The 43,802-nt window shown below is 61.8% G+C and carries 35 protein-coding genes, 3 tRNA genes and 1 pseudogene (1 of these 39 cut by a window edge); 17 read left to right on the top strand and 22 right to left on the bottom strand.

What is annotated here, in order from left to right:
- Window positions 1-336: 336 nt before the first annotated feature.
- A pseudogene (locus CFR80_RS02895) lies at window positions 337-935 on the top strand (CatB-related O-acetyltransferase).
- A 104-nt stretch (window positions 936-1,039) separates the two neighbouring features.
- Here CFR80_RS02895 and CFR80_RS02890 read toward each other — a convergent pair.
- The gene (locus CFR80_RS02890) at window positions 1,040-1,996 is read right to left on the bottom strand and encodes an alpha/beta hydrolase (protein WP_010512987.1); all 957 of its coding nucleotides are present in this window, start codon (window positions 1,994-1,996) and stop codon (window positions 1,040-1,042) included.
- Between the two features lie 528 nt (window positions 1,997-2,524).
- Here CFR80_RS02890 and CFR80_RS02885 point away from each other — a divergent pair.
- The gene (locus CFR80_RS02885) at window positions 2,525-3,757 is read left to right on the top strand and encodes a cation:proton antiporter (protein WP_110507077.1); all 1,233 of its coding nucleotides are present in this window, start codon (window positions 2,525-2,527) and stop codon (window positions 3,755-3,757) included.
- Here CFR80_RS02885 and CFR80_RS02880 read toward each other — a convergent pair.
- Window positions 3,744-5,012: an MFS transporter gene (locus CFR80_RS02880; RefSeq protein ID WP_029329225.1), complete on the bottom strand. Its 1,269-nt coding sequence runs from the start codon at window positions 5,010-5,012 to the stop codon at window positions 3,744-3,746. The genes CFR80_RS02885 and CFR80_RS02880 overlap by 14 nt on opposite strands.
- Window positions 5,013-5,118: 106 nt before the next feature.
- On the opposite strand from CFR80_RS02880, the gene CFR80_RS02875 reads away from it, so the two are divergent.
- The 5 genes from CFR80_RS02875 to CFR80_RS02855 all read left to right on the top strand — a co-directional run bounded on the left by CFR80_RS02875 (window position 5,119) and on the right by CFR80_RS02855 (window position 6,628).
- On the top strand, window positions 5,119-5,493 hold the full coding sequence (locus CFR80_RS02875; RefSeq protein WP_010512983.1) for a tRNA-binding protein: 375 nt from the start codon (window positions 5,119-5,121) through the stop codon (window positions 5,491-5,493).
- On the top strand, window positions 5,493-5,975 hold the full coding sequence (gpt, locus tag CFR80_RS02870) for a xanthine phosphoribosyltransferase (RefSeq protein WP_010512982.1): 483 nt from the start codon (window positions 5,493-5,495) through the stop codon (window positions 5,973-5,975). The genes CFR80_RS02875 and gpt overlap by 1 nt, the downstream gene beginning before the upstream one ends.
- Window positions 5,976-6,121: 146 nt before the next feature.
- A tRNA-Pro gene (locus tag CFR80_RS02865) sits at window positions 6,122-6,198 on the top strand.
- Between the two features lie 21 nt (window positions 6,199-6,219).
- Window positions 6,220-6,525 carry an ETC complex I subunit gene (locus tag CFR80_RS02860; RefSeq protein ID WP_010512981.1) on the top strand — a complete coding sequence of 102 codons (306 nt, stop codon included), beginning with the start codon at window positions 6,220-6,222 and terminating at the stop codon, window positions 6,523-6,525.
- A gap of 26 nt (window positions 6,526-6,551) precedes the next feature.
- Window positions 6,552-6,628, top strand: a tRNA-Arg gene (locus tag CFR80_RS02855).
- Between the two features lie 70 nt (window positions 6,629-6,698).
- Here the strand turns inward: CFR80_RS02855 and CFR80_RS02850 are convergent.
- Window positions 6,699-7,019 (bottom strand): hypothetical protein, encoded by a 321-nt coding sequence (locus CFR80_RS02850; RefSeq protein ID WP_146221608.1) that lies wholly within the window; start codon window positions 7,017-7,019, stop codon window positions 6,699-6,701.
- A gap of 615 nt (window positions 7,020-7,634) precedes the next feature.
- Between CFR80_RS02850 and CFR80_RS02845 the strand changes: the two genes are divergently transcribed.
- On the top strand, window positions 7,635-8,219 hold the full coding sequence (locus CFR80_RS02845) for a hypothetical protein (protein ID WP_110507076.1): 585 nt from the start codon (window positions 7,635-7,637) through the stop codon (window positions 8,217-8,219).
- 135 nt (window positions 8,220-8,354) lie between these two features.
- Here CFR80_RS02845 and CFR80_RS02840 read toward each other — a convergent pair whose 3' ends face one another.
- Entirely contained in the window at window positions 8,355-9,143 is a 789-nt protein-coding gene (locus CFR80_RS02840; RefSeq protein WP_029329223.1) for an SDR family NAD(P)-dependent oxidoreductase, read from the bottom strand.
- A gap of 434 nt (window positions 9,144-9,577) precedes the next feature.
- Here CFR80_RS02840 and CFR80_RS02835 point away from each other — a divergent pair, with 434 nt between their 5' ends.
- Window positions 9,578-10,948, top strand: a complete 1,371-nt coding sequence (locus tag CFR80_RS02835) for an NAD-dependent succinate-semialdehyde dehydrogenase (protein ID WP_010512977.1) — start codon at window positions 9,578-9,580, stop codon at window positions 10,946-10,948.
- Between the two features lie 331 nt (window positions 10,949-11,279).
- Window positions 11,280-12,389: a glycosyltransferase family 4 protein gene (locus CFR80_RS02830; RefSeq protein WP_010512976.1), complete on the top strand. Its 1,110-nt coding sequence runs from the start codon at window positions 11,280-11,282 to the stop codon at window positions 12,387-12,389.
- Window positions 12,390-12,527: 138 nt separating this feature from the next.
- Here CFR80_RS02830 and CFR80_RS02825 read toward each other — a convergent pair whose 3' ends face one another.
- Window positions 12,528-13,313 carry an energy transducer TonB gene (locus CFR80_RS02825; protein WP_181418153.1) on the bottom strand — a complete coding sequence of 262 codons (786 nt, stop codon included), beginning with the start codon at window positions 13,311-13,313 and terminating at the stop codon, window positions 12,528-12,530.
- 107 nt (window positions 13,314-13,420) lie between these two features.
- On the opposite strand from CFR80_RS02825, the gene CFR80_RS02820 reads away from it, so the two are divergent.
- Window positions 13,421-13,882 (top strand): DUF2946 family protein, encoded by a 462-nt coding sequence (locus tag CFR80_RS02820; RefSeq protein WP_242405458.1) that lies wholly within the window; start codon window positions 13,421-13,423, stop codon window positions 13,880-13,882.
- A 65-nt stretch (window positions 13,883-13,947) separates the two neighbouring features.
- Window positions 13,948-16,098 carry a TonB-dependent receptor gene (locus tag CFR80_RS02815; protein ID WP_110507074.1) on the top strand — a complete coding sequence of 717 codons (2,151 nt, stop codon included), beginning with the start codon at window positions 13,948-13,950 and terminating at the stop codon, window positions 16,096-16,098.
- Window positions 16,099-16,221: 123 nt separating this feature from the next.
- Here the strand turns inward: CFR80_RS02815 and CFR80_RS02810 are convergent, their stop codons facing one another.
- On the bottom strand, window positions 16,222-17,610 hold the full coding sequence (locus tag CFR80_RS02810) for a lipopolysaccharide biosynthesis protein (protein WP_010512972.1): 1,389 nt from the start codon (window positions 17,608-17,610) through the stop codon (window positions 16,222-16,224).
- A gap of 191 nt (window positions 17,611-17,801) precedes the next feature.
- Window positions 17,802-19,070 carry an O-antigen ligase family protein gene (locus CFR80_RS02805; protein ID WP_010512970.1) on the bottom strand — a complete coding sequence of 423 codons (1,269 nt, stop codon included), beginning with the start codon at window positions 19,068-19,070 and terminating at the stop codon, window positions 17,802-17,804.
- A 191-nt stretch (window positions 19,071-19,261) separates the two neighbouring features.
- On the opposite strand from CFR80_RS02805, the gene CFR80_RS19190 reads away from it, so the two are divergent.
- Window positions 19,262-19,438: a hypothetical protein gene (locus CFR80_RS19190; protein WP_010512969.1), complete on the top strand. Its 177-nt coding sequence runs from the start codon at window positions 19,262-19,264 to the stop codon at window positions 19,436-19,438.
- A gap of 266 nt (window positions 19,439-19,704) precedes the next feature.
- Here the strand turns inward: CFR80_RS19190 and CFR80_RS02800 are convergent, their stop codons facing one another.
- Window positions 19,705-20,520, bottom strand: a complete 816-nt coding sequence (locus tag CFR80_RS02800; RefSeq protein WP_258367716.1) for a cytochrome c — start codon at window positions 20,518-20,520, stop codon at window positions 19,705-19,707.
- Window positions 20,521-20,967: 447 nt separating this feature from the next.
- On the opposite strand from CFR80_RS02800, the gene CFR80_RS02795 reads away from it, so the two are divergent.
- The 4 genes from CFR80_RS02795 to CFR80_RS18855 all read left to right on the top strand — a co-directional run bounded on the left by CFR80_RS02795 (window position 20,968) and on the right by CFR80_RS18855 (window position 22,115).
- A complete protein-coding gene (locus CFR80_RS02795) occupies window positions 20,968-21,222 on the top strand; it encodes a hypothetical protein (RefSeq protein WP_010512967.1) in 255 nt (84 codons plus the stop codon).
- Window positions 21,223-21,408: 186 nt separating this feature from the next.
- Window positions 21,409-21,591 (top strand): hypothetical protein, encoded by a 183-nt coding sequence (locus CFR80_RS02790; protein WP_010512966.1) that lies wholly within the window; start codon window positions 21,409-21,411, stop codon window positions 21,589-21,591.
- A gap of 138 nt (window positions 21,592-21,729) precedes the next feature.
- Window positions 21,730-21,819 (top strand) — tRNA-Ser (locus tag CFR80_RS02785).
- Window positions 21,820-21,938: 119 nt separating this feature from the next.
- The gene (locus CFR80_RS18855; protein WP_146221607.1) at window positions 21,939-22,115 is read left to right on the top strand and encodes an Arm DNA-binding domain-containing protein; all 177 of its coding nucleotides are present in this window, start codon (window positions 21,939-21,941) and stop codon (window positions 22,113-22,115) included.
- Window positions 22,116-22,424: 309 nt separating this feature from the next.
- On the opposite strand, the gene CFR80_RS02780 is transcribed toward CFR80_RS18855, so the two are convergent.
- The 14 genes from CFR80_RS02780 to nuoL all read right to left on the bottom strand — a co-directional run.
- Entirely contained in the window at window positions 22,425-22,844 is a 420-nt protein-coding gene (locus tag CFR80_RS02780) for a hypothetical protein (protein WP_010512963.1), read from the bottom strand.
- 257 nt (window positions 22,845-23,101) lie between these two features.
- A complete protein-coding gene (bcsA, locus tag CFR80_RS02775) occupies window positions 23,102-27,760 on the bottom strand; it encodes a UDP-forming cellulose synthase catalytic subunit (protein ID WP_110507072.1) in 4,659 nt (1,552 codons plus the stop codon).
- Between the two features lie 435 nt (window positions 27,761-28,195).
- Window positions 28,196-29,536 carry a DEAD/DEAH box helicase gene (locus tag CFR80_RS02770; protein WP_010512961.1) on the bottom strand — a complete coding sequence of 447 codons (1,341 nt, stop codon included), beginning with the start codon at window positions 29,534-29,536 and terminating at the stop codon, window positions 28,196-28,198.
- A 335-nt stretch (window positions 29,537-29,871) separates the two neighbouring features.
- Window positions 29,872-30,483, bottom strand: a complete 612-nt coding sequence (locus CFR80_RS02765) for a nitroreductase family protein (RefSeq protein WP_010512960.1) — start codon at window positions 30,481-30,483, stop codon at window positions 29,872-29,874.
- A gap of 26 nt (window positions 30,484-30,509) precedes the next feature.
- Window positions 30,510-31,127 carry a methionine biosynthesis protein MetW gene (gene metW / locus CFR80_RS02760; RefSeq protein ID WP_010512959.1) on the bottom strand — a complete coding sequence of 206 codons (618 nt, stop codon included), beginning with the start codon at window positions 31,125-31,127 and terminating at the stop codon, window positions 30,510-30,512.
- Window positions 31,128-31,129: 2 nt separating this feature from the next.
- The gene (gene metX, locus CFR80_RS02755; RefSeq protein WP_010512958.1) at window positions 31,130-32,299 is read right to left on the bottom strand and encodes a homoserine O-acetyltransferase MetX; all 1,170 of its coding nucleotides are present in this window, start codon (window positions 32,297-32,299) and stop codon (window positions 31,130-31,132) included.
- Window positions 32,300-32,418: 119 nt separating this feature from the next.
- A complete protein-coding gene (dnaE, locus tag CFR80_RS02750; RefSeq protein ID WP_010512957.1) occupies window positions 32,419-35,853 on the bottom strand; it encodes a DNA polymerase III subunit alpha in 3,435 nt (1,144 codons plus the stop codon).
- Window positions 35,854-36,020: 167 nt separating this feature from the next.
- Window positions 36,021-36,731, bottom strand: a complete 711-nt coding sequence (locus CFR80_RS02745) for an ABC transporter ATP-binding protein (protein ID WP_110507071.1) — start codon at window positions 36,729-36,731, stop codon at window positions 36,021-36,023.
- Complete coding sequence (locus tag CFR80_RS02740; protein ID WP_010512955.1) at window positions 36,724-37,968, bottom strand: lipoprotein-releasing ABC transporter permease subunit; 1,245 nt, start codon at window positions 37,966-37,968, stop codon at window positions 36,724-36,726. The genes CFR80_RS02745 and CFR80_RS02740 overlap by 8 nt, the downstream gene beginning before the upstream one ends.
- Window positions 37,968-39,290 carry a proline--tRNA ligase gene (gene proS / locus CFR80_RS02735; protein ID WP_010512954.1) on the bottom strand — a complete coding sequence of 441 codons (1,323 nt, stop codon included), beginning with the start codon at window positions 39,288-39,290 and terminating at the stop codon, window positions 37,968-37,970. Before proS ends, CFR80_RS02740 begins: the two co-directional genes overlap by 1 nt.
- A 309-nt stretch (window positions 39,291-39,599) precedes the next feature.
- A complete protein-coding gene (locus CFR80_RS02730; RefSeq protein WP_029329218.1) occupies window positions 39,600-41,243 on the bottom strand; it encodes a ribonuclease J in 1,644 nt (547 codons plus the stop codon).
- Window positions 41,244-41,526: 283 nt separating this feature from the next.
- Window positions 41,527-42,321, bottom strand: coding sequence for a biotin--[acetyl-CoA-carboxylase] ligase (locus CFR80_RS02720; protein ID WP_010512950.1), 795 nt, complete (start codon window positions 42,319-42,321; stop codon window positions 41,527-41,529).
- Between the two features lie 3 nt (window positions 42,322-42,324).
- Window positions 42,325-43,749 (bottom strand): NADH-quinone oxidoreductase subunit NuoN, encoded by a 1,425-nt coding sequence (nuoN, locus tag CFR80_RS02715; RefSeq protein ID WP_010512949.1) that lies wholly within the window; start codon window positions 43,747-43,749, stop codon window positions 42,325-42,327.
- A gap of 26 nt (window positions 43,750-43,775) precedes the next feature.
- On the bottom strand, window positions 43,776-43,802 hold the final stretch of the coding sequence (nuoL, locus tag CFR80_RS02710; protein ID WP_010512948.1) for an NADH-quinone oxidoreductase subunit L. It continues 1,911 nt past the right edge of the window; 27 of the gene's 1,938 nt are visible here — the last part of the coding sequence; the start codon falls outside the window, past its right edge — the gene reads right to left on this strand; it ends in the stop codon at window positions 43,776-43,778.

Genomic DNA, 43,802 nt, shown 5'->3' with positions numbered 1-43,802 from the left:
GTTCCGCTTGGAATAATCTTGCCGCCTTGCCTGACACCATTCGATCCATCGGTCTTAGAAAGTGGGCTCACACAGGTCAGTGCCCATAACCGTTGGTATTAGACTCAGGACCTATTAATTGATTGAACTGAGCCTACCTCCTCGCCTGCCATCGCACAGATCCGACCTTTTCCGGCTCTGCCGGATGGCGATAGCAAAGCTGCCTGACACGGCGCGTCTGTCCTTCTCCCCAAACGACGATCCACCATGGCAACGAAGTTAATTCCTGTGATCAATGTGCAAAATCGCATATCGAGAGTGGCACAACCTGAACCATGACGGGAGAACACACCCTCCATGTATTATGGCAAGAACGCCTTTTCGCTGCTGTTACGCTACACGCTCGCCCACGAGATCGAGGAATGGGGCTGGGAAATCGGGGACCATACGTATGGTGCCAAGGGCTCTCCCATCATCATAGAAGCCGAATATGCTGGCCTGAAGATCGGGAAATACTGCTCCATCGCCCGCGAGGTGCTGATGATCCTGGGCAACCACCGCCCGGATACGGTCACCACCTACCCATTCAAGAACCAGTGCAATTTCTGGCCAGAAGCGACTGACGCGACCGATGACCATTCCACAAAGGGGGATATCGTCATCGGCCATGACGTGTGGATCGGCGCACGGGCCAATATCATGTCGGGCGTGACAATCGGGTCTGGCGCGATCATCGCCACGGCGGCGGTGGTGACAGGGACGTGCCGCCTTACGCCATCGTGGGCGGCAATCCGGCCCGGGTCATCAGATACCGCTTCCCCGACGAGATCATCAGGCGAATGCTGGCACTGGCATGGTGGGATTGGCCCGAGGCGGTCATCCGTGCCCGGATGCCATTATTGATGAGCGATGATATCGAGGGGTTCCTGCGCGCATACGAAGATGTTCCGGTATAGCGCTTCGGGTGTTCATGCGAGATGAACCGTTTCCGGATAAAGAAAGCGGGATATCCCCTTTCCCGGCCATGACATCACCATCATGACCGGCAAAAGGATTGATATTACAGACCCAGCGTACGTTTCAGGCCCGCGCAGTACGCATCCATGAACCTGCGTGACAGTTCCGCATCCGGCACGAACATGTCGAATACATGATAGGCCCCCGGCACGACCATCACTTCGGTCGGCACGCCCGCAGCCATCAGGCGGCGGCTGTAGTCCAGGTCTTCACACAGGAACAGGTCCATCGACCCGACGCCCACAAAGGTTGGCGGCAGGCCGGACAGGTCCTTGGCCCGCGCGGCAGAAGCATACGCCGGCGTGTCATCGCCCCCTGCCGCAGCCCCCAGATACGCTTCCCATGCATATTTATTGGCCGAACGGGTCCAGACATATTCACCAAAATCAGGCGCGGGATCGACCTTGGTGGCCGTACGGTCGTCCAGCATGGGATAGATCAGCAACTGATAGGCCAGCCTGTATTCCTTGCGGTCGCGCGCCATCAGCGCCAGTGCGGCGCTCAGTCCGCCACCGGCACTTTCGCCCGCAACGACAACCTTGTCACGGTTGATGCCCAGTCCGGCCGCGTTTTCATGCACCCACTTCAGGGTGGCATAACAGTCCTCGATCGCGCCGGGATATTTGACTTCCGGCGCCAGACGGTAGTCGACCGAGACAATGACAAATCCCATCTTGCTGGCCAGCACCTGACACTTGGGGTCATCGACCTCCGGATGGCCCGAAACCAGTCCGCCGCCATGGATATAGACCATGGCCGGGGCATTGGGGCGCCTGACGCGGGGACGATAGATCAACACACGTACATCTGGTGCACCTGCGGGGCCAGGAATGTATTCTTCCTGCGTTTCGACATCCGGCAGGGGGCGTCCCTCGATCAGCCTGACCGCCGTCATGAATATCTCGCGCACTTCCGGCAGCGACCGCGCGGACAGGCCGTCAAACGACGGCATTTTTTCCAGGATCGGAAGAAATTCGGGATTTACGACATTCTTGGGCATGGTGAAGCGGGTCCTCTTCAATCAGAAGCCGCCCATGGATGGGGCGTCTTCACTATGCTCGAGGGTCACGCACGCAAGCGTGATCAACCATGACCGACATCAAATAATTTTCTCTGTATTTGTATATAAAATATAAAATTATGGGTTTTTCTTATCTGTTATATTTGGAAAGAAATTCATTTTCATAATTTATATTTTCCATGCAGATATGAAATATTATTCCATTTTAGAAATGGAAAAACCGCCCACCCGCACGATGCCGGCAAGGTGATACCCCGGCCCCCTCCCCCGCCGAACCCGACGCCCGGTATCGACGTTTCCCTGTTCTTGTGCCGGATGACAATGGGACACAAGACCAGCGAACAAGAACTTCTGCCTTTTTTTATGGGCATAAATTCACACATGAGAACGCATACTTCCCCACGGCATCAATAAACCATATATTCCTGCACCTTACAAAAAATAAAAGTTCTCATTCCAAATTTTTATATATAGCCTGTTCGCGTTCTCGATAAGAAAGGTTCAAGATTGGCGAACATTACGGCACTTGTTCTTGATGCAGCCCTGTTTGTTCTTCTGCCATGGGGTGTATGGCGGCTGGTGCATCGGGCCATTCCCATTGTCGTCCTGCCGATCCTGCTCGGGATCGTGCTGGCCGTCATGCACGCGCCGGTGCAGGCAATCGGCATTCCGTCCGTCTACGGCAACAACCTTGGCTGGCTGGCCGTGCTGGTGCTGGCATTTACCGCCGGACTGGAAATGTGGCAGCCGCCCGATGCCAATGCATCCGCCCATACCATTCCCCCACCGCCGCTTGGCCGCCTGCTGGGGGGCGCGCTGGTGGCACTGGGGGGGCCGTTCGTGATTGGGTCCGTCCTGGTCTATTATTTTTTTCTGCCGCTGCATGGGTGGCATCCGCCGCATGTGGGCCGCCTGATCGGATCACTGGCCATTGGCCTGTGCATCGCGGTCAGTGCCCTGCCGGTGCTGATCGGGATCGTGCGTGAGCTCCCACCGCTGCAACGCTCGATCGGGCAGCTTGCGCTCAAGCTGGCGGTGGTTGATGACGCGGCACTGTGGATCGGACTGGTCATCCTGCAGTTCGCCGCCCGCGGGCCGGCCGCGCTGCATGGGTGGACCGGGCTGGAAGGGGTGGCGGTCATCCTGCTGGTGGCACTGGCGGTTATCAGCAACTGGGCGACGCGCAACATGCGCAATCCGCCCCTGCCGGTTATCTGGACGGCGGTGCCGGTCTATCTGGCCGCCGGGTCATGGGCCAGCATGCAGCTTGGGCTGCATGAACTGATCGGGGCGTATTTTGCCGGTGCGCTCATGCCGCCACGGTGGGTTGCGCGCCTGCCGGTAGAACAGGTCGGGCGCTTTTCGCTGATCTGGCTGGCGCCGATGTTCTTTGGCCATAGCGGCCTGCACATAAATGGTGATGCGCTGACCTGGCCCTCCGTCACCGCGTCGCTACTGCTGGTGGTCATTTCCGTGCTGGCCAAGATCGGGTCGGTCTATGCCTTCCCGCCCGCGCCGGGACTGACGCGGCGGCAGGCGCTGGGCGTGGGCGCGCTGCTGCAATGCAAGGGGCTGATGGAAATCGTGGCCGCCACCATCCTGCACGCGCAGGGCATGCTGTCGGATTTCGCCTTTGCCTCCCTCATCGTGCTGGCGGTGATCTCAACCGCCCTGACCGGCCCGCTGTTCCGGCTGTTCGCCCCACGCACGGGAACTGACCAATCATCTATTCCGGGGTAATGTCATCCAGCCGGTCCAGACGCCACAGCCCGGGGAACATCCGGATCCACGCAATGGTTATGGCCAGCGTGCCGATCCCGCCCAGCGCGACCGAGCCAACCGGCCCGATCATGCTGGCCACCATCCCGCTTTCAAATTCCCCCAGCTGGTTGGATGACCCGATAAACAGCATGTTCACCGCCGAAACCCGACCCCGCATGCTGTCGGGCGTGCGCAACTGGACCAGCGCGCCGCGCACCACCACACTGACCACATCCGCCGCCCCCAGAACCGCCAGCGCCACAATGGACACTGCCATGGAACGCGACAGGGCAAAGACCACCGTGGCCACGCCGAACACCGCCACGGCCAGGAACATGCGTGCCCCGGCATGACGGTTGAGCGGCCGCCACACCAGCACGACGGAACAGACCACCGCCCCAACGGCTGGCGCCGCCCGCAAAAGCCCCAGCCCCACCGGCCCCGCATGCAGGATGTCACTGGCGAAAACCGGCAGCATGGCCGTCGCCCCACCCAGCAGCACGGCAAACAGATCCAGCGAGATGGCCCCCAGCATGTCAGGCCGGGCGCGCATGAAATCCATGACTTCGACAAACGTGGCCAGCGACAGCGGCACCCGTGGCCGGGGAACGTAAGCCAGACGGATGCGCAGCGTCCCCATGCAGGCACAGGCAAAGCCAAGGGCGCAGACAAGATAGCACGCCCCCGCCCCCGCGCCGTACAGCAGTCCCCCCACCGATGGTCCCGTCACCGCCGCCGCCTGGAACAGGGAAGATGACACCGCCGCCGCACGGGGAAAGACATGCGCGGGCACAAGGGAGGGCAGGAAGGTCTGCTGGCATGGCATTTCGAACGCGCGCGCCGCGCCAAACACCATGACCATGACATAGATCATCCACGGCGTGGTCCAGCCGCCAAATGCCCCGATGGCCATGAACAGGGCGGACAGTGCCTCGATGCACTGGCACGTCACCACGATCAGGCGGCGGTTGAAATGATCCGCCGCATGCCCCGCCGGCAGCAGCAGTCCCGCCATGGGCAGGAACTGCGCCAGCCCCACCAGCGCCAGCGCCGTCGTACTGTGGGTCAGGGCATAGATCTGCCACCCCACCGCCACGGCCTGCACGCAGGCGGAAAAGGACGATGCCGTACGGGCGGCAAGGAACGCGGGCAGGCCCGGATGCCGGTGCAGGGGCACGGTGTTCATGGAGTGTTCGGCAACAGGCGGCGGCGGTGGGACGGAAGCAGAAGGCATGATGCCGTCACCCTAACAGCAGCCGCGAAAAATATCCTGCGCTTTCGTCCTGAAAAGTACGTTCACGTGTTTGCAAATCAGCCCCGATACGGGCAAAAGCTGTTCCATGACAGACCCTGTAGAGCATGCAGCCGTGCCCGGCACGGCAGGGGACGTAACAGGCGCACGTGACTGGCTTGATATCCGGGCCGGCACGGTCGTGGATGCACGCCCCGTGCGCGAAACGCCACGGCATACCTTCCGGCTGACCATTGATTTCGGTCCCCATATCGGGATCCGGTCGTCGGTCGTGCAGGTCAACCACCGCTATGTCCCCGCCCGGCTGATCGGTCGCCAGATCTGCGCGGTCATCAACGTGCCCCCGCGGCAGGTTGGTTCGCTGCGCAGCGAAGTGCTGACACTGGGCATGCCCGACAGCAATGGAGAGGCCGTCCTGATCCGACCCGACGACCGTGTTCCCGATGGAGGAAAACTTTTCTGATGGCTACAAGCTACGCAACCGTAACATGGGACCAGCTGCACCGCGATGCCCGCCAACTGGCCAGCTCGCTGATGGCCCGTGGCCCCTTCAAGGGAATCGTGGCCATCACGCGTGGCGGCATGATCCCTGCCGCGATCATCGCCCGTGAACTGGACTGCCGCCTGATCGACACCATTTCCGTCGTGACCTACGACGAGGAAAAGATGGGCGAATCCAACGTGGTCAAGACGGCCGACGCGGCGGGCGATGGCGAGGGATTCCTGATCATTGATGACCTGGTGGATTCCGGCGTCACGGCCCAGCTGGTGCGCAAGATGCTGCCCAAGGCATTCTTCGCCTGCCTGTACGCCAAGCCGGCAGGGCTGCCGGTTACCGACATGTTCGTGGTCGAGGTCCCGCAGGACACATGGATCCTGTTCCCGTGGGATACGGCACCGCTGTTCATCCCGCCCCTGGCCAGCCAGCCCACCGAAAAGGCCTGATCGGAACACCCGTTTCCCATCACACGCCTTGTTGTTCGCCGCGCCCGTCCTCACTGCTTGCCGCAGGGACGATGGGCGCGGTATTTTTTTTGCAAGAATGTGCTTGCCAGAACAGCAGTTGCCACATAGGTTCCCGCTCGTGGTCGCGGGGCGTGGCGCAGCCTGGTAGCGCGCGTGTTTTGGGTACACGAGGCCCCCGGTTCGAGTCCGGGCGCCCCGACCATATCCAGGGAGACGGATAGTAATGCGAGCCCGGATTTACAGGCAGTCCAAGCCCTCCACCCAGTCAGGGCAGGCCCGGACCCATACGTGGGTTCTGGAATACGGGCAGAGCCGCCCCCGCCATGTCGATACCCTGATGGGCTGGACAGGTAGCGCGGACACCCCGTCGCAGCTGCGGCTGCAGTTCCCCGATCAGGATAGCGCGGTTGCCTACGCCACGCGGGAAGGGATCGCCTTCGATATCGAAATTCCGGCCCCGCGCCTCCGCCGCCCCAAGGCCTATGCCGATAATTTCCGTTATGACCGGATCCAGAACTGGACGCATTAGGCCCGATCTGGCACAAGCACAGGCTCGCGCCCTTAGCTCAGTTGGATAGAGCAACAGCCTTCTAAGCTGTGGGTCGCTGGTTCGAATCCAGCAGGGCGCGCCAGTTTTCAATGACTTGGCGTCCGGAAAGCTTGCACGGTTTGCTGTGCATTATGGCCCATTACGGTTCTGCCTTATCCCAGATGGCCCCATGTAGCAGCGACGGAGGCTATCTTGCTGGTCTCCCGCTCCTGATGCTGTTCCCACAACTGCATGCCCGCGATCGTGCCCTCAGTGCAGCGTGGCAGGTAGATGTCGATGATCCGTTGGCAATAATCGATCTCATGGCTGCTGATCGAAGCGATCTGGGGCGTCGTGGCCCCTGCTTCTGCCAGGCAGACGATACCGGTGCGGCGCAGGTCACGGCGTTGCCTGTGATTTTCCCCAAGCTGCTCCCTGACTACTTCTTTCGAAAAGCCTTCACGTAAAAGCTGTCCGGCCGCCCCTTGCGCCATTCCGGCCATGACCTGCCCCCATGCATGGCTGAAATTGCGCCGTGCCCACGTCCTTCCAGTTGGGCCCGCGGTTTGGCCTTCAAATGCAGCCGACGACATTCCCCTGCTGAATTGCCGTTTCCTGATCAATCTGACGCATGCTGTCAGGCAAGTGTCCCGTCAGACATTCAGCCACCAGCCCTTGCGCCCCTGATTGGTGCGCTTCATGGATCACGGGCGCGTAAGTGACGAATCAGGCTGTAGCGGTCACTCCGGGGTAATGGCCAGTTTTCCGTTGACGTGGAACATGGAGCACGCCCTTCCCATCTGCTGAGCGTGCGATGAAATCCGTGCCCTACCCCGGCTTCCGTCATGGCCAGAACCGCATGCGGCCCGCAACCCCGCCAGAACCGATGCGTTACATATGCAGGCGGCCGGACGGTGCTGACAGGCCGGCGGAAAGTTTTCATTAAGAAAAATAATGATAAGTTTTCAATATGTCATTTTATTTTTATAATTTTTAAATAATATTCGATTATTTTTATAGATCAACAAACAATAAATTATTTATTATATTGAATTATATTCATGTAACAATTTTTTTACTCAGGATATTCAGAACATGACAGGAAGACCATGAAAAAAACGATCCTGTGTCTGGGCATACTGGCTGTAACGGGATGCGCCACCAGACCTGCCGAAATCAATGCGCAATATGTGAACCCCGAACCTTACATGCGGCAAAGCTGTGCACAGCTTGCCCTGCTGGATGAAACGGATACGCAGGCGCTGGCTGCAGCGAGTCCCCAGCGCACGACATACGCCCGGCCTGTCCAGCCCGGTCAGTTGAAAGGCGAACTGGAAGCCGTCCATACGGCCGAACGTGGCAAGAACTGCGTGGGACGGTATAATGCAGCGGATTATGACAGCACTGGCGCGGTCTATCCTGACAGGGTCCTGTCCGACCGTCCTGTCCCGGTGGAAACGACCATCCCCGCCCGCAACACCATCCAGACCGGCACCAGTCCGGACACAAGCATGAACACTGGCACTGGCACTGGCACGCTTACGGCACATTCCTCCGTCGCGGCGCAAAAACTGTCCACCCCGACCTATACCACGCCAGCCACCCGCCAATCCGGTTACCCCACGCCAACCATGCCGGTCCCGGCGGCGGGCTATACAACCTCGCCATCCTATTCCGCCAGCCCGTTCCAGTAACCTGTCGGGACATCAGGAAGACGTTTCTGGTGATGCTTTTTTCAAAAAAGATGAAGGAGCGCCGCCTTTTTTGAAAAGGCGACGCCCAGAAGCTTCTTCTATTTTCCAATCGGCTAACAACAGGGAACACAATCCTCAGATCGTGCTGAGCACCCCGCCATCAACACGCACCGATGCCCCGGTGGTGGCGGAAGCCTGCGGGGACGACAGGTAAACCACCATGTTCGCCACTTCATCAACTGTCGCGGCACGACGAATGATGGAGGAAGGACGGTGTTCCATGACGAATTCCGCCGCAACTTCCGTCAGCGGCTTGCCCGTCCTTTCCTGTTCCGGCTTCAGCATGTCCGCCAGCCCTTCGGACAGTGTGGGCCCCGGCAGCACGGAATTCACCGTCACCCCGGTTCCAGCCATCCGTTCCGCCAGGCCACGCGCCACAGAAAGCTGCGCCGTCTTGCTGAAGCCATAATGGATCATCTCGACCGGAATGTTCAGCGCGGATTCCGAGGATATGAACACCACCCGCCCCCAGTTCCGCTCCTTCATGCCCGGCAGATAGGCACGTGACAACCGCACGCCGGACATGACGTTCACCTCGAAAAACCGGCTCCAGTCCTCATCCGGGGTATCGAAAAAATCCTTTGGTTCAAAAATCCCCAGATTATTGATCAGGATATCGCATGACGGGTGTGCAGCCACCAGCGCGGCACATCCCGCCGCCGTGCCCAGGTCACCTGTAAACCCCGTGGCTTTCCCCGCGCCAAGGGCGGACAGTTCCCGCACCGCCCGTTCCACCGCTGGCGCCTTGCGTCCATTTACCACCACGTCCGCTCCGCTTGCGGCCAGTCCCCTTGCGATGGCCAGCCCGATGCCGCCGGTTGATCCCGTTACAATGGCCGTGCGGCCCGTCAGGTCAATGTGCATGGTCTTTACCTTCTGCAATATCTGAAAACGGGCCGCATCGTACACCAGACAATATCCCAGACAACCGGCCCGGCGTCCGCCATGCGGCATGAACGGACCGGCGGCGCGGCCTGTGCTGTCCATTCCGGCGGCATGGCGTTCAAACCCTCGTGATGACCATGCAGGGATCGCATTGCCTGCAACGTCACTCCCTGCCTTGGCTGCAGGCGCATGCGGGGGCGCATATCCCTCCGGGCGTGTCCCTGCCCTGTGTCTGGCGCGCATTGACAATATACCGATGGATATAGTCACGATGGGGAGAGCATTCCCCATACAGGTCGCCCCTGCCCGCAGCGTTCCCTAACCAGACAACCTGTTGCCGCGTTGAGGGAACGCAAACATTCGTCCGGTAATAACGCGACGGCCTGCAAACCAGCCACAAAGGATATGACACCATGAGTCCCTATCGCACCATCAACCCGGCCACGGGAAAAACGGAAAAGGTCTTTGACCTGCATGACGACAAGGTCATGCTGGCAAAGCTGTCCACCGCCCACCAGTTCTGGGAAAGCGACTGGCGGCACCGCTCGATCGCGCAGCGCCGCACGCTCATGCTCAAGGCTGCCGACATCCTGCGTCGGGACAAGGAAAAGCATGCCCGCCTGATTTCCATTGAAATGGGCAAGATCCTGCCCGAGGCCATTGCCGAAATCGGACTGTCCGCCGACATCCTCACCTATTACGCGGAAAAGGCCGAAACCTTCCTCGCCCCGCGTGAACTGCCGGTGTCGCAGGGCCATGCAACCGTGACCAGCGAACCGCTGGGCATCATCTATTGCGTGGAGCCGTGGAACTTCCCCTATTACCAGCTGGCCCGCGTCGCCGCCCCCAACCTGATGGCGGGCAATGTCGTCATGGTCAAACACGCGCCAAGCGTGCCGCAATGCGCGGAGGCATTCGAAGCCCTGTTCCGTGAAGCGGGCGTGCCCGAAGGCGCCTATACCAACCTGTTCATTACCAATGACCAGTCGGAAAAGCTGATCGAACGGCCGGAGGTGCGTGGTGTCGCCCTGACCGGCAGCGAACGCGCGGGCAGCGCCGTGGCGGCACAGGCCGGCCGGGCGCTGAAGAAAAGCACGATGGAACTGGGCGGTTCGGACGCGTTCATCGTGCTGGATGATGCCGACCTGGACAAGGTCATGCCCATGGCCATCCGCGGCCGCATGTCCAATAACGGTCAGGTCTGCACATCCGCCAAGCGCATGATCGTCCACAAATCACTGGTAGGGGAATTCACCGACCGCCTGAAAACCGCCGTCAATGAATTCCAGTATGGTGACCCGCTGGAACAGGGTGTCACCCACGGCCCGATGAGCAGCCAGGCCGCCATGGAACGTGCCGTGTCCCAGGTGGAAAAGGCTGTATCGCACGGGGCAACTCTGGTTGCAGGCGGCAAGCCGATCGACCGCGAGGGCTTTTTCATGAAGGCCGCGATCCTGACCCATATGACCAAGGACAACCCGATTTTCTACGAGGAAATCTTTGGCCCGGTCGCCATCATCCATTCCGTGGACAGCGAGGATGAAGCCATCGCCATGGCCAATGATTCGCCCTACGGCCTTGGTGGCTCCATCCACACCGGTGACGTGGAACGCGGGCGTCGCGTGGCGGCACGGATCGATACCGGCATGGTGTTCGTCAACGCCGTGACCGCATCGGCTGCGGATCTGCCGTTTGGTGGTATCAAGAACTCCGGTTACGGTCGTGAACTTTCGGAATTCGGTATTGAGGAATTCCTGAACCGTAAACTGGTCCATACACCCTGATCCAGCCTGATCTGGCCGCCCCCTGTTTCGGCATGGGGCGGTCTTTTCATCCGGCTTACCTGCCTTCCCCTTACGGCAGTCGCCCTACCGGGCCACTGGCACCTACCACAGCACGGGTATGTTTCATTACCAAAACAAGTAATAGAATAACCAAGGATGCAGTAAAGTCAGGCACAGATTCATTTTCCAAAAGAAATTCTAATATATGCCATTCATTGAATTGTATCTTACTGTAACAAAACTAAACATTTTATGTCTGAACCGACATGAAATGTATCCATCATTATAAACTGCCTTAATTTTTTATATTTTGCATGCCAGAAGCATTCGCATGCGCATTGTCTACATCATCAACAGCCTGAATGGCGGCGGCGCTGAACGCCCCCTGCCCGATGTCGTGGCGCAGATGCGCCGATGCGGGCATGACGTTCATGTCCTCGCCCTGGCGCGCAAAGCCGGCAATGCGACGACATGGCTGGAAGAAGCGGGGATCGTTTACGATATCCTCTCCCCAAATCCGGACAGGTTTGCCAGTTTCCCCACCACCCTTGCCGCCATCCGCCGCCATGCCCCGGACCTGATCTGGACATCGCTGACACGGGCGACCCTGTATGGACAGATGGCGGGCATCATGCTGCGCAGGCCGGTGGTCAGCTGGCAGCACAATGCCTATCTGCGCCCGTGGAACCGCTGGACCCTGCGCGCCACGCACAGGCTGACGGATCTGTGGGTGGCGGATTCCCGCTTCGTTGCGAAATGCACGGCCCGGCAACTGCATGTTCCCGAAGGCGACATCATTCCCTGGCCCCTGTTTACGGCACAGCCCGACATGCCGCAGGCCACGCCATGGGCCGGACCGGGTGACGGGCGCGTCTTCCGCCTTGGCACGCTGGGACGGCTGGAAAAGCAGAAAAATTATGGCCTGCTGGTCGAGACAATGGCCTATCTGCGTGACCATGCACCGCAGTGCCGCATCCATCTTGATATCGGTGGCGAGGGCTCCCTCGCCCCGCAGCTACGGGCCCGGATTTCGGCACTGGGGCTGCGCAACGTCACTCTGTCAGGGTTCCAGACCGACCCGTTCGCCTATTGCGCCGGGCTGCATGGCTATGTGCAGCCTTCGCATTTCGAGGGGCTGTGCATCGCTTTGCATGAAGCAATGCAGGCGGGTGTCCCCTCCATCGTAACACCTGTGGGCGCCATGGCCGATATTGTAACGGATGGGCAGACAGGCCTGTTCGTGAAACCCGCCACGCCAGAGAACCTCGCCACCCTGCTGCTGCGGCTATATGATGACCCTGCCCTGTGCGCCAGACTGGGGGCGGCGGCCCGGCAGCGGGTCCTGTCGACTTATGACCTGAAAACCGTGACGGCACAGGCCGCTGCGGCCCTGACCCGGGCGGAACACCTGACCCATGTGCCGCGCGTTTCCCGTCCCTGAAACCGGAGCCCCCTTTCCGGGGACACCTTCATCCATAGACGTTCAGGGAACCTCACCTGTTTGAAACAGGGCGTCACCCGGCGCCCCTTGCTGTTGTCTGTCAGCCGTTCCGCGTGAAAGACACGCCTGAACCAGCCCCTATCCTTTGAGGTGGAATATGACCGGCAGCGTGACCTTCGCGCCGTCCGTCGCGCCCCCCTCCGCCGTGCAGCGAACGTTGCGCGCGGCGGCAAGGGCTGTCCTGTCCAGATCATCATAGCCCGTGCTGCTGCGCAGGCTGGCCTGTGCCACCTGTCCCTGCGCCCCGATGACCAGATCCACCATCGCGGTGCCCTCTTCATGCATGTGCCGGGCCATGGCCGGATAACGCCATGCAGGCGGCGTGCATTGTAGCGAAGACACAGGCCGGGCCGCCGAGGCAGGCGGTGGCGCATGTCCAACAGCAGGGGGCGCGCTGGCAGGTCGCGTGCCGGACGCAGGCGCTGCGTGCGGGGGCGGGACCGATGTGCCGCGTGGGCCGACAGCATGTCCTACCGCCCCCCTGGGAGATGCGGTGGGCACGCTGGCGGGAATATGGCGGCTGGTCGCGGCCTCATGCGTTTCCTCGGCCCGCGGCGGCGCGGCCAGTGTGGCTGTGGGCTGTGGCTGTGGCTGTGGCTGTGGCTGTGGCGTAGCCGGTTCAGGAACGGGCGCAACCTCCGGCTGGTCGAAAAAGACCTGAATACTGCTTTTTTCACTGGGCGCATCCGGCGCCTTCGTACGCCCCGGCAACAGCCACGCGCCGATCATGCCATGCCCCAGCACGGCCAGAAGCACCGCCCACCCCGCCACCATGCGCGCCCGGCGGCCACGCATGTGCGCGACTTCGGGGACAAGCAGCCTGCCTGTGGTCCTGTCTTGCTGTTGCGGCACGGTTCCATCCATTGCAGCCGGTATGACGGCCCGCGCCCCATTTGACAAAAAGGGATGCAGCCACGAGAACATAAATCCGTTACCGCCTTATCTTACAACCAGAAAGAGCCAGTTCAATCATGGGCCACGCCCGCCACCCCTTCATGCATGACATGCCTGTGATCCGCTGGATCATGGTGCTGTGCGCGTGCCTGGGGCTGTGGGGACAGTTGCTGATTGAAAGCCGCAGCATGCCGGGGGAACTACCCCGCGGCACCATAATGCGGCTGACGGGGATCGACATCGCCCCGCCGGGACACGCGGCCACCACGGTCCACGCATCCCCCCATCATCACGCCATGATGGACGGCATGCCCGTCCACCCGCATGATCCGCAGCCCCACGCGGGCCACGATCACGCCGATGGGTGCCCGCTATGCCCGCTTCTGCACCTGCCCGCCCTTGCGCTGACGCTCCTGCCCTTCCTGCCCCTGCCCCCGCTGGCATGGGCACAGGCCCGGCATGAGCCGCGACAGCCCCGCGCGCCCCCTGTTCCCGTACTTGGTCTTCCCCCATCCCGCGGGCCACCTTCCGTTTCCTGAACCCATGCGCTGTCGCATGCCCATACGGGCGTGCGCGTTTCCGTTTCCTGTTCAGGACATGAAAAGTGACTTCCATAAAAAGAACGGCCGCGCCCCTTGCCGTGGCCGCAGGCGGCTGCATGCTGGCCGCCTGCCTGCACCCCGTGGTGACACGGGCTGAAACCACCGTAACCCTGCCCGGCCTGTCGATCGAGGACACGGCCGAGGACACCCCCATGGGGGACCGGCTGCTATCGGCCAATTCCCCCTCGCAGGCCGCGCGGACCACCGCGCAGCTGAGCAGCCCCGACACCGCCAACCTGTTTCGCAACCAGATGGGCGTCAGCACCTATGCGGCAGGCGGCCTTGCGTCCCTGCCGGTCATCAACGGTATGGCGGATGACCGCGTGGCGACCGTGGTCGATGGCGTGCGCATTGCCTCGGGCTGTCCCAACCATATGAACCCCGCCCTGTCCTTCATCGACCCCGACAGCGTGGAGACCGCCACCGCCATTGCCGGGATCACCCCCGTCAGCATGGGCGGCGACAGCACCGGCGGCACGATTGATGTCGAACGCAAGAACCCGCAGTTCGCACGCCATGGCAGGATACTTGTGACCGGGCATGTCACTGGCACCTATCGCAGCAATGGCGGCGGCTATGGCGCATCGGGCAGCCTGACGGTGGCCAATGACATGTTCAGCCTGCGCTACAATGCATCCTACAGCCAGGCGGGCGATTACAGTGGCGGCGGGGATGCGGGGATTGTCCGCTCCACCAGCTACCTCACCTACAACCACGACGTGACCTTTGGCCTGCACAAGGACAACCACCTGTTCACCCTGACATTCGGGCAGCAGGACACGCCGCATGAGGGCTTCGCCAACCAGTACATGGACATGACCAACAACCGCTCCACCTATGTGAACGGCAAGTATGTCGGTACCTTCGACTGGGGCGAACTGGAGGCACGTGGCTACTGGCAGCGCGAGGACCACGCCATGGACTTCCTGCCCGACCGCGCGAAGACCACCCACATGCCCATGAACACCAACGCCCGCATGGCGGGATACAGCATAAAGGCCACGATCCCGCTGGCGGAGGGACAGACCCTGCGTCTGGGCAGTTCGTTCGACCATTCCGGACTGAATGACTGGTGGCCGCCCGTTGCGGGCAGCATGATGATGGGACCGGACACCTATCACAGTATCAATGACGGGCACCGCGACCGGCTGGGCCATTTCGTGGAATGGGAAGCGGCATGGACGCCGCGCGTAACCACGCTGCTGGGCTTCCGCAATGATCTGGTCATGATGAATACGGGTCCGGTGTCCGGCTATTCCTCCTCCATGATGAACCAGACCAATGTTGCCGCGGCCAATGCCTTCAACGCCATTGACCGGGGCCGGACGGACGTGAACTTCGACGTGACGGCGCTGGTCCGCTGGAAACCGCGCCGCGACCTGACGATCGAAGGCGGCTATGCACGCAAGACCCGCTCACCCAACCTGTATGAACGCTATGCATGGGGGCAGTCGGCCATGGTCACCAGCATGATCAACTGGTTTGGCGACGGCAACGGCTATGTCGGCAATCCCGACCTGAAACCGGAAGTGGCCAATACCGCCTCCATCACCGCCGACTGGCATGATCCCGACGGGGACAGGTGGGACCTGAAGGTCCAGCCGTACTACACCTACACCCACAATTACGTAAACGCGCAGCGCCTTGCATCGGCGGGCCAGTTCTACACGTTGGGATTCGTCAACCACAATGCCCAGAGCTACGGCATCAACGGCTCGGGCAATTACCGGCTGTGGCAGAACGCCCGTTTTGGCCGGGGGGAGATCGTGGCCAACATCAACTGGGTACGCGGGCAGGATCTGACCAACGGCGCCGGGCTGTATCACCAGATGCCGACCAACGGCAGCGTGTCGCTGAACGAGCGATGGAAAAACTGGAGCGGCCGCGTGGAAATGACCTTCGTCAAGGCCAAGGACACGGTGGACTGGGTCCGCAACGAACCCCGCACCCCGGGCTATGCCCTGCTGGGGCTGGGGGGGCAGTATCACTGGCGCTACATGACGCTGGACGCCAGCATCGACAACGTGCTGAACCAGAAATACGAACTGCCGCTGGGTGGCTGGTCGCTGGCGGATAACGCCGCAACCGGCATGCTGCGCGCACTGCCCGGCATGGGCCGGTCATTCAATGTCAGCCTGACGGCCAGTTTCTGAACGGCCACGATGTTCCGGGCGCCGCCTTTTTACGCAGGGGCGGCGTTCGCCGGTGCCATCTGAAAAAACTTCACCAAAGTCGTCCCTGGAATTTACAGGGCGTTTTCAACCGCCGCTACGGGATTACATTCCCGTGCTCTTTTCAGGCACGGACGGCACGGTAGCAGGCGGGACATCCCCGGTCGCCGTGCCTGCCGGCCTGCGCCCCGGCGCCATACGGCGGAACCACGCCACGACCGGCCGCAGGCAGACAGCCAGCATGATCAGCCCGGCCACGTCGGCCGCCGCCGCCGCCCCTTCCAGATGCCACGCCATGGTCATGCCGTACACCAGCGGCAGATAGGTCAGGGTAACGATGATCCGTCCCTTGAGCACCTGCGACACCTGCCCGATCACGGTCAGCAGCGGTTCCAGTGGCACGACCCCAAGGCCGAGTATCGCGCTGCCCAGCATCAGCATGATCAGGGATCGCCCCCCATGCCAGTGCACATGCAGCATCCATGTCAGCAGGATATTGCCCACCGCCATCGCCACACCCATCAGCAGGACGGAAAAACCGCCGATCATCAGGAATAGCTTGATCGTCACGCGCTTGATGCCATACCAGTCCTGCTCTTCTCGCAGGCGGATGAATTCGGGGTACAGCGCGGGCATCATGAGCTGTGCAGGCTTGGCGATCCCCTCGCCAATCTGGCGGGACACGCGATAGACCGCCGCATCTGCCGGACCAAGGATTCCCCCCACCAGCAGCGTGCCGAACTGGTTGAATACCGACCCCAGCAGGTGGTTGCAGCTGGTGGACAGGGTAAAGCGCCAGATGCCCGGCGCATCGCCGGCCTTAAGCGGTGTAAACAGGCTGAAGCGCAGCGTCCCGCCGGTATGGCGCAGCTGCATCCACCCCAGCCAGGTACTGCTCAGGAACATGATCAGCTGCGTCATGCTCCAGACCAGAAGGTAATAATCCAGCCCCATATGGTACATGAAGCCGATGCCCGACCCCACGGTGCGCACCAGCGCGCCGGACAGGTCGGTCAGCATGGTCAGCCAGAAGGAATTGCACAGCCGGAACACCCCGGCCGACCAGCTTGTGTTCATGAACGCGATGGTCAGCATATAGGCACAGGCCGCCCCCTGATCCGCCGCCGGCCACCCCATATAGGTACCGAACAGCGCAACCCCCAGCGTACCCACCAGCCACCCGAGGCCACCGCTGATGTAATCGGCACGGATGCAGAACGCCAGCACGCGTGAAAACTGCGCCTTGCGGCCATTGGTGAACGGATCCGTACCGTAATGCAGCAGAGGCTGCCACGACAGCAGGTGCGTGGCCTGCGATACGGCAGCCCCGAACGTCGTAACCAGCATCAGCACGCCGAACTGCGACAGCCCCAGGGCGCGCACCGCCCATGCGATATAGACGAAACTGCAGATCGCGTTCGTCGCCCGCCCGGCGATCAGGAAACCGGTATTGCCGAAAATGCGCTTGAGCGCATCCCGTTCAGAAGTGGACATGGGCGATCACACGTACAAAAACCCGCGCCTGGAATGATTCCGGACACGTTCCCTCAGAACAACAGGCGAAAACGATAGCGCAGGCTCCCCTTGCTGGATACGGGCGTGGGTCAGGGCAAACAGGCTGCATCTGCCGTCTGTCATTCGGCGCCGTCCACCCGGGGCACTGTAGTGCGCCGTGGCAGCCGGGGCTAGTCCCTGCCATGCACGTATTGCAACCGGGATGCAACTGGCGAGACCGCCAGCGCCCACCCCGTAACCATGAACAGCCACCCGCCCGAGGGCTGCGTCAGAAACGAACTGGTGGACGCCACCGGCCAGAAAACCAGCGTGGCAACCACCGCCAGCATCAGCCGCTGCGGGTCACGTGCCGGGGTCAATCCCCGCCATATCTGCACCAGCAGGCAGGCAACCAGCGCAATGAACAGTCCCATTGCCGGCATACCCCCCATCGTGCCCATCAGCAGGTAATAGTTATGGGGATGCAGGTTGCAGCCCGTAGCCCCCCCGTGCGGTCCCTCGGCTATGCCCAGCCAGGGCAGGCCATGGAAATAGGTCGGATCAGGGCAGGCATGGCGAAACCCGTCAAACCCCAGCCCGAACCATGGGTGCTGCCTGATCATCACCCCCGCGCGGATGAACAGCATGCCATACGGGCTGTCGGCAAAGGCATGCATGTGCGCGATGAAGTTCACGACCAGCTTGTTATACGCCTGCGGCGCCAGCACGGGCGACAGTGCGACACCGCACGCGCCCAGCACCCCCACGGCCAGCAGCCCGCCCCGCAGGCGCGGCACAAGCAGCCCGGCAAGACCCATCCCCCCCAGCATGAAGAACAGCGGCATGCGCTGCGCCACCAGCACCATGGTCAGGATCAGTCCCAGCAGCATGGCGGCCGCCATGATACGCCCGCGCACACCATCACGTTGCGACAGGCGGATGGCGACGGGAAACAGTCCCGGCAGCGCCGTCATGAACAGCCCGGACCCCACGCGCGGCGCCCATAACGGGCCCAGCAGGGCGCCATCCGCCCACCGGCCATATCCCCATATGTTGCGCCCGCAGATATATTGCTGCCAGCACCCCGCCACCAGCCATATGGCGACACCCCCATAAACCCGCGCCAGAACAGCGCGTATGCGGATATCGGGCAGGACCCATGTCTGCAGGGCGGCGACAAACAGGAAATACCGCCCGAAGCACAGCGACTGCATGACCCCATGCACCTCCTGCGCCACGACAGAAGACACGATGATCTGCCCCCACAGCAGGACCGCCACCACGACCCATGGCTGGCGAAGCCATGTCCAGTGCCGGGTCAGCACGGCATGGATAACAAACAGCACGGCCACCACCGTCAGGACGATTTCCGCCGGGGCCAGCGCATACAGCAGCAGCACCGGCATGGGGATGACAAGGCCGGCGGCAATCCGCCACATCCAGTGTTCAACCTGCTGCATCGTCCTGCGTTCTCCCCGCCCGCGCCAGTTCAGGGGGGATGTATCGCAAGACAGCCCAGCCGCAAAACCGGAACCGCCCGCACATGGTGACGTTCCGGCTGCTGTCATAGCACAGTTGCCCCCACGCATTTGTCAAACCAGCCGAAGACCCGCATTGTGCATGTTGACGCATGAAACCCGGGAGACGCCATATGAAAGACGAAGACGGTATCGTAACCGAACGCAATGTTCTGCTTGGCGAAATACGCACCGACCTCGAACGCCTGTCCAACACGATGGATGACACGCAAACCATCACGGACGAGATTCGTTCCACCATCGCGATGCTGGGCGACAAGCTGGATGCACTGTCCGACCTGATGCGCTGATCCCTGCCCTGCATGGCAGCAGGCCGGCGGGCCCTGATGGGCGGAACAGGCGCCAGCCTGCGCCTGTTCCGCCACGACTGACATCAGGGCGTTTATGGTGACGCGTTTTCCCAAAACGCATTCCGAAACGTCACCTTTTTGAAAAAAGCCGACACTCGGAAATTTTTGTGTTTTGTGTCAATAGGTTGGTTTTAAATACCCGAAACGCCCCACGGCGTTCGATAACGTTTCGGGTAACGCTTTTTCAAAAATTTCGACGCCCGGCCCTATTGCAGGGGCGTCCCCTTATCCAGACGGGCCAGATAGGCGTGAATGGCGTCGATATCCGCATCACTCAGCGCGGCGGGGGGAAAGCCTTCCATGCGTGCGGCGGGCCAGTGCCGGAGCGCGCGCGGGTTGCGCACCAGCGCATGAAAGCCCGCCGGGGTCAGGTAGCGCACGGCATTGACCGGCAGCCCCAGGTCCGGCCCCTTGTCAGCCGTTCCGTTGTCGTTGAGCCTGTGACAGGGCATGCAGTCGCTGAGGAACAGGGTCTGCCCCTGCCATGCGGGATCGCTCCGCGGTAACGTGGCAGGCAGCCCAAGCCCCGGCCACCGGGCAATGGCCGACGTTTCCCCCTGTATCGATACCAGTCGGTCAACCCACTGTTCCTGCCCGATCCGGCCTGCATTCCCGCCAACCCATACCAGCACGAACGGCCCAAGATCTTCCCCCTGCGCCGAATGCCAGGGCCGGACGGGGTCTTCAATGGCGATCCACGGCTGCACGCCATATCCGGCAGCCGTAGTGACCGTATCCATGGGCAGTTCCGCCACGAAGCCATCCACCGCCTCCAGACGCAGGACATCTGGCGTCGTGCCGGAACCCGTCACGGCGGCAAGCGGCACGGCTTCGACCTGCGGGCCGATATGTTCGGGATCGACTGCCAACGTAACCGTGCGCCGCTGCGGCAGGGCCAGTAGGGCCGCGCGGGTATAGGCCTGCCCCTTTGCCTGTCCCGCCGCCGTAACGGCCAGCGTGCCCGCCTGCGTAGCGGCAGTGGCAGGCGCGCCATATGCCCCGGCCATCATAACGACTGCCATGCAGGCAAGGGCTGCCACCATACCTGCCCGTCCGCGCCTGCCCCGCGCCTTTCGGCCCGTAGGGGACTGGCAGGTAGCGCGACCCATCCTGGCCTGCGCGGTATTCTCCCGGACATGGTGCACCAAACCGGGGCGTATCATGTCGGGGGTAGGACAGTCTGGCATTCGTAAGTCCTTGCGATACTGAAACAGACTGTATTGAGATCGTGCCAGCCCGATCACGTCAAGACCGAACCACTGCAACCTGCCTTCCCTGATCCGAGCGGAATGTGTCGGGTCACGCCAAGACGGGACAGCCCGGCTGCTGACTACAGGTCAGAAACCGGAAGCCGGGCATGATAGGGCGCGCTTGAATTGTAACTTTATGTTGCCAAACGGTCGCCATATTCGGGGAGCCATACTTTTCCGCCGGCGTGCACCGCCGGAAACAGGAAAAGGAACGCCACAATGCGCAAATCCGCCTCACTTCTCGCAGCCCTGGCTGCAATTGCCGTTGCCACGCCCGCCATGGCGCAGGGCACGAATGATTTCTGCAAAGCGGTCACCAAACAGCCCAGCGGAGAATGGAAAATCAACTCGGACACCACTGTCATGATCGGGGGCGCGCGGGTCGATCTGAAGCCACAATCGGTCTATCGCGGCGAAATCAAGATCAATGAAGAAGACCTCCACAACGAATTCGACAAGAACTGCAAGAAGTAACAGGGATTCTGTCCCTGTCAGGCGACCCGGCAAACCTGCCCGGGTCCGGTAAGGGCCGCTTCGCACACGGGGCGTGTCCTTACCTTAAAAATTTCCTTATCCCACCGATACAAAATGACATTATCCCGAGATGTCCCGGATACACATACCGGTTAGGACGCTTTTCTTACCTGAATGGAGGGCGTCATGATCAAGAAAATCGTCTTTCTGGCGCTGGCCATGCTGACGGCGGGACTGCTCAGTTATCCAACCATCACCAGTGCCCATCGGATTATCGGCCCGATTTCCCTGTTCGACCAGCATCAGGATACACCGGTCCGTTCCCCTCCCCGCCGCAATATCCATGACGTCCGGCCGCCTTTGCCATGAAATGGCTTATGCCGGACGATACCAGACCGACTGCCGCCTAATGGCACATACCGGGATATGGCAAGCACATGAATGCAGCGGTTTTTGTGCGTACCACCATCTAGACGGCGGCGGAATACCTAGCTAAACAGACGATATGGAGAGGTGGCCGAGCGGTTGAAGGCAGCGGTCTTGAAAACCGCCGTGCGTGTGAGCGTACCGTGGGTTCGAATCCCACCCTCTCCGCCAGATTAGCATCCCACTCGTCACCAATCCGTTTCAGAAGGCTTGGTTTTCTCCCCTTCTGTCGGCATTCTCTGAACCTATCGTTCCTATTTTGTTTCACGCTGTTCCAGCCCATTGCGGGCATGAAAAAGCAGGAAGCGGAAAAGGGAAAATCCACATACGGACAAATCCGTTCCGCCAAACTGAAAGCCAAAGCATATCGGCGTACAGATACTGACGGATTATTTGTGTATGTCATGCCAAGTGGCAGGAAAATCCGGCGGCTTCGCTATAAATTCCAGAAACAGGCAAAACGCTGACACTGGACAATTATCCATCCGTCACCCTGCCGGATGCGCGACGGGAACAGGAAATGGCCAAGCATTTCCTACGTGAAGGGTGTGATCCGGTCCCATTTTCAGTTCCAACCGGAAAAACAGCCCCTGCCACCATGATGAAACAGGTCTGGGCAGGGTATCAACACGACCGGTATTCAAACGCAGCCCCGACCAGACACCATTCATCACCAAATGTCAGTAAATCCACAATATATATGCCGGATCCAAAATAACGCATCAGAAAAAAAGGATCATCCAGACAGATGATCCTTTTTCATTTACAAGGCGACGTTATTTCACGACACCCCGGTTCTTCAGCATGGCCAGAATTTCCGGTGAAGGGTGACCATATATCTTGTTATATGTATGCGTATAATGTGCATCCATGTTTTCCAGATAACCCCAGTAATGACCATTGCCATCAAATGCGATCGTCGTGAAATTCATGCACATATGCGGCTGGCAACCGGAAATATAGGCGATGTTATTGACAACGCTTGCAGGCCCCACGACCCCGTGCAGGAACTCGTTGATAACCTTGTAATCGCTTCCCGTCAGTTTCTTGATATCAGCATTGATGTCACCTGCACGGGAATCCTTCAGGACATCTGGCGTATACGTCTTGTTAACCCAGGAAATATCTTCAGCATGGGCAACGACCGGCAGCGTAACTGCCACAAATCCTGCCATCAGCAATTCTTTTATTTTCATTCTTCTGCCTTTCAAAATAAATGCCTATCCAAACACACCCTGAAAACCCCAGCCTATACCAGCTTTAGCTGATCTGAAATATGAATACCGTATTTCGTAATACCGGTTCCTGCCTTGCCGTATCGTTCCCTGACTGAACGATACGATGTGCCTGCACATTCACCATACAAGTCCGGATATGGAAGACATAATCACCATGTCCAGGTCATCCACGCCGGGGAACGCAGGCGGTCCCGACCGCCCGCGCGCCCTTTATGTCACTCGGATACGTGCCCGGACATGCGTGCTGCCTCGTCGGCAATCGCCTGTTCGCGCACGCGACGGCGCGCACGCGCGCGCAGCCACAGCCATGCCCCGGTTCCCAGCATGACCGCACCCACCACACCACACAGGTACATCAGGACTGGATGGTGCGACAGGAACCAGTCCACCCACATCCAGAAAGGCAGATGACCAACCGTATAGGTGGGTGACGTGCGGTATGTCGCGAACCTGTTGCCATTTTTCAGCACAAGATCACCCTGCAGGCTGGGCAGGGCCTTACGATCATGCAGGCTTGCAATCAGGTCGTGGATATGCGCCCCGTCGTCACCCAACAGCGCCAGCACCGAACGATGCCGGACGTAGGGTGATTCAGCCCCGATCATCATGGCGGTATTGCGGATCGGGGCGCTCAGGTTGGCCGTGACACCATTGCGCAGGCCGCTCCTGTCACGATCCTGGAATATGTACCAGATCCCCTGCAGGCCCATATCCTGTCCAACATGGATATGGCCGTCATCAATCTGGTACGCCGAACGCGACAGCAGGGATGCGGCAGGCCCCATCTGCTGCGCTGGCGCCAGCAGAATGACATCGCCCGAGGGCGGATGTTCGGCAATATCCGTTGTTGTCACAAGGTGCATGCCTGCGGTGGGATACCATGTAACCGAACCAAAAAAGCCCATAAGGTCAAGATAGGCCCCGATCGTATCGGTATCCGGCGCAGGGGGCAGGACCACCGTCGTCTCCCCCAGATCGGCCATGCGGGAAAACGGGAAACCGATTGATGCGAAATAGGACAGGTTGGGCAGCGTCGTGAAATGCACCCCACGCCGGAAATCCAGCATGGAATCCGAATCAATCCCCATGCGCAGGTTATCAGGCGTGCGCCGGCAGGCACCACGGTCCACCGGGCGGGTATTGAAATTGAACTGCAGGTCATTCTGCCCAAACAGAAGCCATGACGGCAGGGCCGTTACATGTCCAACGGCACCCGCGTGCTGGGTCACCATGCGTTCGGACCATGTACGCCACAGGCTGTGGGGCAACAGCCCATAGCTTTGCAGGTAAGAGTTGTTAAGACTGACATCCAGACGCGAGGCGCTGACATCCACCACCGGGTTATCCGGCGTGCGTATCCACAGATCCATCAGGAAAGGCAGTCCGCGCCATGTATACAGGTCGGGCGGCAGATGAAATGGTACATGCAGCGTGCCGGGTGCAAAACCGCCCGCCTGCAGGTCGCCCGCGGTCACCAGTTCACCAAAACGCACCGGCCGGTCCGTCGGAATGAAGGCCGGCGCATCATAAGGCTGCCGGGCGCGCAGGGTCACGTCCTGCACCACGGCGGATGGCCCGCTGCCCAGCGTATCGGGGGAAAAGACCAGCGCCCGGGCCGCAACCTCCACTTCCTGCGGTGTGCGCCCGGTTACAACCAGGACCGTGCCCCACCTGTCATTCGGGTTGGCAATTTCCAGCAGCGTCGGTCCGGCGGGCGCGTGCCCCTGATCATCAACGGGAATGTTTTCCCCGATTTCAATGGCATTCCCGGTAGCCGGAATGCTGCGGGAAACAGGAAAGGACAACTGGCGCGCATCGGCCATCTTGCCGAACCATGATGCGACAAGTCCCCCGGCCTGCATGATTTCCGGCTTCGGTGTCGCAGCGGGCATGACGACCGGCACGCGCATGGCGACTTTCAGGTTGGGATCGAAAAAGGGCGTCGGCAGGCGGCCCAGATCCCGTTCGGGTACGATGCGCGCGGTGGTCAGGGTAATGCTGGACTGGTCCGATATCTGGGCCCACAGCACATCATTATACAGGTCGTTGCAATCCCGCCTGTATTCACCGGCGAAATGGAAATTGAGCTTGCTGTCCCCCGTGAAATAAAGGGGATCAACCGGGAATTCCAGTGGCCCGAAGTTCGGATGCGCGGGATCGATACGGATCGTGTCGACATACTGTTCGTTCAGTGTCACGGTCAGCGCCGTGGCTTCCGGCAGGAGCGATGGCGAAATCGCCCCCGACAGGGTCAGCACCGCATGGGTTACGACCCGGTTGGCGGGCACCACCACGTCGATCCCCTGCAGTGGCGAAAACCCCCGCAGGGTCAGCGGCCCGTTTTCCAGCCCCAGGTCACGGAAGGAAATGGTACGCGTGATTTCGGTGTCTGCCACCCGGTCCGCCAGCGCCCGATCCACCGTACCGCCCATGGGGGGGATATCACCACTGTTGGTATCCCCCAGCGGGGTCAGGCGCGAGACGCCGGTCACGCTGTAGGATGGAGGCGGCAGGGGCTGGGTCGGCGCCGCGGCGACAGGGGCTGCGGCGGAGGCATCGACTGGCGCTGGGGCTGGCGTGTCCTGTGCCTGCGCCGGCAGGGCCATGGACAGCAGCCCGGCCATACCCGCCACCAGCAGGGTCATGCCATAGCCGACCCCCCGATAGGTGGGTGGCAGCACAAGGCTTTTCTTTTCCAGCGTTTCTTCCTTTTGCACGCTCTCGTCACTTTCCCCGGTTTCCTGCGCCGGGCTGAGATCCCACAGATACGGCGGAGACAGAAGACCGCGTATGCTTTTTATGACCTGATATATGCTGTTCAACGGCCGGTCTTCCTTGAAATCAGCCCAGTTATGCCATGCATCGCTTCGGCCGAACACCAGGCTGACAATCTCGCGTTCCTGATCCAGCGTCTCGATTTTCCATTGCAGGTGCAGCCACGACCCGCGCTGCCCCAGGATCGTGGCGGGAACGGACACGCGAATGCCGTCATCGGGCTTGTCATAACGCAGGGTAATGTCCTGCGGGGTGTCCATCTGCCGGGGCAGCTTGAGGGTAACCCCCGCCCCGCCAAGCGAAATATCGGTGGTATGGGCATGGTATTCGGTGCCGTCTTCAAAACAGATATCAACCGGCAGCCTGACCCGCACCCGTGGCTTATGCCGGATCTGCCGCGTCTCTCGCCCCACCGCGATGGAGGCAAGCACCACGATCAGGCTGATGCTGATCCAGAACGTGTTGAGCACGAAGGACTGGAACGCCAGTTTCTGATGGTACTGGAAAATCATGCCCACGATGCCCCGCACCATGCCCAGGAACAGGATCCCGGCCATGATGACGTTGGGGTACACCGCGCTGAAATCGAAATATCCCCGCGCCAGCAGGCCGCCCTTGTCCGTCACGTTGAACTTGCCCTTGTGCGGCTGCAGCAGGGTGACAATGGTGATGCGCACCAGAAACAGCGCCAGCGAGGTCTCGTAAATTTCACTCCAGAAGGAATAGCGCCACCGTCCCTCGATCCGCGACAGGGTCATGATGGAATGAAAAATATGGGGCAGTGCATAGACCATGATGGCGAACGGGGACGCCGCAATGATGTTCTGCCCGAAAAACAGGAACCCCAGTGGTGAGACAAGGAAGGTCACCCGGGGGATGGCGAACAGGAAGTGCGACATGGCCGACAGGTAGCACAGCCGCTGTTCCCACCGCAGGCCCGGCCCCAGCATGGGGTTGTCCAGCCGCATGATCTGCAGCATGCCACGCGCCCAGCGCACACGCTGGCCGATATGCAGGATCAGCCGTTCGGTCGCCAGCCCCCCTGCCAGTGGCTGACGCAGATAGGCGGTTCCCCATCCCTTGCGCTGCATCTTCAGCGCGGTATGCGCGTCTTCCGTGACCGTCTCGGTCGCGAAGCCCCCCACGCTCAGCAGCGCCGAACGGCGGATGGCCGCACAGGACCCGCAGAAGAACGTCGCATCCCAGAAGTCATTGCCGTCCTGCACCAGCCCATAGAACATGTTGCCTTCGGGCGGCACGTCATAACCGGCGGCAAGGTTACGCTGGAACGGATCGGGGGAATAGAAATGGTGTGGTGTCTGCAGCAGGGCAAGCTTGGGGTCGGCCACCATCCAGCCAATGGTCTTGAGCAGGAAGGACCGGGTTGGCACATGGTCACAGTCGAAAATCACCACGTACTCGCCCTTGGTGATCTTCATGGCGTGGTTCAGGTTGCCCGCCTTGGCATGGTTGTTCTCGGAACGGATGATGTAACCCGCGCCGGATTCCTGGGCAAAATCGTAGAAGGACTTCCGCCGTCCGTCATCCAGGATATAGACATTCAGCTTGTCCGCAGGCCAGTGCAGGTCCAGCGCGCCCAGCACCGTGGAGCGCACAAGGTCCAGATCCTCGTTATATGACGGGACATAGACATCCACCATCGGCCAGTCATCGGGATTGTCAGGCAGTCTGTGCGGCCTGCGCCCAAGGGGCCACGACATCTGGAAATAGCTCAGGCACAGGGTGGACAGCGCGTAGCCTTCCGCCATCAGCAGGGCGACCGACATGACAATCTGCAGCGGCCCCGTGAACTGCACCGTACTGCCCAGCCGCCAGATCAGGTACCTAAAGGACACGAACAGCGACAGCATCATGAGGATGCAGGTGATATGTCGCCCTTTCCTGCGGTTCAGCACAAAGAACAGCGCTATCGTTCCCACGGAAATATAGGCCTGCTGCCCCGGATCAAGGGTAATGTTGCCAATGGACAGGCAGAGGAACGCCCCCCCTGCCGACAGGAAGAGGATAAGCCAGTTCAACCCGCGCGGCGTGGCCATGAACGCCTGACCGCCCGACTTCAGCCACAATTCCCTTAGCATAATTTTACAACCAGACTGACCTGAATAAAAACCTGCCGATATACCATGCCCTGCAGGCGCCGGCATGGTACTGCGCCACGTATGATCTTGTTTTCTATGGTAAATGGTTCCGCTGAAAAAAGTGTCTCTTTCCCGTGGATTTCTCAATGGGAAGGAACAATAAATGACGCACTGTCGGAACCGCAAGGTCTTATGTGAAATGCAGATTTATTTTTGAATACCGCCCACCCGAAATAAATCTCGTCCCGCGTGCATAATATCGGCATGGATACAAATCATGAATATACATTGCATGATAAATCATCGCGACCGGATTACTCGGCAAAAGCTACCTGCACTGCCCTGCCCCGCTGATAAAACGTAAAAAAGGCACCCGGTCACATGGACCGGATGCCTTTCCCATATCATCACACCGGGCGGAACCGCCGCGTATGGTCAGACCGCGCGGCGCGATGCACCGCCCGGGCGGCCACCGCCGCCGGGACGGCCGCCACGACCACCACCGGGCGGACGGCCACCACCCGCCGGGCGACTACCGCCACCGGGGCGTCCGCCACCGGAACGGCCACCGCCGCCCCCGCGGCCACGGCCACCCCCGCCGCCCAGCACGGGCGGACGCATGGTGGAGTTTTCGGCCCCTTCCGAATGGTAGGGATGTTCGGACACGACCGGGATCTTCTTGCCGATATTCTTTTCAATATCGCGCAGCCACGCCCGCTGTTCCGCATCACACAAGGAAACGGCCCAGCCTTCACGCCCGGCACGCGCCGTGCGGCCAATGCGGTGCACATAGCTTTCGGGCACGTTGGGCAGGTCGTAATTGAACACGTGGGTCACGTCATCCACGTCAATGCCACGGGCGGCGATATCGGTCGCCACCAGCACCTTGACGTTGCCCGACCGGAACCCGGACATGGCACGTTCACGCGCACCCTGCGACTTGTTGCCATGAATGGCTTCGGCCGTGATCCCGTGTTCGTTCAGGAAGGCCGCCACCTTGTTGGCTTCATGCTTCATCAGCGTGAAGACCACGGCGCGTTCGACCTTGGGCGAATCAACCAGCAGCTTCAGCGCCTCGCGCTTGTTGCCGGTATCGACAAACATCACGGCCTGGCGGATACGGTCCACCGTGCTGGATGGCGGGGTGACCTGCACCGTGGCGGGATCACGCAGCAGGCCATGCGCCAGATCGGAAATGGTCTTGGGCATTGTTGCCGAAAACAGCAGCGTCTGCCGGTCGGTCGGCAGGGCCGCGACAATCTTGCGGATATCGCGCACGAAGCCCATGTCCAGCATGCGGTCGGCTTCGTCCAGCACCAGTACCTCAAGCCCGGACAGGTCGACGTGCCCCTGTCCCATCAGGTCCAGCAGGCGGCCGGGGGCGGCAACCAGCACGTCCACGCCACGGCGCAGGGCCTCGATCTGGCGTCCCTGACCTACGCCGCCGAATACGACGGCATGGCTGAAGCGCATGTGGCGGGCGTAGGATGCGAAGCTTTCCCCGATCTGGGAAGCCAGTTCGCGGGTCGGCGCCAGCACCAGCGCGCGCGCGCCCTTGGGGTGGGCACGGCCCTTTTCGCGGAAAAGCCGGTCAAGGATCGGCAGCGCGAAAGCCGCGGTCTTGCCTGTTCCGGTCTGTGCCAGCCCCAGCAGGTCACGCCCTTCCAGCAGATAGGGAATGGCGCCAGCCTGAATGGGGGTGGGCGTGGCGTAGCCTTCCTCGTCCAGTGCCCGCAGCAGCGGCTCTGCAAGATGAAGATCGGCAAACGTTGTCATGAATGGCGCCTCCTGGCGCGAAAAAACAGGGCCGCGGGGCGTACAGGAACCTGCATGCCCGGATGGCGAACTGATAGACATACCCGACACCGGCCCTTGTATGCACGGGGGCACTCGGTCTGTCGTCGCAAGGATATCATGTAAGGGATAAAGGCCGGTCCAGTCTGCTTCTGTATCGTGTCCCCCGCGTCAAGGACACGTGCAATCAAACCAGCACAGGGAACAGGCGCGGTCTGTTCCCAAGCGTGAGGCTGTATAGGGTTGCAGGAAGGACCGCAAGCTTTTTCATGCAGACTTCCTCCCCTTTTTGTCCCGCCATGCGGGACGCCCCCGGTTCAGGCCGGGGGAAAGCGGTCGGTCAGGATGACCTCGGCATCGGGCAGCCTGCCCACGCGCGGCGGGGCCTGTTCCGTGCCTTTGCCAATGACGACAAACATCGCCACCACATGGTCGGCGGGCAGGTTGATCAGCCGGCCGACCGCATCATAATCAAACCCGTCCATGGGACAGGACTGGTACCCCCTGGCCGTCGCGGCCAGCATGAGGGTCTGCGCCGCAAGCCCCGCACTGCGCATGGTTTCGTCCTGCTGGACCCATTCGCGACCGTCGTAATAGCCCCGGATCATGTCGGCCATGCGCTGCTTCACGTCATCGGGCGCGCCATCGAAATAACGGGCCGGATCCTTCTTCCACGCATCACGGTCGGCACAGATCACGATCAGGGCGGAGGCATCGGTCACATCCGGCTGGTCCCACGCCACCTTGCGCAGTTCACGACGCAGGGCCGGGTCCTTCACCACCACGAAACGGCAGTGCTGGATATTAAACGCCGAAGGGGCATGGCGGGCAGCCGACAGCAGTTCGTGCAGGTCCGCCGGACTGATCTCATGCGTCGGGTCATACGCGCGGATGGCGCGCCGGGTCCGGATGGCCTCAAGAGTATCCACTATCACTTCTCCCCACCGTGGCGACTTTATTTCCGGGGGGTGGTGTCCTTGCGCCGCAACAGAAACAGCGCCTGCTCCCCGAACAGGTTGGCCAGCCGGATCGAACGCCGCCACGGTGCGCGCTCGCCGTCTTCATCAACGGCCATCCACTGCTGGACAACATAGCCCTCATCGCGACACAGCGTCAAAAAGTCGAGGATCGTGCACGGGTGGATGTTGGGCGTGTCGTACCACGGCGTGCTCCACACGCTGGTCATGGGCATGCGCCCGCGCAGCAGAAGCTGCAGGCGCAGGCGCCAGTGGCCGAAATTGGGAAACGACACGATGGCGTACCGCCCGATGCGCAGCATCTGGCGCAGCACCTCACGCGGGCGCTCGACCGCCTGCAGGGTGCGCTGCAATACCACGTAATCGAACGCATTATCGGGATAATGGACAAGGTCATGGTCCGCATCACCATGCATGACCGGCAGGCCATGGGCGACCGAGCGCGTAACCTCGCGCATGTCGATCTCGATCCCGCGCGCGTCACACCCGCTGTTGCGGAACAGGTAATCCAGCAGCGCACCGTCACCGCTGCCCACATCCAGCACGCGGGTTCGGGGACGGATCATGCCTGCGATCAGGCGCTGGTCAAGCCGCATGGTCAGCCAATCCCCGCATGTTCGGCAGCCCCGCACAGGAAGCCGCGGATCGTCCGGTCAAAATCAGGTTCATCAAGCAGGAAGGCATCATGCCCCTTGTCGCTATCGATCTCGACAAAGGACACGTTTGCCGCGACCTGATTAAGTGCCCGCGCCAGAAGCCGCGCCTGCGAGGTGGGGAACAGCCAGTCGGACGAAAACGAGATGATGCAGAACCGCGTGCGCGTTCCCCTGAACGGACGCGACATGTCGCCGTCATGCTCGGCGCCAAGATCGAAATAATCCATCGCGCGCGTTATGGTCAGGTAGGAATTGGCGTCAAACCGCCGCACGAACGTCGATCCCTGATGCCGAAGGTAGCTTTCCACCTCGAACATCTCGCCAAACAGCGCGCCAGGTCCCCCTGCCGTCCCCCGTCCGGGCGACGTGCGCACGCGGCGGCCGAACTTGCGCGTCAGCGCCGCTTCGGACAGGTAGGTGATGTGCGCCATCATGCGCGCCACCGCCAGCCCCCGGGCCGGGATCTCGTTACATTCCCAGTAGCGGCCGCCATGCCATTGCGGGTCGGCGAATATGGCCTGACGGCTGACCTCGTTGAACGCGATGTTCTGCGCCGAATGGAAGGGCGATGTCGCGATGGGCATGGCCGCGAACACCTTCTGCGGATAGGTCGCGCACCATTCCAGCACCTGCATGCCGCCCATGGACCCGCCCACCACCGCCAGCAGGCGGTCAATGCCCATATGTTCGATCAGAAGATGCTGCGCACGCACCATGTCGCGGATGGTGATGGCGGGAAAATCCGTGCCCCATGGCTCTTCCGTGCCGTCTTCGCGCACGCGCAGGCTGCGCGGACCGGTCGTGCCCATGCAGCCGCCCAGGACATTCACGCAGATGACGAAAAAACGGTCGGTATCAATCGGCAGCCCCGGCCCGACCATGCGCCCCCACCATCCGGGCTTGCCCGTCAGGGGATGGGGGTCGGCCACGTACTGGTCGCCCGTCAGCGCATGGCAGACAAGGACCGCATTGTCACGCGCGGGCGACAGGGTGCCATAGGTGCGGTACGCCACGTCCACCGGGGCAAGGTGGAAGCCACAGTCCAGCTGCAATCCGTCGGGAAAGGTAACGTGCTGGTGCGACAGGGTGGTAGCGGGATTGGTCTGGTCCATTCTGTATCCGGCATTGCGTCGACAGGGACAATGAAAAAAACAGGCAGGGGTTGCGTATGACACCGCAGCCCCGCACATGCAAGGTTCATGACATCCCTGCCCGCGCTTTGGCTACGGGCCTAGAACTGTTCCACTTTACCCACGCCTTCGATGGCCTTGATCATCTGCGCCACACGTGGCGTCACACGGTAGCGTTCGGCCAGCGTCAGTTCCACGTCGCGCGTTTCCGCAACCGATGGTAGCAGGATCACCCGCCCCCGCCCGTTGCCATTGCCCTGCAGCACGTCACGGATCGGTTCCAGCGCATCCGCCCGGTCGAACCATATGCGCAGTTCGGCCGCCGCTTCCGCCGCCGCCTGTTCCAGTTCCATCACGTCGGACGCGGTGATGCGCAGTGCTTCGCCATCCATCTTCAGATCCGCCGAGACAACCACCGCATTGCCCGCCACCAGGATTTCGCGCGACCGCGACAGCACTTCGGAAAAGAACGTGATCTCGCACCCGCCAGATGCATCGGACAGGCGCACCCACGCCATCTTGTTGCCCGTGCGTGTGGGGCGTTCCTTTCGGTCCACCACGCAGCCCGCGATCTTGACGCGGCCGATGCCCGCCTGTGCCGCCGCCTCCAGCCCCGTGGCCCTGACCGCGCCCAACCTACGCATGAGCGGACCATAGGAATCCAGCGGATGCCCTGTCAGATGGAAGCCGATGGCGTCCGCTTCCATGTTCAGCCGTTCGAATTCAGGCCAGTCGGCGCAGCGCGGCAGGCGCAGCGGTTCACGCTGGGCCGGTGCGCTGCCGCCACCGCCAAACAGGCCGATCTGGCCGCTGGCCGCTTCCTGTGCATTGGCCTGCGCGCGCCGCATGACGGTTTCCGCCGCCCCGCAGGCCTGCGCACGGTTGGGCAAGATGGTATCGAACGCCCCCGCGCGGGCCAGGTTTTCCAGCTGCATCTTGTTGACCTGCCGGGGGTCAAGACGCGCGGCCAGATCCTCCAGATCCCTGAATGGCCTGTCACCACGCACCGCCACCAGCGACTGCATGGCGCTCAGCCCCACCTTCTTGACCGCCGCCAGCGCGTAGCGGATGCCATAGGTCTGGCCGTCGGGCATTTTTTCCACCGTGAAATCCGCGCCGGAAGCATTGATGTCGGGCGGCAGCAGCGGAATGCCCAGCCTGTCCGCTTCCTGCCGCAGCCCCGCCAGCTTGTCGGTCTTTTCACGCGCAAGGGACATGCACGCGGCAATGAAGGCAACCGGGTGGTTCGCCTTCATCCACGCTGTCTGGTACGACACCAGAGCGTAGGCGGCAGCATGGGATTTGTTGAACCCGTAATCGGCGAACTTGGCCATGAGGTCGAATACCTCGGCGGCCTTTTCGCGCTCGATGCCGCGCTTCATCGCCCCTTCGGTAAAGATCACGCGCTGGCGGTCCATTTCCGCGCGGATCTTCTTGCCCATGGCGCGCCGCAGCAGGTCGGCCCCGCCCAGGCTGTAGCCCGCCATTTTCTGGGCGATCTGCATGACCTGTTCCTGATAGACCATGATGCCGTAGGTCTCTTCGAGGATATCGCGGATCTCCTCGTGCGGTGGCTCCCACGGCTCGCCATGCTTGCGCCGGCAGTAATCGGGAATGTTGGCCATGGGGCCGGGACGGTACAGCGCCACGGCGGCGATCAGGTCCTCCAGCCGGGTCGGGCGCATCTGCTTGAGCACGTCGCGCATGCCCGCGCCTTCAAACTGGAACACGCCCCCCGTATCACCACGCGCCAGCATGTCGTAGGTCAGTTCGTCATCCAGCGGCAGGGCCGACAGGTCAACCTCGATCCCCATGCCATGCAGGAACTGCACCGCGCGTTGCAGGATGGTCAGCGTGGTCAGGCCGAGGAAGTCGAATTTGACCAGCCCCGCCTGCTCCACGAACTTCATGTTGTACTGCGTGACCAGCATGTCACTCTTGGGGTCGCGGTACAGCGGCACCAGTTCCACCAGTTCGCGGTCGCCAATCACCACGCCGGCCGCGTGGGTGCTGGCGTGGCGGAACAGGCCTTCCAGCTGCTGGCCGATTTCCAGCAGGCGGCGGATGGCCTCGTCCTCGTCGCGCATTTCCTGCAGGCGCGGCTCGCCCTCGATCGCCTGCTTCAGCGTCACCGGCTGGGCGGGATTGTTGGGAATCAGCTCCGCCACGCGGTTGACCATGCCAAACGGCAGGCCCAGCACGCGCCCCACGTCACGCACCGCCGCGCGCGCCTGCAGCTTACCGAACGTGATGATCTGGGCCACGCGGTCGGGACCATATTCATTGCGGACGTAGCGGATGACCTCATCACGCCGGTCCTGGCAGAAGTCGATGTCGAAGTCAGGCATCGACACACGTTCGGGGTTGAGGAAGCGTTCGAACAGCAGGTTGAAGGGAATGGGGTCGATATCGGTAATGGTCAGCGCCCATGCCGCCAGCGACCCGGCCCCCGACCCACGCCCCGGTCCCACGGGAATGTCGTGCGCCTTGGCCCACTGGATGAAGTCGGCCACGATCATGAAATAACCGGGGAAGCCCATCTGGGCGATGATGTCGAGTTCGAATGCCAGGCGCTCTTCGTATTTCGTGCGCGTTTCGTCATCGACAGTCATGCGCGACAGGCGGTTCTTCAGGCCGGTCACCGCCATATGCCGCAATGTCTGCTCTTCGGTCTGTCCTTCTTCCACCTTGGGGCAGACCGGCAGCAGGGGCTTGCGCGTTTCCACCGCAATGGCGCAGCAGCGCGCGATATCCAGCGTGTTGTCGCATGCTTCGGGCAGGTCGGCGAACAGTTCGCGCATGACCTCCGGCGGCTTGAACCAGTGTTCGGGCGTCACCCGCCAGCGGTCGCGTTCGGCCATGGTGCGGCCCTGCGCAATACACAGCAGCGCATCATGCGCCTCGTACATATCCGGTTTCGGAAAAAAACATTCATTGGTGGCCACCAGCGGCAGTCCCATGCGGTCGGCCATGGCGATCATGCCTGGTTCCACCGCGCGTTCCGCCGCCTGTCCATGGCGGTGCAGTTCCACCGCCATATGGCTGCCATAGGCTTCATGCAGGCGGTCCATGAGGCGCGCGGCCTCCCTCTCCTGCCCCTCGGCCAGCATGTGGAATAATGGCCCCCGGCTGCCGCCCGTCAGCAGGAACAGCCCGCCCGCGCGTTCGCACAGCAGTTCCACCGGCACGGTCGGTTCATCCGTTTCGTGCTGCAGGAACCCCGAGGAGGACAGGAACTGCAGGTTGGCCAGCCCTTCCGCATTGCGCGCCAGCAGGACGACGGGCTCCGCCGGGCTGCCGGGCTTGTCACTGCGCGACGGCAGGCCGATCTGGCAGCCGATGATGGGCTGCACGCCCTTCTTGCCGCAATATTGCGAAAACTCCAGCGCGCCGAACATATTGCCCGTATCCGTAATGGCGACGGCGGGCATGCGCATGTCATGCGCCAGCGCCACCAGTTCGGGCACGCGGATGGCCCCCTGGCTGAGGGAATAGGCGGAATGGACACGCAGGTGAACGAAATCGGCATGGGACATGGCCGCATCCTACCCCACACCGCATCTGATTCGCACGCCCCCATGCGCGGGGCGTGACCTGCCTCCCCCTGAAAATGATAAAAGTTTCCGGGCGCCGCCTTTTTTCAAAAAAGCAATATTCTCTGAAGCTTTTTGAAGAAGCTTCACCAAAACCCCTTTACGGCTTTTCAGGCAGCGGGAACGACAGGCACAACCAGCCCGTCCCGCAGGGTCACGATCCGGTCCATGCGGCGGGCGAGGTCCATGTTATGGGTCGCGATCAGGGCAGCGACCCCATGGGCCCACACGGTTTCCAGCAGCGCGTCAAACACTGCATCAGACGTATGCACGTCCAGATTACCCGTCGGTTCATCCGCCAGCAGGACATGCGGGCGGTTGGCCAGCGCACGGGCAATGGCCACGCGCTGCTTCTCGCCCCCCGACAGCTTGCCCGGCAGGTGATCCAGCCGGTGCCCCAGCCCGAACAGGCCCAGCAGTTCATCGGCCCGCGCACGCGCCGCCTTGCGCGCAACACCCGCGATCATCTGCGGCAGCATGACGTTTTCGCGGGCACTAAATTCAGCCAGCAGGTGATGGAACTGGTACACGAACCCGATCCGGTCACGCCGGATTTCGGTGCGCCGGGCATCCGTCAGCGCGCCCGTGTCCTGCCCCGCCACCATGACGCAGCCCGCATCCGGGTGCTCCAGCAGTCCCGCCAGATGCAGCAGCGTGGACTTGCCCGTGCCCGATGGCGCCACCAGGGCCACGATTTCACCGGGGTGCAGCGTCAGGTCAGCGCCACGCAGCACATCCAGCGTTTCCTCCCCGCTGACATACCGGCGCGCCACGCCGTCCATACGCAGGGGGGCGGCATCCACACTCAGGACGTCACTCATGGCGCAGGGCCTCCACCGGGTCCGTCTTCGCCGCCCGCCATGACGGGTACAGCGTCGCCAGCAGCGACAGCACCAACGCCATCGCGATCACCTCGATCACCTGCGACCAGATCAGTTTGGATGGCAGGTGTTCAAGGTAATAGACCTCGGGATTGAAAAGGTTGGTGCCGGTAATCCGCTGCAGAAGCTGGCGGATATGTTCGATATTCATGCAGAACACGATGCCAAGCCCCGTACCGGCGAACGTGCCCGTCACCCCCACGGATGCCCCGCACATGAGGAAGATGCGCATGATTGCCCCACGTGTCGCCCCCAGCGTGCGCAGCACGGCGATATCTGCGCTCTTGTCCTTGACCATCATGATCAGCGACGAAATCACGTTGAAGGCCGCGACAAGGATGATCAACGTCAGGATCAGGAACATCACGTTCTGTTCCACCTGTACCGCGCCGAAGAAGGCATTGTTGGTCTGTGTCCAGTCCATCACGCGCACGTTGCCATCCATGGCTTTCTCGATCGCCTGACGGACCGGAATCACGTTTTCCGCGTCCCGGGTCATGATCTGCACCTGCGTCACCTGCCCCGGCATCTGGAAATACACCTGTGCGGCATGCAGTGGCAGGAAGACATAGCTGGCGTTGTAGTCATTCACGCCCGCGTCGAATATGGCCACCACGCGATAGGCGCGCACGCGGGGCATGGTGCCAAACGCCGTCGCCGCCCCCTGGGGGGAGACTAGCGTCAGCCTGCCGCCAACCGTCAGCCCTGCGCGTTCAGCCAGCGTGGTACCGACGATGATGGTGTCATCCCCGCCAAAATCATCCAGGGCCCCCGCCACAAGATTGTCGCTGATTTCATGCAGCCCCAGCAAATCGGCCTGCGTCATGCCGCGCACCAGCCCGCCGGCATTGTAGCTGCCGGAATTGAGCAGCACCTGCGATTCAACCAGCGGGGCCGCCGATACGACACCGGGCACCCTGCGCACCCGGGCCGCCACATCATCATAATCGCTGATGGTGCGCGTGACGCCGAATACGCTGAGATCGCCATTCAGCCCGAGAATCCGCCCCAGCAGGTCGGCCTTGAACCCGTTCATGACCGACATGACGATGATCAGCGTAGCAACACCCAGCGCAATCCCCACAAGCGAGAAGATCGCGATGACGGACACGAACCGCTCCCCCCGCCGGGCATGCAGGTACCGCCCGGCGACCATCCGCTCGAAGGGACCAAACATCAGGTGCGGATTTTCGCGATAAGGGCCAGTGCAGCGTCCACCGTTTCCTCCGTGCGTTCACCCGTGCGGCGGTCCTTGACTTCCACCTTGCCATCCTTCGCCCCGCGCGGGCCGACAATCAGCTGCAACGGATGGCCCAGCAGGTCGGCATCGGCAAACTTCGCGCCCGCGCGCTCGGCGCGGTCATCATACAGCAGGTCGTCAGGGGCTGCCGCGTACAACTTTTCACAGATGGCGTCGCACTGCGCATCACCATTCTTCAGGTTGATGATGACGGCCCGGAAGGGGGCGACGGATGCCGGCCAGATGATGCCGTTATCATCATGGCTGGCCTCGATGATCGCCGCGACAAGGCGCGAGACGCCGATGCCGTACGACCCCATTTCCGGATACAGCGGTGCGCCGTCGGGACCACTTACGGCAATATCCATGGACTCGGTATACTTGCGCCCGAAGTTGAAGATATGCCCGACCTCGATGCCGCGCCCCTCGCGCTGGCGTTCGGCGGGCACCTTTGCCCATGCATCCGCATCATGCATTTCGTCCGTCGCGGCATAGAACGCGGTCATGCCGGTGAAGAACTTCTCAAGCGAGTCCCGGCTGGTCACATCCACGTTTTCACCCAGCCAGTCCTGGTCCTCCAGCGCGCTGTCGAAGAACACGCCGCTTTCCCCCGTGGGGGCCAGGATCAGGAATTCGTGGCTCAGTTCGCCACCGATCGGCCCGGTATCGGCCCGCATGGGAATCGCGCGGACGCCAAGGCGCTGGAACGTGCGCAGGTAGGCCAGCATCATGCGGCGATAGGTATCGACGGCAGAGTCGTGATCAAGGTCGAAGCTGTAGGCGTCCTTCATGTAGAACTCACGCCCACGCATCACGCCGAAACGGGGGCGGACCTCGTCACGGAACTTCCACTGGATCTGGTACAGAACCTGCGGCAGTTCCTTGTAGGACTTGACCGCCTGACCGAACAGGTCGGTTATCATTTCCTCATTGGTCGGACCGAACAGCATGTCGCGTTCATGGCGGTCACGGATGCGCAGCATTTCCGGGCCATAGGCGTCATACCGGCCCGAGCGCTTCCACAGGTCGGCTGACTGCATGGTGGGCATCAGCAGTTCCTGCGCGCCCACGGCGTCCTGCTCGTGGCGCACGATGTTCGCAATGTTGCGCAGCACCCGCAGGCCCACCGGCAGCCAGGCATAGATACCTGCCGCGGTCTGGCGAATCATGCCCGCACGCAGCATGAGCCGGTGGGACGTGATCTGGGCCTCGGCCGGATTTTCCTTGAGGGTCGGCAGAAAACTGCGGGACAGACGCATATCCGTATGAACCTTGAAGTATGAGAACCGATAATGCTGCGGACCCTAAACCAATCACAACGCCCGTGGAATGGGGCATGTGCGTGTCCCCTCCCCGCGCCACACCGAAGCGTGATGGACAAAGCCCCCCGAAGCGAAAACATCCGCGTGAGGGGGCATGGCGGCAGCGACGTCCGGGGCGTAAGCTGCGCAGGCAAATCTGGTTGCACAGAAAAACGCCGGGTTTAGGGAAAACGTACCAAAAAAAATGGCAGGAAACGGCCCGTCCGTTCCCTGCCATAATCATTTGCGGCCCCTGCCCGCAGCCCCTTACACCCGCAGCAGGTGGACATCCACCAGCGGGCGCTTCTGCAGCTTGCGGCCCAGTGCGCGGCGCAGGGCGGTCTTGGCCGCTTCGCGGAAGGTGGCGTCGTTTTCACGCAGTTCATCGGGGATTTCATCCAGCGCATTGCCGAATTCCTCGGTCACGCGCTGCGTCTCGGGGTCGTCAGCATCCAGCAGGCCCGGCGCGCTGACCTTCGGATCCCCGATCAGGTAGCCTTCATCATCCACCGCGAAGCTGCCCATCACCATGCCGTTGAACAGCATCCGGCGCCGTGCCGACAGCACGCCACCATTCATGGGCAGGATACGCCCGCCATCCAGCACCAGCCGCCCGGTGGGCGCAGTATCGCCAATTTCGACCCCGTCGGCACGGATGTCGAGGATATCCCCGTCTTCCAGCAGCACGGGTTCGATATTCAGTTCCTGCGCAATGGCGGCATTGGCGGTCAGGTGACGCCATTCGCCATGCACCGGGATCAGGAAGCGCGGACGCACAAGATCATACAGCTTGCGCACGTCGCCACCCGTGGCATGGCCCGATACGTGCACAAGGTGGTCCTTGTCGGTAATGACATGCACGCCACGCCGGGTCAGGCTGTCCTGCACCTGGATCACCGCCTGCTCGTTCCCCGGGATCATGCGGCTGCTGTAGATGACCGTGTCCCCCTCACCCAGCGCGATGTTGGGGTGGGTGTCAGCCGCGATGCGCGACAGGGCCGAACGGGGTTCGCCCTGGCTGCCGGTCACGATCAGCAGGATCTGGTTGTCGGGGATGGAGTTGGCGTCCTGTTCCGACAGGAAATGCGGCACGTCCGACAGGTAACCGCATTCGCGCGCCGCGACCTCCAGGTTGCGCAGGCTGCGCCCGACCACTGCAACGCGGCGGCCAGCAGCCTTTGCCGCCATGGCCAGCGTTTCCACGCGGGCGACGTTACTGGCGAAACAGGTGACCGCAATCCGCCCCTCGAGCGAGGCGATGAGGCGCGTCATCTCGCGCCGCACGTCGGCTTCGGACGCGGACGGACCTTCGGTACGGACATTGGTGCTGTCGCACACCATGGCCAGCACGCCCTCGCGCCCCAGTTCGGCGAAGGTTTCAAGATCGGTGGGGGGGCCGACCTGCGGGTCGGGATCGATCTTCCAGTCACCGGTATGGACAATGATGCCCTGCGGCGTGCGCAGCACCAGCGACTGTGATTCCGGCACTGAATGCGTGACCGAGACGAAACGCAGGTCAAACGGCCCGACCGTAAAGGCGCTGCCGGGCGCCACCACATGGATGGGCACCTGCTGCAGCAGGCCCGCCTCCCCCAGCTTGCGGCGCAGCACGGCAGCGGCAAACGGGGTGACATAGACCGGGCAGCCAAGCTGCGGCCATAGATGGGCAATGGCGCCCAGATGGTCTTCATGCGCATGGGTGACGACCAGACCGGCCAGCCTGTCCCTGCGTTCGGCAATGAAAACCGGATCAGGCAGGATGATCTCCGCCTCCGGCGTATCATTGCCGCTGAAGCCGATGCCACAATCCACCGCCAGCCATGTCTCACCCTGCCGGTACAGGTTGAGGTTCATGCCGATTTCGCCTGTTCCGCCCAACGGAAGGAATGAAACGCCTGTCATATCATTCATCAATAAATCCTGTGTCAGTTACCATTGTTTCAGATGCGTTTGAAAAATGGGCCCGGAACGCCTGTTCCGTGCCGATCTGCGTGCCCTGCTGTCAGCCCGGTCGGGGCCAAAATCCTGTCTGGCGCCAGCATGCCGCCGGTCCGCCTGCCCTGCTGGCGCGGGTGGAGCAGCGCATCCCCCGGCCCGGATGGGGGACGGCGCTCGACACCTTTCGCCATAAAATCCTGCACGGGATTATCATGTAATCCCGCCAACTTAAATCTCTTTCCTTGATCCGGGCCGATTATTCTCGGTTCACCGGGGCCAGCAGCACCTCGCCCGTCACCACGCGCCGCACACCCGCGGACGTACGCAGCAGCAGGATACCGTCATCCTCCAGTCCTGCAAACGTGCCGGTAAACTGCTGGTTTCCCGCCGCAACCCGGATGGGGGTGCCAATCGCGTGCCCACGTTCCAGCCAGGCCGCGCGTATGGCGTCAAAGCCATGCGCGCCATACCGCGCCAGCCACAGGTCAAGATGGTGCAGCAGGGCGCGCGCCATCTCGGGCGCCGCAGGCACGTCTCCCCCGCAATCCGCCAGGCAGGACAGCGCGCGGCCGGCGATATCAGGCCTGCCACGCAGGTTCGCACCAATGCCGATCACCTGCCATGACACGCCGCCTTCCGTTCCGGTCTCGATCAGGATACCGGCCATCTTCCGGCCATCCAGCAGCAGGTCATTGGGCCATTTCAGTTCCAGCGCGTGACCCGGGGGAACATAACCTGCCATGGCGTCATGCAGCGCCAGACCGGCGATGAACGGCCACAGCCCCACCGGCACCACCGCCCCGGGTCCCACCAGCATGATGGACAGGGCCAGGTTGCCACCGGGATCATGCCATTCCCGTCCCCGGCTGCCCCGTCCCGCCGTCTGTTTCAGCGCCAGGATGGCGAGACCGTCCTCCCCCTGCCCTGCATCAAGCCGGTTCTTGCACAGGTCGGATGTCGATCCCAGCCTGTCATGCACCTCCATCCGCCATGCCCCCCCATTGCCACGGGGTATGGACACGACGGAGGGGCAGATGGCGGGCTGGGTCATGCGTTACCTGAACAGTGCGCTCGCCGCCGCCTGTGCTGCTGTCGCGACAGGACCAAGCCCCACCACGAAGAACGTGGTCACCAGCCCCATTCCCACCGATACGAAGGAGACGGAAACAGGCGAGCGGTCCAGCGCCGGGGCAGCGGCATCGAAAAACATGATCTTGACGATCCGGATATAGTAATACGCCCCGATCACGCTGCTGACGATACCAATTGCCGCCAGCGCGTAAAGATGCGCGTTGATCGCGGCATAGAACACCATGAGCTTGCCAAAGAACCCCGCCAGCGGCGGCGCCCCCGCCATGGAGAACATGAACACCGCCATGGCCAGCGCCATGCCCGGGTCGGTACGGCCCAGGCCGGACAGGTCGCTGATCTGGCTGACCGCCCGCCCCCTGCGGCGCATGGCGACAATACCCGCGAACGCGCCGACATTCATGAACAGGTAGGTCACCAGATAGACCAGCGTGCCACGCGTGCCCTCCGCCGTGCCCGCCGCCATGCCGATCATGGCGTAGCCCATATGCCCGATGGAGGAATACGCCATCAGCCGCTTGATGTTTCCCTGCGGAATGGCCGCAAGCGAGCCGAACACCATGGAAGCGGCGGACACGACCTCGATCAGCAGCTGCCACTGCGGCGTCATGCTGCCAAAGGGCCCGGCCATGACACGCAGCAGCACGGCAAAGGCCGCGATCTTGGGCGCACCGGCCATATACGCGGTGACCGACGTGGGCGCGCCCTGGTACACATCGGGCGTCCACATATGGAACGGCACCATGGACAGCTTGAAACACAGCCCCACCAGCACGAACACGATCCCCACCATAAGCCCCGCCGGCAGCACCGCGCTGCCGCGCACCGCCTGCTGCAGGCCCGCATATTCCATCGTCCCGGCAAAGCCGTACGCCAGCGAGATGCCATACAGCAGCAGCCCCGACGCCAGCGACCCCAGCACGAAATACTTCAGCCCTGCCTCTGCCGCCGTCACCCGGTCACGCGCGAAGGCGCACAGGATATAGATGGACAGCGAGGACAGTTCCAGCCCGACAAACAGCGTCATGAGGTTGCCCGAGGACGCCATGATCATCGTGCCCAGCGTGGAAAACAGGATCAGGACCGGAAATTCGAACTTGTCGATTTCCATTTCCCGCGCATATCCCACGCTCAGCACAACCGACAGCGCAGCCCCCGTCAGGCTCAGCACCTTCATGAAACGGGCAAAGCCGTCATTGATGAAGATATGGCTGTAGCCGGTGCCATCGGGCGAAAACACGACAAGGATGCCGGTAACCACCAGGGCCAGCAGCGTCATCATCGCACAGGAGAAGAAGGCCTGCCCGCGCCGTTGCATCACCCCGGCAAGCAGGATGACCAGCCCCGACAGGGCCAGCACGATTTCAGGCAGCGCAAGTGTCCAGTTCATTGGTATTGGCCCTGACGTCCCTGGGGTTAGCGGAAGAACAGCATGGTGGTCAG

Origin of the sequence: Komagataeibacter oboediens (assembly GCF_003207815.1) — a bacterium.
GTDB classification, from domain to species: Bacteria; Pseudomonadota; Alphaproteobacteria; order Acetobacterales; family Acetobacteraceae; genus Komagataeibacter; species Komagataeibacter oboediens.
The sequence above is the reverse complement of the archived record's forward strand: the minus strand, read 5'-3'. Positions and strand labels throughout refer to the sequence as shown.

Bases quoted from the DNA above. Each gene is read 5' to 3' on its own strand.
- CFR80_RS02890 (WP_010512987.1), bottom strand. From the start codon at position 1,996: ATGCCCAAGAATGTCGTAAATCCCGAATTTCTTCCGATCCTGGAAAAA.
- CFR80_RS02880 (WP_029329225.1), bottom strand. From the start codon at position 5,012: ATGCCTTCTGCTTCCGTCCCACCGCCGCCGCCTGTTGCCGAACACTCC.
- CFR80_RS02875 (WP_010512983.1), top strand. From the start codon at position 5,119: ATGACAGACCCTGTAGAGCATGCAGCCGTGCCCGGCACGGCAGGGGAC.
- gpt (WP_010512982.1), top strand. From the start codon at position 5,493: ATGGCTACAAGCTACGCAACCGTAACATGGGACCAGCTGCACCGCGAT.
- CFR80_RS02860 (WP_010512981.1), top strand. From the start codon at position 6,220: ATGCGAGCCCGGATTTACAGGCAGTCCAAGCCCTCCACCCAGTCAGGG.
- CFR80_RS02850 (WP_146221608.1), bottom strand. From the start codon at position 7,019: ATGGCGCAAGGGGCGGCCGGACAGCTTTTACGTGAAGGCTTTTCGAAA.
- CFR80_RS02845 (WP_110507076.1), top strand. From the start codon at position 7,635: ATGAAAAAAACGATCCTGTGTCTGGGCATACTGGCTGTAACGGGATGC.
- CFR80_RS02840 (WP_029329223.1), bottom strand. From the start codon at position 9,143: ATGCACATTGACCTGACGGGCCGCACGGCCATTGTAACGGGATCAACC.
- CFR80_RS02835 (WP_010512977.1), top strand. From the start codon at position 9,578: ATGAGTCCCTATCGCACCATCAACCCGGCCACGGGAAAAACGGAAAAG.
- CFR80_RS02830 (WP_010512976.1), top strand. From the start codon at position 11,280: ATGCGCATTGTCTACATCATCAACAGCCTGAATGGCGGCGGCGCTGAA.
- CFR80_RS02825 (WP_181418153.1), bottom strand. From the start codon at position 13,313: ATGGATGGAACCGTGCCGCAACAGCAAGACAGGACCACAGGCAGGCTG.
- CFR80_RS02820 (WP_242405458.1), top strand. From the start codon at position 13,421: ATGGGCCACGCCCGCCACCCCTTCATGCATGACATGCCTGTGATCCGC.
- CFR80_RS02810 (WP_010512972.1), bottom strand. From the start codon at position 17,610: ATGTCCACTTCTGAACGGGATGCGCTCAAGCGCATTTTCGGCAATACC.
- CFR80_RS02805 (WP_010512970.1), bottom strand. From the start codon at position 19,070: ATGCAGCAGGTTGAACACTGGATGTGGCGGATTGCCGCCGGCCTTGTC.
- CFR80_RS19190 (WP_010512969.1), top strand. From the start codon at position 19,262: ATGAAAGACGAAGACGGTATCGTAACCGAACGCAATGTTCTGCTTGGC.
- CFR80_RS02800 (WP_258367716.1), bottom strand. From the start codon at position 20,520: ATGGCAGTCGTTATGATGGCCGGGGCATATGGCGCGCCTGCCACTGCC.
- CFR80_RS02795 (WP_010512967.1), top strand. From the start codon at position 20,968: ATGCGCAAATCCGCCTCACTTCTCGCAGCCCTGGCTGCAATTGCCGTT.
- CFR80_RS02790 (WP_010512966.1), top strand. From the start codon at position 21,409: ATGATCAAGAAAATCGTCTTTCTGGCGCTGGCCATGCTGACGGCGGGA.
- CFR80_RS18855 (WP_146221607.1), top strand. From the start codon at position 21,939: ATGAAAAAGCAGGAAGCGGAAAAGGGAAAATCCACATACGGACAAATC.
- CFR80_RS02780 (WP_010512963.1), bottom strand. From the start codon at position 22,844: ATGAAAATAAAAGAATTGCTGATGGCAGGATTTGTGGCAGTTACGCTG.
- bcsA (WP_110507072.1), bottom strand. From the start codon at position 27,760: ATGCTAAGGGAATTGTGGCTGAAGTCGGGCGGTCAGGCGTTCATGGCC.
- CFR80_RS02770 (WP_010512961.1), bottom strand. From the start codon at position 29,536: ATGACAACGTTTGCCGATCTTCATCTTGCAGAGCCGCTGCTGCGGGCA.
- metW (WP_010512959.1), bottom strand. From the start codon at position 31,127: ATGCGGCTTGACCAGCGCCTGATCGCAGGCATGATCCGTCCCCGAACC.
- metX (WP_010512958.1), bottom strand. From the start codon at position 32,299: ATGGACCAGACCAATCCCGCTACCACCCTGTCGCACCAGCACGTTACC.
- dnaE (WP_010512957.1), bottom strand. From the start codon at position 35,853: ATGTCCCATGCCGATTTCGTTCACCTGCGTGTCCATTCCGCCTATTCC.
- CFR80_RS02745 (WP_110507071.1), bottom strand. From the start codon at position 36,731: ATGAGTGACGTCCTGAGTGTGGATGCCGCCCCCCTGCGTATGGACGGC.
- CFR80_RS02740 (WP_010512955.1), bottom strand. From the start codon at position 37,968: ATGTTTGGTCCCTTCGAGCGGATGGTCGCCGGGCGGTACCTGCATGCC.
- proS (WP_010512954.1), bottom strand. From the start codon at position 39,290: ATGCGTCTGTCCCGCAGTTTTCTGCCGACCCTCAAGGAAAATCCGGCC.
- CFR80_RS02730 (WP_029329218.1), bottom strand. From the start codon at position 41,243: ATGAATGATATGACAGGCGTTTCATTCCTTCCGTTGGGCGGAACAGGC.
- CFR80_RS02720 (WP_010512950.1), bottom strand. From the start codon at position 42,321: ATGACCCAGCCCGCCATCTGCCCCTCCGTCGTGTCCATACCCCGTGGC.
- nuoN (WP_010512949.1), bottom strand. From the start codon at position 43,749: ATGAACTGGACACTTGCGCTGCCTGAAATCGTGCTGGCCCTGTCGGGG.